This is a genomic window from Shewanella sp. GD04112, from assembly GCF_029835735.1.
GTDB lineage: Bacteria > Pseudomonadota > Gammaproteobacteria > Enterobacterales > Shewanellaceae > Shewanella.
Genome location: NZ_JAOEAL010000003.1, coordinates 56,703 through 114,373, shown reverse-complemented (window position 1 = coordinate 114,373; position 57,671 = coordinate 56,703). Strand labels below are relative to the sequence as shown.

At 45.1% G+C, this 57,671-nt stretch carries 48 protein-coding genes and 3 pseudogenes (1 of these 51 only partly in view); 10 read left to right on the top strand and 41 right to left on the bottom strand.

Annotated features, from left to right (window positions below; genetic code table 11):
- Window positions 1-127: 127 nt before the first annotated feature.
- The gene (locus N7386_RS23280; protein ID WP_259476955.1) at window positions 128-421 is read right to left on the bottom strand and encodes a hypothetical protein; all 294 of its coding nucleotides are present in this window, start codon (window positions 419-421) and stop codon (window positions 128-130) included.
- Window positions 422-583: 162 nt separating this feature from the next.
- On the opposite strand from N7386_RS23280, the gene N7386_RS23275 reads away from it, so the two are divergent.
- Window positions 584-2,710, top strand: coding sequence for a DNA topoisomerase (locus N7386_RS23275; RefSeq protein ID WP_279771428.1), 2,127 nt, complete (start codon window positions 584-586; stop codon window positions 2,708-2,710).
- A 322-nt stretch (window positions 2,711-3,032) separates the two neighbouring features.
- On the opposite strand, the gene N7386_RS23270 is transcribed toward N7386_RS23275, so the two are convergent.
- From N7386_RS23270 to N7386_RS23205, 14 genes and pseudogenes are all read right to left on the bottom strand, one after another.
- Window positions 3,033-4,343 carry a recombinase RecT gene (locus N7386_RS23270; RefSeq protein WP_259476959.1) on the bottom strand — a complete coding sequence of 437 codons (1,311 nt, stop codon included), beginning with the start codon at window positions 4,341-4,343 and terminating at the stop codon, window positions 3,033-3,035.
- Between the two features lie 70 nt (window positions 4,344-4,413).
- Window positions 4,414-4,827, bottom strand: coding sequence for a hypothetical protein (locus tag N7386_RS23265; RefSeq protein ID WP_259476960.1), 414 nt, complete (start codon window positions 4,825-4,827; stop codon window positions 4,414-4,416).
- Window positions 4,828-5,326: 499 nt separating this feature from the next.
- Window positions 5,327-5,506: a ribosome modulation factor gene (locus tag N7386_RS23260; RefSeq protein ID WP_014611668.1), complete on the bottom strand. Its 180-nt coding sequence runs from the start codon at window positions 5,504-5,506 to the stop codon at window positions 5,327-5,329.
- 318 nt (window positions 5,507-5,824) lie between these two features.
- Window positions 5,825-7,417, bottom strand: a complete 1,593-nt coding sequence (locus N7386_RS23255) for a conjugal transfer protein TraG N-terminal domain-containing protein (RefSeq protein ID WP_014611666.1) — start codon at window positions 7,415-7,417, stop codon at window positions 5,825-5,827.
- Complete coding sequence (locus N7386_RS23250; protein WP_195742685.1) at window positions 7,417-8,766, bottom strand: hypothetical protein; 1,350 nt, start codon at window positions 8,764-8,766, stop codon at window positions 7,417-7,419. The genes N7386_RS23255 and N7386_RS23250 overlap by 1 nt, the downstream gene beginning before the upstream one ends.
- Before the next feature lie 249 nt (window positions 8,767-9,015).
- Window positions 9,016-9,360: pseudogene (locus tag N7386_RS23245) on the bottom strand (DUF4113 domain-containing protein); the annotation flags it as partial.
- A gap of 216 nt (window positions 9,361-9,576) precedes the next feature.
- Window positions 9,577-9,909: a DUF6488 family protein gene (locus N7386_RS23240; protein ID WP_039978051.1), complete on the bottom strand. Its 333-nt coding sequence runs from the start codon at window positions 9,907-9,909 to the stop codon at window positions 9,577-9,579.
- A 21-nt stretch (window positions 9,910-9,930) separates the two neighbouring features.
- On the bottom strand, window positions 9,931-10,461 hold the full coding sequence (locus N7386_RS23235; RefSeq protein ID WP_023266962.1) for a hypothetical protein: 531 nt from the start codon (window positions 10,459-10,461) through the stop codon (window positions 9,931-9,933).
- 19 nt (window positions 10,462-10,480) lie between these two features.
- Window positions 10,481-11,176, bottom strand: coding sequence for a HupE/UreJ family protein (locus N7386_RS23230; RefSeq protein WP_023266963.1), 696 nt, complete (start codon window positions 11,174-11,176; stop codon window positions 10,481-10,483).
- Window positions 11,166-14,309 (bottom strand): CusA/CzcA family heavy metal efflux RND transporter, encoded by a 3,144-nt coding sequence (locus N7386_RS23225; protein WP_023266964.1) that lies wholly within the window; start codon window positions 14,307-14,309, stop codon window positions 11,166-11,168. Before N7386_RS23225 ends, N7386_RS23230 begins: the two co-directional genes overlap by 11 nt.
- A gap of 11 nt (window positions 14,310-14,320) precedes the next feature.
- Window positions 14,321-15,565, bottom strand: coding sequence for an efflux RND transporter periplasmic adaptor subunit (locus N7386_RS23220; protein ID WP_023266965.1), 1,245 nt, complete (start codon window positions 15,563-15,565; stop codon window positions 14,321-14,323).
- A gap of 8 nt (window positions 15,566-15,573) precedes the next feature.
- A complete protein-coding gene (locus N7386_RS23215) occupies window positions 15,574-16,857 on the bottom strand; it encodes a TolC family protein (protein ID WP_023266966.1) in 1,284 nt (427 codons plus the stop codon).
- A 13-nt stretch (window positions 16,858-16,870) separates the two neighbouring features.
- The gene (locus tag N7386_RS23210) at window positions 16,871-17,851 is read right to left on the bottom strand and encodes a M56 family metallopeptidase (RefSeq protein ID WP_023266967.1); all 981 of its coding nucleotides are present in this window, start codon (window positions 17,849-17,851) and stop codon (window positions 16,871-16,873) included.
- An 8-nt stretch (window positions 17,852-17,859) separates the two neighbouring features.
- A complete protein-coding gene (locus N7386_RS23205) occupies window positions 17,860-18,237 on the bottom strand; it encodes a BlaI/MecI/CopY family transcriptional regulator (protein WP_011711700.1) in 378 nt (125 codons plus the stop codon).
- 89 nt (window positions 18,238-18,326) lie between these two features.
- Between N7386_RS23205 and N7386_RS23200 the strand changes: the two genes are divergently transcribed.
- Window positions 18,327-18,677, top strand: a complete 351-nt coding sequence (locus N7386_RS23200; protein ID WP_037426010.1) for a DUF3147 family protein — start codon at window positions 18,327-18,329, stop codon at window positions 18,675-18,677.
- A gap of 228 nt (window positions 18,678-18,905) precedes the next feature.
- Here the strand turns inward: N7386_RS23200 and N7386_RS23195 are convergent, their stop codons facing one another.
- The 5 genes and pseudogenes from N7386_RS23195 to N7386_RS23175 form a co-directional block, all read right to left on the bottom strand.
- On the bottom strand, window positions 18,906-19,505 hold the full coding sequence (locus N7386_RS23195; protein ID WP_147289694.1) for a hypothetical protein: 600 nt from the start codon (window positions 19,503-19,505) through the stop codon (window positions 18,906-18,908).
- 80 nt (window positions 19,506-19,585) lie between these two features.
- Window positions 19,586-20,119, bottom strand: coding sequence for a zinc ribbon domain-containing protein (locus N7386_RS23190; protein ID WP_101095837.1), 534 nt, complete (start codon window positions 20,117-20,119; stop codon window positions 19,586-19,588).
- 352 nt (window positions 20,120-20,471) lie between these two features.
- A pseudogene (locus tag N7386_RS23185) lies at window positions 20,472-20,762 on the bottom strand (transposase); the annotation flags it as partial.
- 121 nt (window positions 20,763-20,883) lie between these two features.
- A complete protein-coding gene (locus N7386_RS23180) occupies window positions 20,884-21,684 on the bottom strand; it encodes a TIGR02391 family protein (protein ID WP_208191126.1) in 801 nt (266 codons plus the stop codon).
- A gap of 242 nt (window positions 21,685-21,926) precedes the next feature.
- A complete protein-coding gene (locus N7386_RS23175) occupies window positions 21,927-22,628 on the bottom strand; it encodes a YiiX/YebB-like N1pC/P60 family cysteine hydrolase (RefSeq protein ID WP_279771418.1) in 702 nt (233 codons plus the stop codon).
- A 175-nt stretch (window positions 22,629-22,803) separates the two neighbouring features.
- Here N7386_RS23175 and N7386_RS23170 point away from each other — a divergent pair.
- The 3 genes and pseudogenes from N7386_RS23170 to N7386_RS23160 form a co-directional block, all read left to right on the top strand.
- Window positions 22,804-23,367, top strand: a pseudogene (locus tag N7386_RS23170) (IS4-like element IS10A family transposase); the annotation flags it as partial.
- Window positions 23,368-23,542: 175 nt separating this feature from the next.
- On the top strand, window positions 23,543-24,571 hold the full coding sequence (locus N7386_RS23165; protein WP_224020808.1) for an IS110-like element ISSba8 family transposase: 1,029 nt from the start codon (window positions 23,543-23,545) through the stop codon (window positions 24,569-24,571).
- 279 nt (window positions 24,572-24,850) lie between these two features.
- Entirely contained in the window at window positions 24,851-26,053 is a 1,203-nt protein-coding gene (locus tag N7386_RS23160; RefSeq protein ID WP_032482388.1) for an IS256-like element ISSod4 family transposase, read from the top strand.
- A 181-nt stretch (window positions 26,054-26,234) separates the two neighbouring features.
- Here the strand turns inward: N7386_RS23160 and N7386_RS23155 are convergent, their stop codons facing one another.
- From N7386_RS23155 to umuD, 5 genes are all read right to left on the bottom strand, one after another.
- Entirely contained in the window at window positions 26,235-26,477 is a 243-nt protein-coding gene (locus N7386_RS23155) for an antitoxin Xre/MbcA/ParS toxin-binding domain-containing protein (protein ID WP_279771473.1), read from the bottom strand.
- A 42-nt stretch (window positions 26,478-26,519) separates the two neighbouring features.
- Window positions 26,520-27,275: an IS21-like element helper ATPase IstB gene (gene istB, locus N7386_RS23150; protein WP_088586649.1), complete on the bottom strand. Its 756-nt coding sequence runs from the start codon at window positions 27,273-27,275 to the stop codon at window positions 26,520-26,522.
- A gap of 26 nt (window positions 27,276-27,301) precedes the next feature.
- The gene (gene istA / locus N7386_RS23145; RefSeq protein ID WP_106650296.1) at window positions 27,302-28,864 is read right to left on the bottom strand and encodes an IS21 family transposase; all 1,563 of its coding nucleotides are present in this window, start codon (window positions 28,862-28,864) and stop codon (window positions 27,302-27,304) included.
- Between the two features lie 412 nt (window positions 28,865-29,276).
- A complete protein-coding gene (gene umuC / locus N7386_RS23140) occupies window positions 29,277-30,554 on the bottom strand; it encodes a translesion error-prone DNA polymerase V subunit UmuC (protein WP_279771413.1) in 1,278 nt (425 codons plus the stop codon).
- Window positions 30,551-30,982 carry a translesion error-prone DNA polymerase V autoproteolytic subunit gene (gene umuD / locus N7386_RS23135; protein WP_140906935.1) on the bottom strand — a complete coding sequence of 144 codons (432 nt, stop codon included), beginning with the start codon at window positions 30,980-30,982 and terminating at the stop codon, window positions 30,551-30,553. Before umuD ends, umuC begins: the two co-directional genes overlap by 4 nt.
- 373 nt (window positions 30,983-31,355) lie before the next feature.
- Here umuD and N7386_RS23130 point away from each other — a divergent pair, with 373 nt between their 5' ends.
- From N7386_RS23130 to N7386_RS23115, 4 genes are all read left to right on the top strand, one after another.
- Window positions 31,356-33,677, top strand: coding sequence for a class I SAM-dependent DNA methyltransferase (locus tag N7386_RS23130; RefSeq protein WP_279771411.1), 2,322 nt, complete (start codon window positions 31,356-31,358; stop codon window positions 33,675-33,677).
- Window positions 33,677-35,011, top strand: coding sequence for a restriction endonuclease subunit S (locus N7386_RS23125; RefSeq protein ID WP_279771409.1), 1,335 nt, complete (start codon window positions 33,677-33,679; stop codon window positions 35,009-35,011). Before N7386_RS23130 ends, N7386_RS23125 begins: the two co-directional genes overlap by 1 nt.
- A gap of 15 nt (window positions 35,012-35,026) precedes the next feature.
- Window positions 35,027-38,299: a DEAD/DEAH box helicase family protein gene (locus N7386_RS23120; RefSeq protein WP_279771407.1), complete on the top strand. Its 3,273-nt coding sequence runs from the start codon at window positions 35,027-35,029 to the stop codon at window positions 38,297-38,299.
- Between the two features lie 64 nt (window positions 38,300-38,363).
- Window positions 38,364-39,239, top strand: coding sequence for a phytanoyl-CoA dioxygenase family protein (locus N7386_RS23115; RefSeq protein WP_279771404.1), 876 nt, complete (start codon window positions 38,364-38,366; stop codon window positions 39,237-39,239).
- Between the two features lie 54 nt (window positions 39,240-39,293).
- Here the strand turns inward: N7386_RS23115 and N7386_RS23110 are convergent, their stop codons facing one another.
- Genes N7386_RS23110 through N7386_RS23095 form a run of 4 tightly spaced genes read right to left on the bottom strand, consistent with a single transcriptional unit; the run spans window position 39,294 to window position 45,503 of the window.
- Window positions 39,294-39,803: a hypothetical protein gene (locus N7386_RS23110; RefSeq protein ID WP_279771402.1), complete on the bottom strand. Its 510-nt coding sequence runs from the start codon at window positions 39,801-39,803 to the stop codon at window positions 39,294-39,296.
- The gene (locus tag N7386_RS23105; protein ID WP_279771400.1) at window positions 39,800-42,580 is read right to left on the bottom strand and encodes a hypothetical protein; all 2,781 of its coding nucleotides are present in this window, start codon (window positions 42,578-42,580) and stop codon (window positions 39,800-39,802) included. The genes N7386_RS23110 and N7386_RS23105 overlap by 4 nt, the downstream gene beginning before the upstream one ends.
- Before the next feature lie 9 nt (window positions 42,581-42,589).
- Complete coding sequence (locus N7386_RS23100; protein ID WP_279771398.1) at window positions 42,590-44,839, bottom strand: hypothetical protein; 2,250 nt, start codon at window positions 44,837-44,839, stop codon at window positions 42,590-42,592.
- A complete protein-coding gene (locus tag N7386_RS23095; RefSeq protein ID WP_279771396.1) occupies window positions 44,832-45,503 on the bottom strand; it encodes a hypothetical protein in 672 nt (223 codons plus the stop codon). Before N7386_RS23095 ends, N7386_RS23100 begins: the two co-directional genes overlap by 8 nt.
- A 105-nt stretch (window positions 45,504-45,608) precedes the next feature.
- Between N7386_RS23095 and N7386_RS23090 the strand changes: the two genes are divergently transcribed.
- A complete protein-coding gene (locus N7386_RS23090; RefSeq protein WP_069455281.1) occupies window positions 45,609-46,532 on the top strand; it encodes an IS5-like element ISSpu11 family transposase in 924 nt (307 codons plus the stop codon).
- A 3-nt stretch (window positions 46,533-46,535) separates the two neighbouring features.
- On the opposite strand, the gene N7386_RS23085 is transcribed toward N7386_RS23090, so the two are convergent.
- From N7386_RS23085 to N7386_RS23030, 12 genes are all read right to left on the bottom strand, one after another.
- The gene (locus N7386_RS23085; protein ID WP_279771394.1) at window positions 46,536-47,141 is read right to left on the bottom strand and encodes a hypothetical protein; all 606 of its coding nucleotides are present in this window, start codon (window positions 47,139-47,141) and stop codon (window positions 46,536-46,538) included.
- A 410-nt stretch (window positions 47,142-47,551) separates the two neighbouring features.
- On the bottom strand, window positions 47,552-47,962 hold the full coding sequence (locus N7386_RS23080) for a superinfection immunity protein (RefSeq protein WP_197721454.1): 411 nt from the start codon (window positions 47,960-47,962) through the stop codon (window positions 47,552-47,554).
- A 1,107-nt stretch (window positions 47,963-49,069) separates the two neighbouring features.
- The gene (locus N7386_RS23075; RefSeq protein WP_014611656.1) at window positions 49,070-49,471 is read right to left on the bottom strand and encodes an H-NS family nucleoid-associated regulatory protein; all 402 of its coding nucleotides are present in this window, start codon (window positions 49,469-49,471) and stop codon (window positions 49,070-49,072) included.
- Between the two features lie 48 nt (window positions 49,472-49,519).
- Window positions 49,520-50,533: a TraU family protein gene (locus tag N7386_RS23070; protein ID WP_014611655.1), complete on the bottom strand. Its 1,014-nt coding sequence runs from the start codon at window positions 50,531-50,533 to the stop codon at window positions 49,520-49,522.
- The gene (locus N7386_RS23065; protein WP_195742684.1) at window positions 50,520-50,966 is read right to left on the bottom strand and encodes a DUF1525 domain-containing protein; all 447 of its coding nucleotides are present in this window, start codon (window positions 50,964-50,966) and stop codon (window positions 50,520-50,522) included. The genes N7386_RS23070 and N7386_RS23065 overlap by 14 nt, the downstream gene beginning before the upstream one ends.
- Window positions 50,967-50,995: 29 nt before the next feature.
- The gene (locus tag N7386_RS23060; protein ID WP_014611653.1) at window positions 50,996-53,812 is read right to left on the bottom strand and encodes a conjugative transfer ATPase; all 2,817 of its coding nucleotides are present in this window, start codon (window positions 53,810-53,812) and stop codon (window positions 50,996-50,998) included.
- A gap of 11 nt (window positions 53,813-53,823) precedes the next feature.
- Complete coding sequence (locus N7386_RS23055; RefSeq protein ID WP_014611652.1) at window positions 53,824-54,216, bottom strand: Conjugative transfer region lipoprotein; 393 nt, start codon at window positions 54,214-54,216, stop codon at window positions 53,824-53,826.
- Window positions 54,194-55,678 carry a TIGR03752 family integrating conjugative element protein gene (locus N7386_RS23050; protein ID WP_014611651.1) on the bottom strand — a complete coding sequence of 495 codons (1,485 nt, stop codon included), beginning with the start codon at window positions 55,676-55,678 and terminating at the stop codon, window positions 54,194-54,196. The genes N7386_RS23055 and N7386_RS23050 overlap by 23 nt, the downstream gene beginning before the upstream one ends.
- On the bottom strand, window positions 55,675-56,505 hold the full coding sequence (locus N7386_RS23045) for a DUF3438 family protein (protein WP_279771391.1): 831 nt from the start codon (window positions 56,503-56,505) through the stop codon (window positions 55,675-55,677). Before N7386_RS23045 ends, N7386_RS23050 begins: the two co-directional genes overlap by 4 nt.
- Before the next feature lie 3 nt (window positions 56,506-56,508).
- Window positions 56,509-57,228, bottom strand: a complete 720-nt coding sequence (locus tag N7386_RS23040) for a PFL_4703 family integrating conjugative element protein (RefSeq protein ID WP_041412245.1) — start codon at window positions 57,226-57,228, stop codon at window positions 56,509-56,511.
- A gap of 2 nt (window positions 57,229-57,230) precedes the next feature.
- Complete coding sequence (locus N7386_RS23035) at window positions 57,231-57,626, bottom strand: DUF3487 family protein (protein WP_014611648.1); 396 nt, start codon at window positions 57,624-57,626, stop codon at window positions 57,231-57,233.
- Window positions 57,626-57,671, bottom strand: partial view of a DUF2976 domain-containing protein gene (locus tag N7386_RS23030; protein WP_014611647.1) — the end only. The gene runs 341 nt beyond the window's last position; only the last 46 of its 387 coding nucleotides appear in the window; its start codon lies off the right edge, out of view; it ends in the stop codon at window positions 57,626-57,628. The genes N7386_RS23035 and N7386_RS23030 overlap by 1 nt, the downstream gene beginning before the upstream one ends.

Genomic DNA, 57,671 nt, shown 5'->3' with positions numbered 1-57,671 from the left:
GTAGTGATACTTTTGATATTAACGTCTTTTACCGCCCTTTCACCGTTTGATGCAGTAAACCAGTAAGCAACATAACACTGATCCTTTGCCGTCTTTCCTTGCGGGATAAATGCTAAGGCGTAGCCGCTCATGCCGCTAAACAAGGTGCTAAGTTTGATTTGGTCGAGAATGCAAACGCTAGAATCACAAGTTTGATCAAGCAAGGAATTAACCATGTATCCGGTTCAGGCAGTTGGATCAGTGAGACAATGTATTCCCTATTGAAATTTTGCTTAGATTGCCAAGATTGCCATTCTTCAAATTCCCCTGCCAGAAACACATCCAAAGGGTTTTCTGACCCATTCCATCCAGCCAAATGTATCTTCGATAGCTCAGGGATAATTTCGTCACTTACAGACTTTAAAAAGGTGAATAATTCCAAGATTTTATCCGCTAAAAACATTAAATAATAAATGGGTATTAATGCAATTTAAAACAACAAATGCTTGTTATCAACCGATTCCCCCGGATTTCCATGCCTTTTGTGATTTGTATTAAGCAAGCTGCTAACTTGCCGCTTTTAGCTGAATAATGGGCGTCGAGGATGCATTTAATAATCGCGGAAAAACCTGCCGTAGCTAAGGCCATTGCCGGGTATTTGAATAAGAACGCAAGGTCATGTAACGGCTACATTGATTGTGGTGCAGACGGCAAAGGCCAGAAGCAAATCGTTAGCTGGTGCATTGGCCACTTACTTACTTTCAAGACCCCTGAGGAACATAACCCGCTTTATAAAACATGGGCAGTAGAAACACTGCCTATGCAATTACTCCCGCTCACTCTTAAGCCCATTGCCAAAACAAAGGCGCAGCTTAAGACTCTGTTAGACCTATTAAAATCAGCAAATTTAGTTACCCATGCGGGTGACGATGATGATGAAGGCCAGATTCTCGTAGATGAAGTGTTGGACTATGCGAAATACAAAGGACAAGTAAACCGACTAAAAATTAACGACTTGAACGAAGCTTCAATCGCTAAAGCATTTTCCAACGTAAAACCTAACTCGCAGTTCCTATCGCAAAGTCAATCGGCTTACGGGCGATCAGCATTCGATTTCATCTATGGACTTAATTTAACGCGCCTGTGTACGGTACTGAGTGGGAATGGTGGCGTGTTCAGCGTAGGCCGTGTCCAGTCGGCAATTTTGTCGCTTGTTGTGGAACGGTGCAGGCTTAATCGGTCGCATACTTCGATTCCATATTACGACATTTTCGCCGCAGTTAGGTTTAGGGAGGGCGCGATTAAATTTAAAGTGGACCTGAATGAAATTGCAGAATGCGAACCCGAAAAATTTGACGACAAAAAAAGGTTGTTAGACAGGTCGCAGGCTGAATTTATCAAACTGTCTCTGGAAGGTAGGAGCGTTAATATTACTGACCTCGATAGAACCAATTCAGAAGCCAGCCCCCCTCTGCCATTCTCGCTATTAGACCTGCAAAAAGCGTGTTCTAACCTATTTGACTATTCACCCGAACAGACGTTGAAGCTGACTCAATCGCTTCGGGAAGATCATAAACTCATTACTTACAACCGAACCGATACCGGATATCTACCCGAGGAATTTCACCCGCAGGGCGCTCACATTGCCAATTTTATTAAACTGAACTGCTCGGCCTTTGCCGCTGCAGTCGATGCAGCAGACTTCTCAATCAAAAGCCGCGCCTTTAGCGACGCTAAAGTAGCCGAATCAGCTCACCACGGCATTATCCCATGTGATGTTAGAGCAGATATGAGTAAGGTTACGAAAGATGAAATGAACGTCTATATGCTGATTTGTCGAAATTTTTTGGCTCAGTTCTTCCCGAAGAAAATAACCGCGCACATCAAAGTTACAGCGAGTGCCGGGGAATATAAGTTAACCGCTATGGGCTCTCAGGTAGAGCGTCATGGTTGGGCGGCATTGTACTCAGGAGAGTCATTTGAAGATGATGAAGAACAAGCTGAATTGACCCAAGAGCTAACAGCATTTGATGAACTGGATGGGCTTGGTAAATACGACAGTGGCCATATTTATTCTGGTGACACCTCTTTACGTGAAGGGAAAAGCAAACCTAAGGCTCTATACGTAATGAGTACATTGTTAGAGGACTTAAAAAAGGCCGCGACATACGTTACCAATGAAAATCTTAAGCGTGTCCTTATCGAGCGCGACAAAGGGACACAAGAGAAAGGCGGTATTGGCACTCCTGCAACTAGGGGCTCTATTATTGAATTGCTGTTCAATCGCCAATTCATAGAAATGAAAGGTAAAAAGATCATTGCTACACCATTTGGTGAGCAAGCGTATGACCAGCTACCTAGTTACTTGGCCAGTGTGGATCTAACTGCATTTTGGCAGTTAAAGATGAATCAAGTAAGGGACAGAGAGCTATCTATTGGTCAGTTTTTAACGGAAGTAGATGGATTCGTAACCCAAGCAGTGAACCACATAAAATCCCAAGGGATTAGTATCACCAGTCAACCCACCAGCAAAACAAATAAAGGAAAAGCAGGAGCCAAATCTGGCAAACCCAAAATGGCATCCACTGCAACCGAGTTCCAGTGCAAACAATGCGGTGAAAAGCTAATAAAGCGTGAATCGGTCAAAAAGAAGGGTGAGTTCTGGTACGGTTGCTCTGGCTACCCGAAATGCAAAGCCACTTACCAAGATAAGAACGGGGAACCTGTATAAAACAGGCAATAAAAAAGGGCGCAAAGCGCCCATTTTATTAGCTAGGAAATCGGTTTGTATAAAACTGGTTGAATCGTTAAATCAGTATCCCCAATGGACACGATAAACGACTCAGCCTGTTCAACCCGAAACACCGAAGCGTCGATCTCGGCAGAGAACGCCGAAACGTCCCCTCCCAGGTTCTCAAATTTACATTCTACAAACCTATCCCCCACCCCGATTGTCGGGGCATCACCTAGATTGCCTGAATACGAAAGCGTTAAGCATTCGTCGTTCTGAGCAGCCTTGAAAGCCATATTGAATATGGCGGGGATTATGATCATCACTTTTGGTTAGTTCCTATTTTGCGTGCTGTTTCAGCTATTATCTTATTCAGATATGCAATTTCAACATCATTTTGGAAAAAAGCCCGTAGCTTTGTAAGTCCCATGACATTGCCTTGTCTAATAGCTAAGTTTGACGCCTTTTGGATTGCTTGACGAGTACCATTGCTAATGACGGTGAAGTCAAATTCATCATTGGTAGCTTCATCACTCATGGCGTCTACGTCTACGACAGAGCTTTGGGGCTCAATCTCAACAGACACAGTATCAACAACTTCAATGACTGAATCATCATGTTCAACAATAGGCTCAACTATTACGTCGATAACCTCTGCTTCAATGATTTCCTCAACAACCTCAGCTTCAAGCGCAGCCTTAGTTGACTGAATAGTCTCTTGAACAAAGCGTTGAGCCATAGCCCACTGCTTTTCGTTGAAGCAACTAATTTGGGACTGCTTAGTGCTTAAGAAATTTTCAAAAGCAGTAGCAGCCAAAGTAGCGAGCTCACCATGAATAGCGGTCTGTTCTGCTATGTATTGATTCCACTCTTGAGTGTAATCAGACGTAACGGGAACAGGTTTTACATCGGTAACAGCTTCATCAACAGTTATAGGGGCTAATTCCTCAACTACAGGCTCAGAATCAACAACCACAGGGGCTGCATCCTCTACGACCAAGGCTGAATCCTCTACCACAATTGCTGCTGGTGCCGCAGCTGCTAATGCCGCTGCAGATGATTTAGTACCGTTGTTTTCTGGTTCATCATCATAGAAACCCGCAATAGATAGGCCAAATCGAACTGCCTGGCATGTCGCTCTAATCGAGGTCATGCGAGTAGGCAATTTTTGCCACGAATCCATGTTGTTGCGGTTTTCCATGTAATACTCACGTAGTCCGGCAAATTTACGACCATCTTTAAAGTTGATCACCATTTGCACCCACTCAGGAGTTTGATGCCCATCAATAGGTGTTTTTACCGTTTTATCGGCATAAACGTACTCGTGGGATTCATATTCGCTATGTGATAGCAACACCTGTAGCCAACCATCAACGGTTAAGCTAAAGCGAATTACCCCGCCTTTGGCCACAGCGTAAACCTGATTTAAAAACGGGTTTACTCCATACTTACGGCAAAGAGCCGCCAGCTGATAAACATGGCTTGCTGTTACCAGCTCACCTTTGTTTAACATCGAACCAAAGATCATGTTGTAAACGCACTCATGGTACGTTTGAACGTCCATCCCGACCTCTTGAGCTAAAGGCTCTAAAAGACCAGAAATTTTTGAGTAGTTGTCGATTGATGTAGTCATTTTGGTATTCCTTAATAAAAATCCCGCTCGAAGGCGGGATTAATTGGTTTGGGTAGATTGGTTGGTTTAATTAGATAGAGGCGCAGAAGTTGCCGCTTTCTACCTTAATTGCTTTAGGTAATGATTTCTTACCTTTAGCTGTTGTAGTAGCAGGTTTTACCCAGTTACCACGTTGGATAGCATCAACGTCAGCCGCGCTTAACACCCCTCTGCGAATGCAGGCTGGAATATCAAACAATGCATCATCAAATACAGCTTTAGCCTTGCGAGTTACCGCTTGTGCTTTAGCTTTAGGTTCAGATGCAACGGCTTGGATTGGTGCAGTTACTTTACGAGTTCTTCTTCTGGCTAATTTCAATGAGGTTTTAGTAACACGACGTGAACGCCCGACTAAAAAACCCATGAAATAAGCAAAACCTTCTAAGCATTTTTTTGCAGAAAGGAAAACGATAAGCAAAACGATCAGAGTAGCTACTTGAGACATAATAAAAGTCCTTGAGTTGGATTGGATTGGTTTAGATTGAGTGGAGCGGATTTCTAATTATTTGTACTGCTGAGAAACGACTTATAGGCGCTCAAAACAATATTAAAATACGCAACCTTAAAAATGATTAAAGATGCGCCAACAGTGAACAGACCAAACATTAAGTAGGTTGCTAACGTGCTGAATAGGTTAAAGACAAAAATATCAAGCGGATTGCTCATATTGATTCCCTTGGAAAAGTGGACTTGCAGATGGAGTGGACATACAGAAATGGTAGTGACGAAGCCTTACATCGTCGGTGGCGTTTGAAGAAAGCTCTAAGCTCTGAAAGCAAAGCGCACAGCTTTTTTAGACGTTGGATAGCGTAAAAGGCCAGTAAAGGCGCTAGATTCAACCAAGGGGTTTTACGAGGGGTAGATTAGCCGTATTAGGCTGTTTGGTATGCAAGGTTAGCTTGCCAATTCAATTTATTCGATTTAGCAAACTCTTTCAACAAATTTCAATTGTATCTTGGATCTACATCAGAAATGTAAGGTTCTCGAAGCCTTGCCCCATCCTCCCACCCCTTAAGCCACATTTCTTTTAACTCAAATTCCGTGTAAGGGTTTGCATGAATTGATTTGCCGATTAACCCTGCTTTTCTGCCTTTTAACTCTGCATTTAAAAGTTCTGTTCGCATGAACGATCCTCAAACCTCAGAGCTACCGACCCAAGTAGTTCCCAAATAAGCGTTCCACCCAGTGTTGAACGAATGAAGCATGTCACTTATTGATTCAAGTGACTCGTGCGTCCAGCCGTCAGCAGGAGATTCAAGTTTGAGTAATTCGTTATGGTCAAGATCAGTTACAACGAGTGGGCTATTGACTTCTATTTGCTTTAAGCAATCAGATTCCCCATTAATTGGGCGTGTTATGATCATTCCTGCATCCGTTAATTAAGGTCTGTAAAACAGCGGAACCAGAGGATTCCGCTTTGCCATGCTAATACAGAGCGGCTATCAACCGCCGTCCTTATCACCGCTTTTAAATTTGCCCGCTAAAGACTTGCCGCCCGAAACTGCCGCTTTAATCACTGCGTCACTCATTTGCGCCCCTGTATTTGCCGCGCCGTCTGCGGTCTGGAATACTCCATGCATTTTCACGCCGAGCCAGCCTACAAACACAACCCAAGCGCCGACTAGCGAGTATTGGATTGCGAACGACAAATACAAAAGCAAGCCCGACGCCTGGATCACTTCTGTCGGGTTGTTTATGTTGTTCAAATCCCCCATACCAAGGATTAATGCGGTTACTGTTTCATCTAAAGTAATCCCCAGTTCTAAGAAAAATTTGGAATACTCTAAAGCGAAGTAACCAATTGTGATCGTAAGTAAAACACGGCCATTAAAGCCGGACAGTAAAAGCATTATCGGGATTGCAGCTATCAAAGCGGTTTTAATTGCCGCTACGATGATTGGTAATGCCTGCTGGTATTGAATAATTTTGACCGACTCAAAAGCCGCGCCGAGGGTCATTGCCGCGCCGCCAACAACATTACGGAGTGATGATAGCAACGGTGCAAGATAGCCTTCATCGGCCTCCTTGCTAGCCACTTCTGCCGCGATAGTATCGTTGCCAGAGCTAGAAAACATATTGCTCCACCAGCTTGCCGAATTTCTCACGGTATTGTCATAAATGATATTTGTGTATTTGGTCAGCTCAGCCTCAGTCAAGTTATCTGAACTGGAAATACGCAAAAATGACGCTGCACTGGCACCGCTCTGAACGTCATGTCTAAGTTGCTTCTCAATGTGTTCACCTACAACGCTACATTCCTTCACATACTTAGTAGTAACAAACCCAGTGCCAGTATCGGAGCTGGTAATGGGGTAAATGTCCTTAGTCACTTCCATAGTTAGAGCGGAGTTCATTCCAGATGCACTAATTCCCGGGAACATTTGCTGTACGGCAAAACCATTGAAACTCAGGTCTGTATATTTGTCTCTTGTGTTAGGGTTTAGTAGAGTAAACTTCGATAGTCGATCTACAGCTTTCTTGTAGCATGACTCGTCATAAATCTTGATTAGGTCTGTTACTGCCGCGCTCTCTGATTCAGCCACAGCCACGTTAGACAGCGCCTTGCGGTAACTCCCTGTCTTACATGGAATCGAGGCAATGGATGCGTTTGTTACGCCCGTAGAGAAGATATTTACCAACCCGCTCCATAAAGTCGTTCTAAAAACACCTACTGTGGAATTGGCGATCTCCTTAACGCTACTTTCTGACAAAGTTGTTATGCCAATCCCATCCTTGGTACAGGAAAAGGTCTTGTAGCCAATATCATTTGTGGATTGCTGAAAGGAAACTGGTTTTCCTGCAAAAATCATCACAATGAACATTGCAATGTAACGAGCTTCAATCTTACGAAACACTTGTATAGCTGGTGCGCCTGCCTCGTCACCTGCGCTACGTGCCTCATTCGCAGAAGCCCAAGCAATTAAGATAAAGGGAATTAGATAGAGTTTGGTTTCTTCTATGACTTCCCAAATGCCTTCTGCAATCATAGAGCTAAAAGGGATTAAAACAATTTCTGCAAGTTCGTTAACGATCATTACTTGCTTCTCCGCAAATCACTATCAAGATTTGAAACGTCGCGGCCTGATCTATTAATGTCTTTGCGAGACTCAAGAACTAGGCGAGTCTGAGAATCGAATGAGTTTCTTAACCTTACTTCCTGCTCAAAACGAGTTAATTGGGTGTCCAATTCAGCCAGCTTATTATCAATTTCGTCTCGAGCAATTGGATTGCCAATCAAGTTAGCGTTAGCTCTACCCGTAATGAGCGTTTGGCGCAAAGCAATGACCTTATCAATTGTCCTTGCCGTCGCAACGTCATAAGCAAGCCGCTCAACAAACACAGATTGCACCCCTTCCGCTTCGAGCTGCAAAACTTGCAAATTCGATCTCGTTATTTTGTAGCTATCAGCACTTATCTCGGCCAGTTCTGAGTTAGATAATCCATCAATGTCTTGCGTTAATAGATTTTTAATTGATGCTTCAATCGCTGCTGCTTCTGAGGTCACAACTTGGCTAATACTTTGGGATGGAATAGCTTTGATAGCTTCGCAGTCCTCACAAGACCTCAATTCCACCTCTCCAACAACAGAATTAGCAAATGTCTTTGCAGAGTCTGAGTCAGGAAACAATTTTTCTACGTTAGATTTGTCGTTTGATGAACTAATCGACGTGCCAGAGCTTCCATCTAAATTTGAGCAGTCGCCAGTAGACTTCTCGGTGATACTACACCATCCGGCCAATACCGTTTGCGAAACAACCTCTAAGGGTTTTTGGCCACCTGACCCCCCATATTTAGTACCGTCTACCCCTGTAACACCTTCCTCACCTTTGGGTGCAGAACCGGATCTAACAAGATTCACGATGTTTACTTTGTTACTGTCCTTTGTGTACTTGCTAAGCGTTTCCGCTGCACTGGTTTTCACCATGAGCGCGTCAGGTACGTTATCAACCAGAACATCTTGCATTTTTTCGCAGCTATTCATCGCTGACAGGTAATCATCAAAGCCGATATTGATGCCGTTTTCTAAAAACTCATATAAACCCGGATCTGATTGCTTAATTAAAGCCCCGCCAAGCCCCTGTAGAGCCCCAACAGCATTTGTGGCGACCGTATCCAGTAGAGCATTTAAGCGACCGTTGCTAAATGCGTCACCTATAGATGCGCTCGGATCAAATGAACCGCACTGGCCAAATGTCGATGCCTTACCTTTCATTAAGCTAAAGAACTTTGATTTTATCTTTAGATTGCTTGTGTTAAATGTCGGCTGCTGGCGCTCGTCGGCAATTATGATAAGGTTTTCGATGCTTTCTAGCTGACGCCTGTCTTTAATCCCATTTGCATTCTGCAAATAGATTGTTATGTTGTCGGCTGCGGTCGCGCCCACACATGACACACTGAATACAGTGGCTATCGTTGTGGCAATTAGCTTTTTGTGGAGGTTCATAGATCTACCGATTGGTCAAAGGATGCGACATTTGACCAAGGGCAGGCAGAGTAAGCAAAAAAGGCGTGGAATTTATGTTGTAGGCTGACAATTATGTTCTAATGAATCGCCACTGATTTCATAGACACTTTCTAGCATTACTAAAATTAGGTCAACGAAATCCATTCGATGCTGAATCACGATTACCAGTTAGCACCGAATCATTGGAAGGTTATTCCATTTTGTCGTGTATTCCGGGGTTAAAAACTCCCGGCGCATATCCCATTTCTGTTCAATGCCTTGAGCGGCCAAAAACAAGGTGTCTCGCCCATACCGAGTATTTATACCGTCCAGTGTCGCCATGAGTGCCGGATTTGCGTCCGATTGATTGAACAGATCAAATTGCTGATGTTTATCGCTTCTGAGGTCTAGCAGGCCGACCCCAACACGGTAATACCTTATTCCATGCCTAAATAACTTTCGAGCTTCTTCCGTCATCGCTTGCGTCATTTCGATGGTGGAATTGGTGGTGTACGACCATAATAAAGTTTGATAATTTATCTGAGGACGAATTTCAGTTTCTCATAATTAAGTTTGATCATTTTCAAACTCACTTTTGGACAAAAGTGAGTTAGACTGTTAACTCAGATTAATTGGTTTCAGATTACAAAATGTATTGCTAAGAACGATATTTGATTTAATAAAAGTAAACCGCTTGCAGGGTTATTGCACTGTCTGTTGCCCATAACATAGACAGTGCAATCTTGGCGACTAGAACTTGTTCGTGTCTTTGACTTCTAAAAGCTCGCCGTTACTGGCTATTTTGAGAAAAACTTGTTTTTGAGTCGTTGGGTTAACGGCACTGACCACGTAGTAATTGCCTTCAAAGCTGACGATTGATAATTGTGCCTCAGGCAAGTCTTTCCATGTTCCCTCTAATTTACCCACCTCAAAACCAAAGTCTTTAAATGTCATTTGATTAAGCGATTTAGCTGCCACCTTTAAGGCACCTTGACCGCTGATCACTCCGTGATCCGCATGGGCCAATACATTGCCACTCATTAACGCTGTGCATAGGGTGAATACTGATAATAATTGTTTCATCGTTTTCTCCAATTTTGCCAATTATTGTTTTAAACCAATGACTTCATATTGTCCTTTTACCTGTAACTGAACGGCAATAGGCTTATCTGTCTTGTTTTTCCAATACCAACCATGCGACCCCGCGAAAGGTGCAGTAAAGCTCCCTTTCATTTCGTTTGATGTCGCTATGGTGTAACTCTCAAAATAGCCAGTGGTATCTCCCTCAGGTTCACCATGTAGGTCAAAATACAAAGCATCGCCATCGGTCATCCATTCGTAGGTCATTTTGGCATACTGTGGCATGGCAAATTTATATTCGACACCGCGACCCGCCGGAACCACCACTTCAATGGTTTGAAACTCCGTATTACTTGCTTGGGCTCCCGTCACCGCAACAGCACCATCCGCTTCAGCGGCCTGTGCAATTGAGGTTAATCCCAGTTTTTGACCTACGCCTGTAGGATCGATGTTGTACTCGGCTGGCAGAATAAAAGTGACCAGCGCAATGGCCGCCACTACCGTTGCCGATACGCTCGCTTTGACCAAGGTTTTTGTACTTACAGTGTGTTGCATAATCTTCTCTTATAATCGTTTAGTTGACGAAATAGCCTGTGAGCTGATAACCCATCAGCATCACCCCTACACTCATCAGAGCGGTGTTAGTCAGCGTTGAAAATCGTTGAAATGAAGGGAAATGACGCCAGGCATTTATCACAATCAAGATGATGGCCAGCGCAGCAAATTGTCCGATCTCCACCCCAATATTGAATGCTAATAAATTGGTAAATAGGCCTTCCTGTGACAACTGAAACTCCTGTAATTTGGTTGCCAGTCCAAAGCCATGGAACAAACCAAAGACCAACACTGCTATTTTGGTATTGGGTTGCCAATTAAAGCAGCGCTTAAATCCCCCCAAGTTATCAAAACCTTTATAGATCACTGATAAGCCAATAATCGCATCGATAAGATAGGCGTTAACTTGCAAATCGGTCATTACACCAAGCAATAATGTGGTGCTGTGACCTAGGGTAAACATGGTCACATACAACAGCACATCTTTGCTGCGGTACAAAAAGAAGATCACACCCACGAGAAACAATAAGTGGTCGTAGCCCGTGATCATGTGCTTCGCCCCAATGTACAAAAAGGGGATAAATTGCACGCCTTGGTTTTGTTCTAAAAAGGCGCGAGTATTGTCGTCCACCCCATGGGCCATGACATCAATACTCACCAAACCTAATAATCCAACCATCAGCAACAAGCTGATGTTTAATAGCTTATTTGGCATCCGCAATCTCCATTACTTCTACTTCAGTCAAAATCGACTCCTTTTCTTTATGTAAAATGCGATATAACGCTGGAATAACAAACAGCGTTAACAGGGTTGATGAAATAATTCCCCCAATCACAACCGTTGCCAGCGGACGTTGGACTTCTGAACCGATACCGGTATTGAGTGCCATTGGAATAAACCCGAGTGATGCCACTAAAGCCGTGGTTAACACTGGACGAAGCCTTGTTAGTGCCCCCTCAAAAATTGCCCTATCGAGTCCCATACCTTCTTTACGTAATTCGCGAATAAATGACACCATGACAAGACCATTTAAAATCGCGATACCAGAGAGGGCGATAAAGCCCACTGCGGCTGAGATAGAAAAGGGAATGTCCCGTAACAATAATGCGGCAATTCCGCCCGTCAGGGCTAAGGGGACGCCAGTAAAGATAATCATCGCATCCTTGAAGGAGCTAAGGGCGAGGATCAATAAACCGACAATCATCAACAGGGTCACAGGCACAACAATACTCAAGCGTTGCGATGCCGATTGTAATTTTTGATAGGTGCCTCCGTACTCCACCCAGTAACCTGCGGGAATATCCACTCTTTCCCCGATAACGTTTTGAATATCAGCGACAAAGCTACCTAAATCCCGTCCACGTACGTTGGCGGTGACCACCATGCGACGTTTCCCATTTTCACGGTTAATCTGGTTAGCACCAGAAACCAATTCCAAGGACGCTAATTCCTGAAGTGGGATGCTATGCCCGTCGGGTAAGGAAATCGGTAAATAACGTAAGCCGTCCAGATTTTGCCTACGTGATTCACCCAGACGTACAACAATGTCTGAGCGAATATCTCCTTCATAGAATTTACTCGCCACAGTGCCGCCCATTGCGGTTGCCACTTGAGACTGCAACTCGGACATACTTAAGCCATGTTGCATCAGCTGTTGACGTTTCGGAATGATATTCAGCATAGGCAAACCTGTTGTCTGCTCCACTTGCACATCGGCAATGCCATCGACCTGAGCGATAGCTGCCTCGATTTGTGCACCAAGCGAAGTGAGCGTATCGAAATCATCACCAAACACCTTAATTGCAAGCTCCGCCCGGACCCCTGCAAGCAGCTCATTAAAGCGCATTTGAATAGGCTGTAAGAACTCATAGCGGTTGCCAGGGATAGGTTCCACCATCGCCGCCAACTCTTCTACAATTTGCTCCTTCGATTTATTGGGATTTGGCCACTGCTCACGAGGTTTTAGGATAATAAAGTTATCAGCCACACTCGGAGGCACTGCATCGGTCGCCACATCCGCAGTACCAATTTTGGCAAATACCCTTTCAACTTCAGGCATTTGCTTAATTTTATCTTCTAGAGTTTCTTGCAGGGCAATCGCCTGACTCAGTGAGGTGCCAGGAATACGTAGGGCATGCATTGCAATATCCCCCTCATCCAAATTAGGGGCAAATTCACTGCCTAATTTCGTCGCTTGGTAACCAAAAACGGCGACCAACAACGTGGCAGCAATCACCACGACCCAGCGACCTTGAATTACCCAGTTTAACGCAGGGCGATACAAGGCGCCTGCACCACGGATAAGCGGGCTATGCTTCTCCTTCACTGGTTTCTTAAACAGCAAGGCAATGGTTGCTGGCACAAAAGTCACCGACAGCAACATGGCACTTAACAACGCAATCACTACCGTAATCGCCATCGGGTGGAACATTTTGCCTTCTACACCTTCTAGTGCAAAAATCGGCAAATACACGGCGGTAATGATAAATACACCAAATAGTGCGGGGCGAATGACCTCTCGGGTAGCTTCAAACACGAGCTCTAGACGTTCTTTTAACGGTAAAGGATCGTCTCCTGCCTGACTTAACCGTCTCAAGCAGTTTTCAACAATAATGATCGCGCCATCGACTAACAAACCAAAGTCCAGAGCGCCTAAACTCATCAGGTTCGCGCTAACGCGGGTTTGTACCATGCCGGTAATCGTCATTAACATAGCAAAGGGGATCACCAGTGCAGTTAAAAATGCAGCCCTAAAATTCCCAAGCAGTACAAACAACACCACAATGACCAGTAGTGCGCCTTCTAATAGATTGGTCTGCACCGTTTGTAGGGTTTTATCCACTAACTTAGTGCGATCATAAACCGCTGTGGCGACAATCCCTTCCGGCAGGGTCGCGTTGATTTCTTTGAGTTTCTCACCTACAGCATGGGCAACGGTGCGGCTATTCTCACCAATCAACATAAACACGGTACTCATGACCACTTCGCGGCCATTTTGAGTCGCAGCACCGTTGCGTAGCCCCTGACCATTTTCAATATCGGCCACATCTTTAATGGTCAGCGCACTGCCTTGCGTTGATTTGAGTGGGATATTGCCAATGGCCACAATGTCTTCGGCTTGGCCTGGCATTCTCAGTAACCACTGAGCACCGTTTTGCTCAATAAAACCTGCGCCTTGGTTCTGATTATTCTTGGCTATGGCATCGACAACATCGGCTTGGGTTAAACCAAAGGCGAGCAGTTTTTCCGGTTTGAAAGCGACCAAAATCTCACGCTCAAAGCCGCCGATAGGGTTAACTTCAACCACCCCTGGCACACGCATGAGCTGCGGCCTAATTGTCCAATCATGTACCGTGCGTAAATCCATTGGCGTGATAGGCGTTCCATCGGCATGGGTAGCATCTGGCAATGCATCCACGGTAAACATAAAGATTTCACCTAAGCCAGTCGCAATAGGGCCAAGCTGTGGTTCAAGCCCAAGCGGCAGCTCGGAACGTGCCGCCGATAAACGCTCATTGACTAACTGACGGGCAAAATAGACATCCGTCTCATCACTGAAAATGGCCACCACCTGTGATAAGCCATAGCGCGATACCGAGCGGGTGTAGGTTAACCCAGGCAAGCCTGCTAATGCGGTTTCCAAAGGGAAGGTCACACGCTGCTCGATTTCAAGTGGCGTGTATCCCGGCGCTTCGGTATTAATCATCACCTGCACATTGGTGATATCCGGTACGGCGTCGATGGGTAATTTAGTGAAGTTCCAAATTCCTAAACCGGCCACGGCCAATACCATCACCAATACGAGGAATTTGCGCTTTATCGAAAAGCGTAAAATCGATTCCAACATGACTCGGACTCCTAGTGATCGTGTGATGCGCCAGACTTTTCAATGTCGGCTTTTAAGATGTAGCTATTATCGGTCACGTATTCAGTACCAGGCTTTAAGCCACCAAGCACTTCGACCCACTCACCGTCTTGACGGCCAAGCTCCAGCATACGGACTTCGTACTGCTCTCCGACCTTAGCAAAGACGACGGTAAAATCACGAAACCCTTGTAATCCGACTCTTTTAACCGCCAATGGCACCTCAATGGTTGCGACTTCAATACTGGCATTTACAAAACTGCCCGCAGTCAAAACCCTGTTAGGATCGGCAAGTTTGACCCACGCAATACGGGCTTGATCGTCACGAACCTCTGGTTCAATAAAGCTAATGGAACCTTGATAGGTTTCCTCCACACCCTCGACGTTGATAGTGACAGGTGCACCTAAGATGACACTTTGATAATCAATGGGGTACACAGCAAGCTTAGCGATATAGTGACTGTTATCGGTCAGTGTCAACAACTGACGCCCTAGGGTTTGTTCTCCATTGTTGGCGAACAATGCTGACACCACGCCATCGGACGGCGCTTTAATTTGATAGGGTTTTAAGCTCTCATTACTTTCTACAGTCAAAAGGGTTTGCCCCTTTTTCACCCTGTCACCCAGTCCAACATGTAACTGGGTAATTTCGCCGTCAAAACGTGCCGCAATTGCACGTTGCGTCCCGACGGGTAGCGCCAATGTGCCATAGGCTGGGATGGTTTGATGCAATGTGGCAGGGCCTGCAAAACCAGTGTGAATCTCCATCGCACTGGCAACAGCCTGCTCGATAGTGGTACGGCCTTCAAAGTTGTCATACTGCCAACGGTATGTTTTACCTTGGTATTTCGCCTCAATGGTGACGATAAACGAATGGGGTTCATAGATCTCCATATCACCACGGAGAAAATCACCCTGCGCATTAAAGCGAATGTCATCCACCACATTGCCTAAACGGGTCAATTTCACACTCAAATCGACGGTCTTAGGATCGAGCGGTTTCCCCTCAAAGCTCGTCCAAACACGGAACTCAGGGGGAACGCCCGTTTCAAAAATGGCGAGCTCTAGTGCAAAATCGCCCTCACGCAGCATACGTCCACGATGCGGCCCTTTTTCGGGTTCAGCTTGCTCGGCAACGGGCGCTGAGGATGCCATTAAAGGTGTTGAAGCGACGGCATTAATACCCAGACTGAGCAGTATCGCCAAACTCAATGACGAAAAGGTGTTGTTATTCTTCATAGGTAATCTCACTGAGAAATGGATGTGCCTGTTAGGCGTTGAATTTCAATGTGTTGTAAATGCAAACTTTCAAAGGCATCCAGCAACTGATATTGAGCACTGAGTAATTCCCGATACACGTCATTGTATTGGTTGTAGCTGAGCAGACCTTTATCAAAGGCATTGCTTGCCTCAGACAGAGCTTTTTCAAGGGTTGGCACTATGTCACTGCGCACTGTATCGATAACATGTGCAGAATGTGCCATTTCCTGTAACAGCACATACAACTGGGCATCCTGAGCCTGCATTAATGCGTTTTGCTCATTGGCGAGTACATCTTGCTGTGCTTGTAAGGCGGCTATGGTTCCCGCATTACGGTCACTTGAACCCCAAGGGATAGAAATACCCGCGACTAAGCCAAAATCATCACTCGCCTCATAGCGCCTCACGCCAGCGGTCACTTGCCACTGCGGCTTAGCTTCTATTCGTGCGAGCTCCATTTGCGATTGAGCAATGCGTTGCGCAGTCGCAAACTGTTGAAAACGAGGATGCTTTTTTAACAAGTTAAGCTGACTGTCAACTGATGGCACAGCAGGCATATCAAGCAGATTGCCGTTGAAACGATAGGATGCCTTAGGCTTTCCCCACTGTGATGCCAATTGATATTGGCTGGCTTTGAGTTCATGCTCGATATCTTCGACGGCCAAGCCACGACGGATAAGCTCAGCCTTTGCCAACTGTGTTTCAACCGCAGAACTCTTTCCCGCTTGCACACGTTTAGCAACGGTTTTGACAACCTCTTTTGCCTGCTTTTCTGCTATCAGATTGAGCTTGAGGCGTTCTTGCTTCACTAACAAATCAATAAAATGTTTAGCCACCTGTGAAGACAAATCCAAGGCTTTGATTTGTTTTTCTATCTCTAATTGAGTGGCCTCTGTTTTAGCCGTGTTAACACGACTATCAATCAAATCTTGTTGCAGTAACCATGAAAAACTGAGCGTAGATTGCATACTTTTCAGAGCACTGTGTTCACCAGTACCCAGGGCATCCTCAATCATCAAACCTATTTCAGGCCGCTCACCGACACTTGCCTGCTGTATTCGCCCTTCCATCACGCGCTGCTGCGAGTTGAAAATCTGTAATTCTGGGTGTTGCTGAAGTGTCAAAGTCACAGCATCGGCTAAGGTGAGTGTTTGTGGCGCTTCATTCGATACCGCAACGGCAGGGAATACTAAACACATTCCTAGCACAATGGCGGAAAACCGATAGCTAATCGGTTTTTTAGTTCTGACGTTAAAAAGCAAGTCTCTCATTCCCAATCCTTAATTAATGGGTGAAGAAGGTTTCGATAATGTGGTGAAGGCTATCGACAGTTGAAGCGGTTAAAAGTGGGACGATGGCTAAGAATAACAACGTTAAACTGATCGCCAATCGGGAAGACGTTAACCTAGGTTGAATCAGTCGCTGTACTCGAACACTGGTTTGATCGTTACCGAAATAACTTGTCTGTAAACCATCACAACCAAGAGTTACGCTTCGCTGCATTCGAGCTACATTTATCAAGGCTTGAGCGACATCTAGATTGTCATGCTCAGTGGTCACAGCATGATCTGCAAGCTGTTCAGTCAACAGGGTAAAATGTCCGATTAAATTGCGTTTGGCCGCTTTCGGATAAAAACCAGCAAATGCAGCAAAGATGACTTTAAATAAAGGGTCTCGAGCCACGACATGCGCCATTTCATGTCGAACAATAATATCGAGTTGCTGTTCTGTAACCTTTTCTTGCAATCCTGTGGTCAGGTAAATCTTAGGGGACACTAGACCTGTGGTGAAGGCCGCAGGAATTGCTTGTGCTAACGAATAATAGCGCTGCTGAGTTATAGTCACCTGAGGTTGGAACTCTGATAATCCAATCAGAGATGCCATTGTTGATGATTGCTTTTTACGTACATAAATGGTCGAGATCATCGACCATATCAAATAACCGAAGGCCGACAACAAGGTAAAAGCATGCCAACTGCTGAAGCTAAAGATGTCGACGTGATGCCAATGAGCGAATTCATTTAACCAAGCAGTAGAAAACAACTCTTGCTGCCTTGGCCAGAAAAAGGCAGCACAGCTTATGGCTACCCACCAAGGTACAGTAACCAAAGCCCATAGGATAACTTTACGTAACCTAAAAGTAAGATGCTCGAATCTTGGCAAAGTTAATCGTAGGGCGATCGAGATGCACGCAACACTGATAGCAAATGCCAGCACTGCAACACTCAATAAATTTAGTGCTATCGCTAAATCGCCAACAAACATAACCCTAATTATCCTTTCCGAAGTTTACGTTGTTCTTCAATTAAATGTTCTAGCATATCGAGTTGGGCATCATTCAGATTAGCTGATGCGGAACTAAATGCCGCAATGAGACTATGCTCACCTTCTTCGACAAAGTCGCTAGTGATATTGGTAATAAGTGTAGCGATCAACGCTTCTCGGTCGACTTTTGCCCTGTAAAAATAGGCATGTCCTTGCTTGGTTCGACTCAGCAATCCTTTTTTAAATAAGCGTTCTAAAGTGCTCTGAATGGTATTAAGAGAGTTCCCTCTAGAGACACCAAGCACAGCATGTACTTGCTTTGCATCAGCTTCAGATTCTGTCCACAGATGCTGCAAAACCTGTTTTTCTAGTTCACCTAACTGCATAACACTTTTCTCTTTCCATAATGAACGATATAATGACAGAACAAAAACCGATAGGCAATCGGTTTTTGTCTATTCAAGGAGAGGACACTATGGGCTGGTTAATTACGAAGTATCTGATCACAGCTGCTATAGTCGTCGCCGCTTCTGAGCTTGCTAAGCGCAGCGATAAACTAGGAGCGCTCATCGTCGCGCTACCATTAGTCACTATTTTGGCAATGATTTGGCTCTATGTTGAAAAACAGCCAATGGAGAAAATAGCAAACCACGCGTGGTACACATTTTGGTATGTTGTACCGACTTTGCCTATGTTTTTGATCTTTCCCTCTTTATTGCAGCGCTTTGATTTTTGGCCATCCTTACTCATTGGTGTAGTGATAACCGTACTTTGCTTTGGGCTGTTTGCACTGCTCGTAAAATTATTTGGGATAAATTTAATCTGAAAGCACAGTATTCTTAATGAGAGGGGCACTCTTTCAGATTACTAAAATTTGGTCAATCAACGATTATTTATTATGACTTTTTGAAGGCGGCTAAATCGCTTTGGGGCATAAATGAGTTAGAACCCCAACTCTAATTTTTGAGTTTCGGATTAAAATTTCTCTGGCGATAACGCCAGCAACAGGGATTGGCAAACGCGTAGCGTTTGACAATCCCATTGCTTGCTTTTGTTAGCCCCTTGTCGCAGAAACTTTGGCCATAAACTCTTTTATTGACAGAATTGCTGTGCCTTGGCCGCCCGGTATACGCTCAATAGAAAACTCTGAGTCTTCATAGCCCTTGCCTGTTTGTATGCGGAGGCGGCAGTCCTTTGCTGAAACCATGCGCTCTAGAAGAGTGTACGGAATGACAACGGTATTTTGGCTGGATGTGTAAATGTTTTTTGACACAGAGTTGTAGCCGCTGCTGTCAAGGTTTGTTGGGCTTCCCGTGGAGTGTGAAGATATTTCTCCGTCGATGTTAATGTCTATGCCAGTAAGGCTTAGGTATGCCGTGCTGCTACTGGTGATGCTGGAGTCATATGCAAGAATTAAGGCAACATACTCCGGTGATTTGCTAGACCAACGTGCCCCAAGCTTAATGCTGTTTCCCCAAGAGCCTTTTGTATAAAGAAATGTTGGGGAAACAGAAATAATTGTCGCGTTATCAAAAGTTGATTTTTCTTGCGACACAACTCCAAGGCCAGCAGCTTTAGACATAGTGTCAGCCATGCTAGTACAGCCGGTCATTCCGAGCGCAATAACCGTTCCTATTAAAATATTTTTGATCATGTGATTCTCCATTTTGGGCTAACGCCTTGCTCACCGGAAAACCGAAGCGCAGCGTAGGTTTGTCCGGTGCAGCAAATTGTTCATTTGGTGCAGAACTTGTTCCACACTGATGCGAAATCATCGACTTCATTTTGCAAGAAGGTCATATCTGGTGAACCGCCCGAAACGAAATGCTGAAACCCAACAAAGCCGCCAAATGAGTTTTTAGAATTAACTTGGCCGCAGGTCATTGGAACATTGTCTGCACCACGAAAGAAATATACGTCCTTGAATTCTGCCGATTTTGGATCTTTGAGCCTGGCAAGTACAGCATCCTTTCCTTTTTCAATCCAAGCGTACTCTTTGTACTTTTCATCTTGAGCTGCTTTCTTCTCAGCATCTCTCTTCGCTTCTTCTGCTTTTTCGACTTCTCGCTTCTCTGCTCTCGCAGCCTTTTGCTCAGGAGTCATATTCGACTCCTGCTGATATGCGCCATAAACAGTAATGACGATAAAGGCTAATACAGCCCATGTAAGGAAAGACGTTTTCTTCGGTGGCTTAGCTCCACACTTAGGACATGACTTCGCCTTTGTGCTTACCTGCTCTCCACATTCTTTACATTTTACGAGTGCCACTCGATTTCTCCTTTTTGAACATAACGTCTTAGTATTGATGCCCTGTGCTGTTTGCTGGGCATCAATCGATTGTTGGACTTGGCCGCTGCCACATCCGTACTATTTGGTATTAATCATGCTATAGGAATTTGCTTTTTTACGGTAGGGGGTTCTTTAACCGATTGAGGACTAATTGCTTGAATTATTTTGTGCTTTAACCTCCTCTGCAACGGTTTTGGCCGTGTTTAGTGTTGCCGATGGCGCGTGTTGGCCCGTAAGTTCAAGTGTCAAACATGACTCTTCCCCTGCATCGGCATCACGCCATCCGCTCTCATCCCTCACACGTTAACTACCGCTTACGTTATCCTCTAGTTCAAGGCAACCCTGCGGCGCGAGGCGACGCAAACTGAGCTGTATTTATCAGTAACTCAGCAGGCTTTATTATCCCCTGGAATTGCAGATGACCGTGCTGACATGTTGGGCAGAGCCACGTATAGAGCTCCTTCACCGCTGGACTCGCGATGGCTGGCTGAGATTGATGCAAGTGTGGCTTGATGAGCGCGAGTTTTTTACGACGGCACGCGTTGGCCAGAAAGCCAAAATGCCGCACTCGCATAAATCCTTTCGGTAAAACATGCAGTAAATAGCGGCGAATAAATTCATCGCCACTGAAATCGTAGACACTTACTAGCATTACGAAAATTAGGTCTAAAATCCAGTACCAAGCAGAACTGGTTCAGTCATGCGAAACAAGTTTTGGGGCATTCTATGAGCACCAAACGAATTTATGCTTTTACAGCAATATCCAATTTCCTATGTATGAAAGAAGCAGTGGACAAAATATCTAAAGCATCTTGTTCGCTCATTACCCAATATTTTTTAGGCGCATGAGCAACCGGATTGCGTACTGCCCCAAACAGTCCGACAAGCATATTGCTAAAGCCTTTCTGTTCACTTATTTCTGTTTCTGTAGTTAATGAGTTGATTTTTAGTACCGGATTTTTAACAGAAAATGCTGAATTTACGAGTTCAGCACCATCTGTTGTTAATAGGGACATATCACGAATTCTTTGCGCTATACCTTTTATGGCTTCTAGAACTGCATGAAAGTAGTTTTCATCGAGTAATTCAGCACGACAATACTTAAACACTTCTGCGTGAGCACCTCTATCTTCAAGCTTTACTCTAAGCGCTCCAGCTTTCTCTCTTGCCCCTTTAAGGGTCGTCTCTTTGGCTATTCGGATAGTTTTTCCATCCTCTCGGACGTGAAAACCTGAGAAAGATAGAACCACGTTCAGCTCAGACCGACGCCATTCAAATTTTTCCTTATCTCGAGCATAGTTAACAGGATTCAATGCACGATTAATAAACATAATTAGATGATTGCCAACTTGATATGTATTTTGAGCATCGACTAAAGAGTTAAATAACCTCTTCCATTTGGTCATCGTTGGGCTGATATCATGGATGTTGCAATCCTGAATTAAATATCCTAACTCTGGACCCGTTAAGCCTCTTTCAGTGTCAGCAAGCACTCGGCAAGCCGCCTCTAGAGTTTGTGCATTGAATGGTTCAATTCGTTCCATGACTTTGTCTGTATAATTCCAATTGGTCAACTTGGTTCATAATCTGCTATTAGGAAAAGTAGGTCAATAACTAGCGCGAGAGTGTGGTCCTAGTTCGGGGGCTAGCGCATTTAGGGGCAATAAACGTGCCAGAACTGATCGGCCTGACACGAGTTGGGACATTTCCATATCAGTGAATCAGCTAATTTAGTAATTCGGGGATTACTCTGAGTAAAGCAAAAAACCTTACCATAGTCGCTTTTTTAGTTGCTATCTTCTTTGTTCCAGAATTTAACTCTTGTTTTTCGGGAAACTTCATCTAGAACTGGTTTAAGTTTTGAATACATCACAGGATCTAATGCTTTAATAAAATCCCACACTTCAGCTTTCCTTTCTCCAAGGAACTTATTTCGGTGCAATGATTTTACTAGGGTATCAAAGACTAAACGATGATCGTCTTCTAAGTGGCTGTGTGATGATAGATACTCTTTGCATTCATCAGTAACATCTTTCCACATCACTTGTTTATCAGCTTCACGATCAAAATGTGCAGGAGTGAGCCTGTGTGGAAGTTTATTTCCCATAATAGGGATATTGGCACGTTTAAAAATTTCACCAATTAGCTCTGAACAAAAAGCTTTATGAGGACTGCCTGAAACGAAAAATTTATGGTTATAAGCTTGATCTAAAAAATAAAATCCAGCAAGAGCTAGCGTATCACGCTTACTTGCAGGTAAATGCTTCAGGCGAATAACTCTCCAGTCGCCTTTTACTTCATTAAATTCATCTAATACAAACTTGAGATGAACACCACCATCTCCAGTAGCGTGTATAAAGCATCCATCACCGAGACAAAAAAGAACATGGCTTGACTTAGTTCCGAGGTGGATAAACTGTTGTATAGCTTGTAGTCCTGCAGAAATAATCCCCTCACCTCGAACAAGCATCACATCGCCTAATTGCATTGGTTCTCCTTTTATGTGTAGCAAAGCCTTGCCAAGTTGAGGATAACATAACAAGACCCAAGCAAAGCCCTGAAGAATCCCCTGATGATTTACAAATAAATCATCAAATTAGGGTGGAAGCGCATCTTGTTGCATGATCAAATGGTTTCGCTAAAAACTACACTTGGACAACAAGATGCGCGAAGCCAATATCCTACAACATTCTTTACACCAATACTGCCCAGAACTTCACCTAAAACGATTAAACAGCTTGATGCTGGCCTCTAAGGCACTGATTGAATGTAAGACACTGACCTTGACTGAGTTAGGTCGAAATTTACCAACCACGGCCCGAACCAAGCACAACATCAAGCGCATTGATCGTTTGCTCGGCAACACGCATCTGCATCAAGAACGGTTAGCTGTCTACCAATGGCATGCCAGCCTCATCTGTTCTGGTAACCCTATGCCGATTGTGCTCGTCGATTGGTCAGACATCCGAGAGCATAAACGCATCATGGCTCTGCGCGCCTCAATAGCCTTCAATGGCCGCTCTATTACCCTGTATGAGAAGTCCTATCCCCTATCAGAACAATGCTCTAAGGCCTCCCACAACGGTTTTTTAGCGGACTTAGCCAAGATTTTACCTTTGCATGTTACCCCTCTCATCGTGACTGACGCGGGGTTCAAAGTGCCTTGGTACAAAGAGGTTGAGGCGCATGGTTGGTTTTGGCTAAGCCGTATTCGCGGTACAGTTCAATTATAGAGCTCGCGAAACTGGCGGAGCTGTGTTTTGGTTTAGTCTTCTTACCGATTAATAGGTAGTGGAATTGGAGTGTAGAATCTTTTGTAGTGATGTGATGGACGCCTCAGCACCTAAGCTTGCAGTATTATGCCAAGCTTAAAGCTGACAAATAGTTCTGGAGGTTTCCATCATGGATATTAAAGTTATTGGTATCGATTTAGCCAAAAATGTTTTTCAAGTTTGTGTTTGTCTTATGGATAACTCTGTCATGAGTAACAAAAAGGTTAACAGAAACAAGCTGCTCGATAAAATTAGACAATTCCCCGAAGGTAGCCTTATTGCTATGGAGGCCTGTGGTACGGCGCATTACTGGGGAAGACAATTTCAAGCTCTTGGTTATCAAGTGCAATTGATCCCTGCTCAACATGTTAAGCCATTTGTTGCAAACCAAAAGAATGATGCCAACGATGCCCTCGCTATATGCGAAGCGGTTTTCAGACCTAATATCCACATGGTTCCAGTTAAAACTGTTGAGCAACAAGACATTAAAGCATTACGTTGTGTACGTAGTCGTCTCGTTCAAAATCGAACCGCCATGGTCAATCAAATTCGAAGCCTAGCGAGCGAGTCTGGTGTGATCTTCTCTGTCGGCAGGTTGCAATTACAAGCGTCACTTAGCCGTATTTTAGCAAATAATGAGCATGAACTGTCTCATACGCTTCATTACCTGTTAAAATTTTTATATGAAGATTTATGTGTTTTAAATGAAAGAATTAATCAAATCGAGCTCGACATTAAAGCGCTATGTCAAATCCAACCTCGCTACAATGCATTGCTGTCGATCCCTGGCTTTGGACCATTAGTCACAGCAAGCTTTATGAGTGAATTAGGTTCGGGTCATCAATTTAAAAATGGCCGGCAATTATCTGCATGGTGTGGCTTAGTGCCATCGCAATCGAGTTCTGGTGGAAAAGTTCGACTAGGATCGATCACGAAAAATGGCAGCTCAGAACTACGTGTTTTACTCATCCACGGCGCCAGAGCCGTTGGCCGATTTGCGAGCAAACGTGATGATAGACTTGGGCGATGGTTTAATGCACTTGCGTTAAGGCAAGGTCGACACAAAGCCGTTGTCGCATTGGCCAATAAAATAGCGCGTATAGGATGGCGGATCCTCACGAGTAACGATAATTTCGACGTTAATAAAGCGTTTGCGTAAGACGTTAAGCATCACGTAAAAGTTTACATGCACTGATGAATAAACGGTCAACCGTACCTATTAGAGCCTGACTTGACCAAGGCATTAAATGCCGATGTAGTGATAAGGTAATGGGTTTCGGATTTACATCATGGCGCGGGTAAAAAGCCTATTTAGACGCCGAATATATGGTAGTGAACCAATCATTCAAAAGTGTTGTAAAAGCTGAGGCGTCCATATATGGGTAGTGTTCATAATTCTGTGTCATTTCAGTAAAATATTCAAAAACAGGAATGACACATGACCCAACCTTTTAACTTCGAACAAGCCCTTAAAGATCTGCAATCAGGTAAAAGCCTCACAGGTAAAGACAGCATTCTTGGTCCACTGATCAAGCAACTCACTGAAGCGGCTCTCCAGGCTGAGCTTGAGCAGCATTTAGCGCATGATCCTCAGCCTAATCGTAAAAATGGCAAAACCTCTAAGACCATTAAGTATCCGTCCGGTAACTTTGAGTTAGACGCGCCTAGAGACCGCAATGGCACCTTTGAGCCTCAGTTGATTAAGAAAAATCAAACTACGCTAACCGATGAAATCGAACGTAAAGTGTTATCGATGTTCAGTATAGGTATGAGCTATCGCGATATTAATCAACATGTTGAAGATATGTATGGGCTCAATGTGTCTAACGCAACAGTCAGTGCTATCACTGACAAACTCATCCCCGAACTTAAAGCGTGGCAACAGCGCCCATTAGATAGCCATTATCCTATCGTTTGGCTTGATGCGATACATTACAAAGTCAAAGAGGATGGGCGTTACGTCAGTAAAGCCGTTTACACATTGTTAGCGCTTAATATGAAAGGAAAAAAGGAAATTTTAGGGCTTCACTTGTCCGAAAATGAAGGCGCTAATTACTGGCTATCCGTACTGACCGATCTTAATAATCGTGGTGTAAAAGATATTCTTATCGCCTGTGTTGACGGTTTGACCGGTTTCCCTGAGGCCATAGCCAGTATCTTCCCTCATACGGAAACACAGCTATGTGTTATCCACCAGATCCGCAACTCAATGAAGTATGTCGCCTCAAAAAATCAGAAAGCGTTTATGGCTGATTTAAAGCCTGTGTATCGAGCCGTGAGTAAAGAAGCCGCAGAGATGGCATTGGACGAACTGGAGGCCAAATGGGGTGATGCTTATCCGCTGGTAATCAACTCTTGGCGTCGCAAATGGCATAATTTGTCCCATTATTTTAAGTACCCAGAACATATCAGGAAAGTGATTTACACGACCAATGCGGTTGAGGCTGTGCATCGCCAATTTAGAAAGCTCACCAAAACCAAAGGTGCTTTTCCTAATGAAAATAGCTTGTTGAAGCTACTTTACGCAGGCATATTAAACGCCTCAGATAAATGGACCATGCCAATCCACAATTGGAGCCTTTGTTTATCTCAGTTAGCGATTTATTTTGAAGGACGTTTAGATAGCGTGCTGGAAATTTAAAAATTAGCCTGACACAGAATTTTGAACGCCCTCCATATATGGTCAAATAATTTTGGCCACCTGATTAGATGATAAAATCTGGCTTCATGCAGAAAACGAATGTCTGCAACTAAGGCAAAGCAGATATTCGTTTTTCCAATATCTCTGCTTTTAAACAACCGCTTTTCGCTCTTAGCTGACTTTAAGCCATATCCCCAAACTTCATTTCTTGCAGTACTTGAAAAAGCTCAGCGCGCTTCCCATCTTTTGTAAGCATGCTGCGAGGACTTTGTCCGTCTAGCCTCGGTATTGGCGTATCCAGCCACTCTTTTATCTTGGCGGTGTCATTACCAAAGAAAGTGAGAAGCTCCTGCTCGAGCTGTGCTTTTGAATAAGCTTTATTCTGCTGGCTAATAACATCATTTCGATCAGTCAATAACATCATGCCGATCACGATTTTTCTTCCCGCATTTACAACATCTTTGTTTTACTCTGCTTGATCGGCATGCGTCAAGTTTGTGCCCTGTTTTCGCATCGATTCACCCGTTAACGTCACTCTCACAGCACGATGGATCAGCCTGTCTAAGATGGCTTCGGCAAAAGTTGCTTCACCTATCATGGCGTACCATTTATCCACTGGCAGCTGGCTCGCTACCAAGGTGGATACCTTGCCATGACGGGTATCGATGATCTCCAGTAGATTACTGCGTTCGCTCGCATCCAGCATTTCCATGCCCCAGTCATCTAAAATCAAGATCGCAACTTGAGTCAGTTGTGTTATCAACTTAGGGTAACTGCCATCGGCTTGGGCGAGTCGCATTTCCTCAAGCAACGTTTTTAAGCGATAGTAGCGCACACCCATGCCTTGGCGGATGAAGTAACGTCCCAGAGCGCAGGCCAGATAGCTTTTGCCACACCCTGCCGCGCCGGTTAGCAGTAGGTTTTGTTGATGCCTCAGCCAGTGACCTTCTAGCAACTGGCGGATCTGTGCGGGGGTAAACCCTCGACTGGCACGATAGTCCAGTTGCTCGATTTGCCCCATCAGCCTAAAACAGGCTTGTTTTTCTAACCGATTGATTTTGCGTTGCTCTCTTTGTAGCAGTTCGTGACTGAGCAGCAGTTGTAGCCGCTCTTCAAAACTCATGTCTTGATAAAGCATGGCTTGCTCTTGTTGTTGTGCGAGCGCTTGCTTCACGCCACCTAAATGCAGTTGGCTAAGTTGTTCTTCGACGCGTAATTGCATCTTTGTCTCCTTGTTATTTATTGACGTTAGTGGAAGTAGCTCTCACCATGCACGTTGTCGTGGCTGATGGCTTGCAGTGGGTCGTGCTTGTTGGTGTAGATTGGCTGCTGCTCTAAGCCATTTTTAAGCATGGCGCGAATGTTGTGCAGGCGGTTAGCCCCTGTCAGCTGGCCCCGTAAACAGGCCGCTTCTAGCCGGTCTTTACCGTAGGTTTTGCTTTGCCCTAACAGTGCCAAGCAGGGCCTTACCGCTTGGGCCGGATGCTCGGCTTGCCGGATAAACTCATGCACCCAATGTGCGGTATAGGGCCCTATCGAGGCAGCCCAGTGGTGCAAGCGTTCGGGCGACCATTCGAGCAGTGCCTGGTGATGTGCGGGCATATGCTCGCTCAGGCTCGTGTGTTGACCTTTACGCTGACTGCGTACATGCTCGGCGACTACCTTGCCATGGTGATAAAACACCAGGGTATGCTCCGTGATTTGTACCGTTAATCGCTTACCCTGTAAGGCGTAAGGGACTGAGTAATAGTGTTTTTCTATATCAACATGGTAATCCTTGCCCACGAGTACCTGTTGCACTTTGGTGTACTGATAACGGTAACTGGGTAAGGGCTTTAGCGCAGGCGCATCCAACTCGGTAAACAAAGATGCACGACTACCGGGGAGCTTTTGGAAGGGCTTTTGATTGAGGCGCGTCAACAACTCACCAATGCGCTGGTTGAGCTGTGCTAGGCTATGGAACACTTCATGGCGCAGCACCGCCAAAATCCAGCGGGTGACGATTTGTACGCCGACTTCAGCCTTGGATTTATCTTTGGGCTTACGGGGACGCGCCGGCATGATCGCTGTGCCGAAATGGGCGGCTAACATTTGATAGGTCGGATTCAAGTCTGGATCGGTATTGCGTGCCACACTGACGGCACTTTTGAGGCAATCGGGTACCACTAATTGCGGCACACCGCCGAAGAACTCAAATGCCCGTTTGTGGCTCATTACCCAGTCTTCGAGCTGTTGTGAGCGAGTCGCTTCGGCGAAGGTGTAGTTAGATGCACCCAATACCGCGACAAAGATTTGAGCCTTGTAAAGCAGTTCCCCAGTGTGCGGATCAATGATGGGCACCGTTTGCCCACAATAATCGACAAACAGTTTTTCTCCGGCGATATGGGTCTGACGCATCGACGGTTGCAACACGCTAGCCCACTCTTTATACAAGCGACAAAAGTGGTTATAGCTGTAATGTGTTTGGCCGTTACGCTCAGCATACTCTTGCCATAATCGCTCAAGTGTCATGCCTTTTTGGTCCGGTCGTTTTAACTCCTGATGCAACATGGCCCAGTTAGGCAGGGGTTTGTACTGTTTTTTATGCACAGTTTGAGTGTTGAGAAAGGCACGTTCCAAAGTGACATCGTCCCAGATATCACTGAGTGGCCAGTCATGGATCCCGAGGTGTGCAGCACGGTTAGCATAATAGGATACCGTGCTAGGGGAGACATGAAGGCTAAGCGCAATCTGCCTGTGTGATAGGCGAGCCTGATATTTTAGGCGCAGAATTTCTTTCAGTTTTCTCACAGTAATAGGCCTCGCAGACATGCACTTTCCTCAGATTAAATGAGCAGAAAGTGCGGGTTTAACGAAGCGAGGAGAAAAAGTCACGCAATAACATGCATGTCGATCAGGGTTTACCATAAAGAAGCAAAAGTGATCGGTTTGCGATGTTATTGAGCGATCGACATGAATGTTATTGGATGATCGGCATGAATGTTATTAGGCGATCGCCATGCATGGTAATACGCATTCTGCTGCATGTGCTTACCTTAACCACGTTTGGCAAATGGCTAGTTTGAAAGGCATAAATCCGGGTGGCCTTTTTATCCCGCTCACAGGCTGGGGGAACGTTGCTCCGGCATCACTACTCCAGTTTCCTGGTCCCGGTCTGTAATGACAATTTGATTATAAGTTTAAATAAGCATGGCTTCACAGCTGTATTTAACTTTGTACTGCTTTACTTCGCGACAGGTAGATCCTGCCAGTTGGTAGTGTATGCAGGCGACAGTAATTCACGCTTCATGCTCCAATCCTGTTTGGTACCTTGGCTGGCAAACCAAATGGTCTTGCCATGCTTGGCATTTAAGTTATCTATCAGCTGCATTAATTGCTGGTCTGATTCTTTTTTAATGAGCGGCTCATCAAAAAGCCCGGGTTGATATACGCCTGGGTCGTAAAAGTCTGACAGCATCACGCCGGCTTTGGCGTAGCGGTATCCATCCAGCCAAAGGCCATCTAATAACTGCATTGCCTTGGCAAGGAAAACCCGGGTGTCGCTGGTTGGGCTATCAAGTTCGACGCTTTTACTGGCGCTGTAAGGCGCGTCTTTATCGCTGAAGGGGCTGGTACGCAGAAACACGGTTAAGTACTTTGCTTCCTGCTGCTCCTGGCGTAGCTTTTTACAGGCACGGCTAATGTACTCGCTAATCGCTTCACGCATTTGTTGTTTGTCGGTGATTCGTTCGCCAAAAGCCCGGCTGCTGACAATCTGCTTTTTCGTCGGCGCCATTTCCTCCAGTGCTATGCAAGACTCGCCATTAAGCTCTCGCACGGTACGCTCTACCACTACCGAAAAATGTTGCCGGATAAACTTAGGGTCGGCATCGGCCAGCTGCAATGCGGTGTCGATGCCCATTTGTTGCAGCCGTTTGGTAAGCTTTCCGCCTATGCCCCAAACCTCACTAACCGGAAGTAAGGCTAGCAGCTTACGCTGTCGTTCTTTGCTGGTTAAGTCGACTACGCCACGGGTTTTAGGCCAGGTTTTCGCTGCATGGTTTGCCAGTTTTGCCAATGTCTTGGTTGGCGCTATGCCAACACATACAGTAATGCCGGTGCACTTTTGCACTATTTGCCTTACCGTTAAACCAAACTCCGTCAGGTTTTGGCTGAAATCTACTCCGGTCAAATCAAGAAAGGACTCGTCGATAGAATACACTTCAACCTGGGGCGCCATGCTTTCCAGTATGCTCATAACCCGCTGCGACATATCTGCATAAAGGGCGTAGTTAGATGAGAAGGCCACTACGCCCTGCTTTTGCATTAGCTCACGCACCTGAAATACCGGTACGCCCATTTTAATACCCAGCTTTTTCGCTTCTCGGGAGCGAGCTACCACACAGCCATCATTGTTAGACAGCACAACAACAGGTGTATCCGCCAAGTCCGGACGGAATAGCTTTTCGCAGCTGGCGTAAAAGTTATTGCAGTCAACCAAGGCGAATATGTGTTGGCTCATTTGCGTTTCATTTGCCGGATAACGTTAGTCACCACGCCAAAAATGCTTAGCTCTTCGCCATTACGTGGCCGTATTGGTTTGTAAGCTGGGTTACGAGGCAGTAAAGCAAGAGACGGGCGCGTGCAAAACTCTTTTACCGTAAACTCACCACCAACAGCGGCAACCACGATATCGCCATGCTCGGCATCAATAGAGCGGTCTACCACTAATACGTCGCCGTCATAAATGCCGGCCTCAATCATCGAGTCGCCCTCTACACGAACAAAGAAGGTCGCATTAGGGTGGCGGATACACAGTTCATTTAAATCGAGTGTGCGCTCGACATAGTCTTGCGCAGGTGAAGGAAACCCGGCTTTTACCGGGTCGCCATATAGCGGGATCTTACGTTTTGGCCAAACACTGGCATCACCAAGGTATACTGCTGACATACGAACCTCAAAACTGTATATAAACACAGTATATCATCCAGGTATAAATTGCCAATCACGACAGACCAAATTAAGAGTTTCCGTTAGGAACAATTTTTCTCACCAAACCTGCATAATCCGTAGACAGGTTTGTCATAACTAAACTGCAGTTATTGTGGAATCCTCAGCATGTGGTAAGTTGCCTAAGATGAGTGTTACTTTGTTACAGTCATTTGTTTAATATCTATTTTTAAATGTTAAATTGGCCATTTGACGTGGCGTCAACGCATGGTCTTCAAGTACTATTCTGGAAACGAATTAAAAACGCATGGCAGCGATAAAATTTTCAGGGCTGCCAAGGTATACAGAACAACTTTGGTTGGAAAATAATTTTATGTCTCAATCTTCAAACAACCTGGCTTCAGAATCCTGGGCTATTGCCGACTTACTCCGTGGTGATTTTCGGCAAAGCCAATATGGCCGCATTATTCTGCCGTTTTGTTTATTGCGCCGCTTAGAATGTGTACTTGCACCAACCAAAGATGCCGTGCTGGCTAAGTTTGAAGAAATACAGGCCATGAACCTGCCGGAGGAAGCGCAGGAGAAAATGCTGTTGCGTGCCACAGGCGGGCTGTCATTTTTCAACACCTCGAAAATGGATCTGTCCAAACTGGGTGAAACCGGCATTAAGGCCAACTTAGAAAACTACGTTAATGGCTTTTCTAAAGATGCCCGTGAGATTTTTGAGCACTTTAAATTTATGGAGTTTGTTGGCTTACTAAACGACGCCAACCTGCTTTACAAAGTGGTGCAGAAAATCCGCACCATCGATTTAAGCCCCAAAGCTATCTCGAACCACGATATGGGCCTGGTGTTTGAAGAGTTAATTCGCCGCTTTGCAGAAAGCTCTAACGATACCGCCGGTGAGCACTTCACCCCACGGGATATTGTGCGCCTCACCACGTCCTTAGTGTTTATGGAAGACGATGAAGCCCTGACTAAACCAGGCATTATCCGCACCATTTATGACCCAACAGCGGGCACAGGCGGCTTTTTGTCGGCAGGTATGGAATACGTGCATGAACTTAACCCGCAAGCGGTTATGCGTGCCTACGGGCAAGAGCTCAACCCTGAAAGTTACGCCATCTGTAAAGCCGATATGCTGATTAAAGGCCAGGAAGTCAGCAATATTAAGTTGGGCAATACGCTGTCAAACGATCACCTGTACGCCGACAAGTTTGACTATATGCTTTCTAACCCGCCTTTTGGCGTGGACTGGAAAAAGATAGAAACCGCCATTCAAGACGAACATAAGCTTAAAGGCTTTGATGGCCGCTTTGGCGCAGGGTTACCGCGTGTATCTGACGGCTCGTTGCTGTTTTTAATGCACCTGCTAAGCAAGCTGCGTGATGCAGCCGAAGGCGGTGGCCGTATTGGTATTATCCTCAACGGCTCGCCACTGTTTACCGGTGGCGCGGGTAGCGGCGAGAGTGAAATTCGCCGTTACATTTTAGAGGCCGATTTATTAGAGGCCATCGTCGCACTGCCGACCGATATGTTCTACAACACCGGCATATCAACTTACGTGTGGGTGCTATCGAATAAAAAAGCCAGTGAACGCAAGGGCAAGGTGCAGCTGATTAACGGCACGGATTTATGCAGCAAAATGCGTAAATCTTTAGGCTCTAAACGTAACTGGATGGATGAAGAAGATATTGCCACCATAACCCGCGCCTTTGGTGATTTTGACGCGGTAGATGCCTACAGTTTAGATAAAGCTGCCGATGTTAAAAGCAACCGTGGCCGTCAAGCGACATCACCTAAAGCCGATGTGCCCAAAACCTTCGCCAGCAAAATATTTGCCACGCACGAATTTGGCTACCGCCGTATTACCATTGAGCGGCCCTTGCGCTTATCCGCCCAATTTACCACTGACGCCATCGCCTCCCTGCGGTTTGCCAACGGCCCACTAAAGCCCGTGATGGAATGGATTTACCAACATATTGGCGATGAATGGACAGACGCCACCTATGGCCAGCTTGCCAGCCATGAAGACGCTATTCGCAGCAAAATTAAAAAAGATTTTGCCGAGTTAAAAGAAAAACTGATTAAAGACGTGCTCAGTGCAGACATTTGGCTGGCACAAAAAAAACTGCTGGAAAAAGCGCAAACGCTGCACGCTTTTTTCACCACAGACAGTGGCGATGGCCAGCATGACGACTTTAACGAGTTTGATAAAACCCTGACCCAAGCGCAAAAAACAACCGGCATAAAGCTGGATGCCAAAGAGCGAAAACAATTGCTCGATGCCATTACCTGGAAAAACCCAGACGCCGAACCCATCGTGAAAAAAGTACTGAAGGACAAAGCTAACCCGCAGTACGGCAAGTTCAGCTACAAAGGCAAAGTAGTTGAGTTTGAAACCGATGGCGACCTGCGCGACAACGAGAACGTACCGCTTAACCCCAGCCTAAGCGTGAATGAGATTAACGAAGCTTACTTTCAAAAAGAAGTAGCACCTCATGTGCCTGATGCCTGGATAAACCCGGATAAGCGCGATGCTAAAGATGGCGAAATCGGTATTGTGGGCTATGAAATTCCGTTTAACCGGCATTTTTATGTGTACCAGCCGCCACGCCAATTAAAAGAGATTGATGCGGATTTGGATAAGGTAACCGCGGATATTCTGGCACTGTTGCAAGAGGTGCATTCGTAATGGGCAGATATCAGGCGTATCCTGAATATAAGGATTCTGGCGTGAAATGGGTCGGTGAGATCCCCAAAGACTGGGAAGTAAAACCTCTATTCTCAGTCGCTTCTACCAACAGTTCAAAAAACGCAGATGGTGTAGAGACAAATGTATTGTCGTTGAGCTATGGCCGCATAATTAAACGAGATGTTGAAGACAATTTTGGACTACTCCCTGAATCGTTTAACACCTATCAATTAGTGTCAAAAGGCGACTTAATTCTTCGGTTGACTGATCTTCAAAATGATAAACGCAGTCTTAGGGTTGGGTATTCCAATGAAGTAGGAATAATCACTTCAGCATATTTAAAGCTCGTCGCTAATAAAAACACCTTCTATGATCGTTACATGTACCGTTTATTGCACTCGTATGACACAACAAAAGTGTTCTATGGCATGGGGGGCGGTTTAAGGCAGTCAATGAAGTTTGAGGACATGAAGCGATTAGACATGTTAATGCCGTCATTTGAAGAACAACAAAAAATCGCCAATTTCCTCGACTACGAAACAGCAAAAATCGACACGCTGATTGAAAAGCAACAACAACTGATTCAACTGCTAAAAGAAAAGCGCCAGGCCGTGATCAGCCATGCCGTCACCAAAGGCCTAAATCCTAATGCACCGATGAAAGATTCTGGTGTGGAATGGTTGGGGGAAGTGCCGGAGCATTGGCATATCGGTAAAATAAAGAACCTATCACATGTTATATCAAAGGGGACAACGCCATCAACAATGGGGGCCGAATTTGAAACAAGTGGGATAAGGTTCTTAAAAGCCGAGAATATTGGCAAAGGATTTTATGCAACCTCACAACCTGAATTCTATATATCAAAACAAACCGATGAACAGTTGGCTCGAAGCAGATTAAGAGATAGAGATGTTTTAGTCATAATCGCTGGAGCCACGACAGGTCAAGCATCGCTCATCAATGAAGAACTACTTCCAGCCAACACAAATCAAGCAGTGAGTTTTATTCGCCCGATTAATGCAAAATATTCTGAATATATTGTGTACTGGCTTTCAACTGAATACGCACAAAGCAACATTTGGCAAAATGCGGTTCAAGCAGCGCAGCCAAATCTTTCAATGGAAACGCTGGGGAATATATATATTCCTATACCTCCAGAACAAGAAGTGATAACTCTCGTTTTTGAAATCCAGAAACAACTATTGAGATTTTCTCATGTCATCCAAAATGCTGAAAAAGCGATACAACTTATGCAAGAACGCCGTACTGCGCTTATTTCAGCAGCGGTAACCGGCAAAATCGATGTACGCAATTGGCAAGCTCCACAAATATAAATAAAGGGATTTACTATGTCTGATCAGGCCACCGAACGTGTATTTCAAAATGACATTATCCGGCAAATGTTGGCCAATGGCTGGCAGTTGGGTCAGCCTGAAAAATATAATCGCGAACTGGCGTTATATCCTGAAGACGTAATAGGTTTTGTGCAGCAAACCCAGGATGCACAGTGGCAAAAATTTAAAGCCCTTTACCCGCATAATGCCGAACAAAAGTTGTTGGAATTGGTGGCAGCGCAACTGAATAAAGCCGACCCGAACGCTACCCATAAAGATGCGCGCACCTTCGGCACCCTTGGTGTGCTGCGCCATGAACTGCGCGACCGCAATGTACGCATTAGCCTGTGCCAGTTTAAACCGGAGCATGATTTAAACCCCGACACCCTGGCACGTTACCAACAAAACCGGCTGCGGATTGTGCCTGAGCTGGTATACAGCCCCTGGGCAACTGAGGCGGAGCTGCTTGAGACTGGCACTAAAGCAAAAGCCTGGCGCATTGATTTGGTGCTATTCGTTAATGGTTTGCCTGTTGCCACGCTGGAATTAAAGTCGGAATTTAAACAAGCGGTAGACAATGCGCTAAAGCAATACCGCACCACCCGTTTCCCTATTTGCCCCACCACCAAAAAACCAGAGCCGCTGCTCACCTTTAAACGCGGTGCAATTGTGCATTTTGCGGTTAGCCAGTATCAGGTTTACATGGCCACGCAATTAAACGGCGCTACAACCTACTTCTTACCCTTTAACAAAGGCACCAAAGAAGGCGCAGCGGGCAACGATGTGCCTGAAGATATTTCGCGCTACGCCACCGATTACCTGTGGAATGAAGTCTTACTACCAGAGAATATTTTAAATATCCTCGCCCGCTTTGTGCATTTAAACATTGAAGAAAAAGAAGACTGGGAAGGCCGTAAGTACAAAAAAGAAAGTATGATTTTCCCACGGTATCACCAATGGGACGCCGTTAAAAAGTTACTTAATGCGGCAAAAACCGAAGGCCCTGGTCAAAAGTATTTAATTCAGCATAGCGCGGGATCAGGCAAATCTAACTCTATTGCCTGGGTTGCGCACCAACTTTCCTCGCTTTACGACCAAAAGGGCAATAAGCAATTTCATTCCGTGATTGTCGTCACCGACCGAACGGTATTGGATGCGCAGTTGCAAGATACCATCTACCAGTTTGAACATACCGACGGTGTGGTTGGGCGGATTAACCGCGAAGAGGGCGAAGGCTCAAAATCTGAAAAGCTGGCTGCGGCGCTGCAAAATTCGCAGCCGATTATTATTGTTACTATTCAAACCTTCCCGTTTGTATTGCAAGCCATTGAAAAAAGCGCAACGCTAAAAGAGCGGTGCTACGCCATTATTGCCGATGAAGCGCATTCGTCTCAAACCGGCTCTACCGCACGCAAATTAAAAGAAGTGTTAATGGTAGAAGCGCGTAACGACGGCCAGGATGAAGACGAAGAGCTAAGTGCAGACGATATTATCGCGGCCGCTGTCGCCTCGCGCCGTGTATCTACCAATTTAAGTTACTTTGCCTTTACCGCCACACCCAAAGCAAAAACCTTAGAGCTGTTTGGCCGTGTGCCAAAGCCGGATGAAGCGCCTTCTGAAAACAATAAGCCTGAGGCCTTTCATGTATACAGCATGCGCCAGGCCATTGAAGAAGGCTTTATTCTGGATGTACTGAAGAACTACACCAACTACAAAGTGGCCTATAACCTGGCGCAAAAAATTAACGATGCCGATCAGCAAGTGGATAGCAAAAAGGCCAAAGTAAAATTAAACCAATGGGTTCGCCTGCATGATCACAATATCTCGCAAAAAGTGATGGTAATTGTTGAGCACTTCAAAGATAACGTGATGGGTTTACTAGGCGGCCAGGCCAAAGCCATGGTGGTGACCAGCTCACGCAAAGAAGCCGTGCGTTATAAAACCAGTTTTGATAAGTACATTACGGAAAAGGGTTATCAAAGTATTCGGGCGATGGTCGCGTTTTCCGGCGAAGTTGAATTTAGCGAAAAAGATCCGAACTCAGCCGCACTGATTGGCGAAAAGTTTACTGAAACCAATATGAACCCGTACCTCAAAGGCCGTGATATGCGTAAAGCTTTTGATTCAGATGACTACCAGGTCATGATTGTGGCGAATAAATTTCAAACCGGTTTTGACCAGCCTAAACTCTGTGCCATGTATGTGGATAAAAAGCTTGGCGGTGTGGAATGCGTGCAAACACTCTCCCGTTTGAACCGCACCTACCCCAGTAAAGAAGTAACCGGCACTTTTGTGCTGGATTTTTTCAACGCCCCTGAAGACATTCTGGCGGCATTCCAGCCTTACTATCAAACCGCAGAACTGGCAGATGTGTCAGATCCTAATTTAATTTTTCAGCTTTACGACAAGCTGCGGGCCCAAAGCATTTTCACCTGGAGTGAAGTAGAGCAATTTTGTCGTTACTTTTATGAGAGCAACAAATCAAACGCTGCCATTGCCAATATCTGTAAGCCTGCGGTAGAACGTTGGCAAAAGCGTTACAAGTCTGCGGTAGAGGCGTTTAAGCAAGCCAAAGTCATGTTTGAGCGCACCAAAAAAACCGGCGATGCGGTATTAATAGCCAACGCTGAAAACAGTTTAAAAGACTGCCAGAAAGAAAAAGATGCCCTGGAAATTTTCAAAAAAGACTTAGGCACCTTTGTACGCTTTTATGAGTTTATGTCGCAAATCGTCGACTATGACGATACCAACCTGGAAAAGCTTTGCCTGTACGCCCGCAACTTACGCCCGATGCTGCGCGAAGCACTGATTGATGAAGATGACATCGACCTCAACAACGTGATGCTCAGCCATTACCGCGTGTCCAAAATTCGCCAGCAGAATTTACAGCTCCAGGAAAACAAGGGTGAGTACAACCTGGAGCCAAACGAAGCCTTAGGGACAGCACGGCCAAAAGATAAAAAAGAAGAGTTCCTGTCGCAAATTATCAGCCGCCTGAATGAGCTCTTCATCACCGACCACCTGACCGATGCGGATATGGTCAACTACGCCTACACCATACGCGACAAAGTCGGTGAGAATGCCTTAGTGATGACCCAAATCGCCAATAACTCACCCGAACAAGCCATGCTAGGTGATTTCTCAAAAGCGATTGACGACGCAATACTCGACAGCAATGAAGCGCAGCAAAATCAGATGATGCAGCTGTTGGCAGATCCGAAAAAATCAGCTGCATTTGCAAAGGTGGTGTTTGATTTGTTGGTGATGGGGAAAGATGTGGCGCGATAGTCATTTTCAATTAGCGTCATAGAATCGGTTCCGACGCCAAAGGAAACCGATACAGGGGGTATGGATGGCAATAAAATTTCAGCATGAATACGTCAGATTTATTGTTGAGCGCGGTGTTGGTGCTAATGATATGGTTGCCAGTAGTCCAGACTCCTATCTTTCGTATCTGCGTTCTGTGAACTCTAATCTGTCGATTGATATCGACGAAACCACCTTGTGTTCAGAGGATGATGTTCAACGGTTAGCCGCTGCTATTGAGGGCGTTCGAGCGCCAAGGACTGTCGCCAATTATGTATCGGCTATGCGCCAGTATGTGGCGATGATTCAATCGATGGATATGTCTGGGGAGACCGCTCATCATGGTGTTGAAATGAATGACGTAACAGATACACAAGATTGCACCGAAGACATCAAAATAGATGATGATACAATCGACTCTGAAAATTCAGATGAGAAACACTACTTACATTCATCATTTCGTGAAAAATTACTCGAACATTTGTTTGTTGCCGAACTGCTAAAGCGTAGCTGGGCGGAACATAGTTGTGATTTAGAAATAGCCAAGCCAGAAGTGGATAGTAAAGGCTATGATTTAATTGCAGAAAAAGGTGGAATAGTACGCCACATCCAACTCAAGTCTACTAAACGCGGCGGCAATGCTGCCCACCAGAATATTCATATCGCCTTGGCATCAAAACCTTCAGGCTGTGTTGTCTGGTTTGAATTTGATGAAAACACTTTAGAGCTGGGGCCATTCCGTTTTTTAGGCGATGAGCCTGGTAAAAAGCTGCCCCCCATCGATCATTTACCTGTAACCAAACACCCGAAAGCTAATTCCGAAGGGAAAAAAACTGAGCGACCTCAGTTACGTAAGGTGGTTAAGGGGAAATTTGACGTAATTGATAGTTTTGATGACTTGTACCGAGTGCTGTTTGGGTAAGTGAAATGGCACAGTTTAGTTGTACTAGTTCAGACTTGATCTCAGAGCTCATGCCTAAACCAATTTCAGGTTGCGCTTCACATCAAGCGGCAGGCGTTGCAGCGTTAGTTCCAACACTTCATCCGAAGTTGTTTTTGAGAGTAGTTTATCCCTCGCTTTCAACTCCCTGACTTTTTGTATCAGTTCATCTTTTGTCTTACCTTTCTCACCCGCATAAAGATTAGCCAGCTTGCTCTCTTTAGTTTTAAGGAGCTTGTCGTTTTTCTCAGCCAGCTCCTTTTGGAGTGCGCCTGCATAATTGACGGAGTGGAAAATCGCCTGCATCTTCACACCGACCACTCTGGCAACTTCTGACTTTGAAATTTCATAGTTAGATTTCTTAATAAAGTCAGTTTTTTTACTGTGTTGACGGATATACCTGAGCTTTTGTTGATAGAGGCTTTGGATTGCCTCATACGCTGCACCAGAGCTATTTGAATCAGATACCCAGTTCGGTCGGGCAGGTTGCGCTATTGATACTTCAAGCACATTTTCATCAAGAAATTCATCTAAATAATCTCTCATGCCGCATGACCTCTCTGTGCATCTGCTATCAATAGCGTTTCTTTTAGGTGCGCAATGAACTTATCGTATTTTGGGTTATTGCTGTTACGACGTAGCTCGTCCACGCGTTTTAACGCCAATTTTACCGTGTGATAATGCTGTTCTTTGATGAACCAGGGGAGTTCAGGGTTTCGACACGCAGCCACATCCTGCTTGGTGTAGATGACAATCCCGTTGTAGTTACCCTCTGCGATATCCGCATTCAGACACCCTAAACATAATCGAGGCTGGGCGTTTTGACGCTGCGGTTCGCCATTCACACTGCACTTAGCATTTTGCTGCGTTCCATCCCGAAGCAGACAACTAGCCCACGGATTTGATTTTATCGCCAAGACACGTTTTACAGCAGCCTGCGCAAGTTTTTCTTTTCGTTCTTCATCCGAATAAACGTGTGTTATCCCTACTGCTTTTGATAAGAATCGATCAACACCTCCGGCATACTCGCGATTTTCATCTTCAATACTATCCATGTGCAACCTCACCACTGAATTGATGACATGACGGGTCGCTATTTGCTGGATAATTCGGTATTCCTTGTCACGCAGATAGGCCATGAAAAAACGCTCATCAAGGTGCTTGAAGTGCGCCCTGATAAAACGTCCGACATCACCTCGATACCGCCTTAGCACTGCTTCTGCAAAGATATGCCGAAATGCATGCGGGGTTGCATAAAGCGCATCACCTAAAAACTCACCTCGAACAAAGCGGACGCCTGCTACATCCAGCTCCACTTCACCGCTTTTAAGCTTAGTCTTAGTCTCCTCGCTTAAGTGCGTATCAAACAGCGATGTGATATCGCTAGGCGCATTACCTTCAATATACGCTCTCAATCGAACACCGAATGCTTTATCAACGTTTGACTCTTGTGCCATCAATACCCTTGGCAATGCTTCATTTAGCTCCTTTTTCATCTTTATTAGCACTCGCATCGGCGCTTCATCGAATCGATAGGTGGATTCAAGCGTGTTAAGGGCGCTTTCATCCTTCTCGGTCAGTGATGCTTTCTCAGTGAGGCACTGCCATACCTCGATATCTCTGAATATCGAATAATTATTGACAAAATCCGCCCAGCAGGTAGGCATTGCTTTTTGGATCTCTGATGTGGCGTCTTCTTTTTGTTTTACCGTTGTTGCCTTATATATCGCTGGATCAGTCTTATCCGCCAGATTTAGATGCGCCAGTTGAGCTGCCAATATGTAACTGCCGAGCGTAATTTCTCTTGGTAGCGGGGTGTTGCCGCTGGTTTTTGGCACCTTCCAGCGAACATGAAAACGCCACGGGGTGTATTGGTTGTCTAACGGGTCTGGGTTGATGTCAATATCGATATTGGACAGGCTAAACCCGTATTCACTGGCTCGCCACCCTGTCAGCCCTACAAATCCGGTAGTCCCCGCATCCTCAATCAAGGAAGCCATTTTGTTAAAATATTCCATGCCATTTAGCGGATGCTTATCTAATGGAGTAGGTAAGGCGTTTGACTGAGATTTAAGAAACGCCCTAATGCCTTGGGTATCGGAAGGCATTTCTGTTCTCAGGTCAGATAGAATATTAGCAGTTATTGATTCAAACTCTGCAAATGTCACCGATAACGCGGCATCTTCATCAGGCAATGCAGCTTTGCAAAGCGTCGCTTGATATTCTTTCCAAATAGCCTGTTTGGATTTGCCATGTTCACCAAACAAATCAACAAATAGCAGCGCCCGAATAAACTCCTGCGCATCATACCGCTCAGGTAAATGGCACTCTTTTGCAATACGGTTGATGGTATCGAGCTTAAAGGCATTGACGATTAGCTCTGCCGATGTATATGCCTCAATAAACTGCTGATGCACAAACGATTCGATGGCAATCATTTTTTGCTTAGCTATGGTGATGTTACCGATAGACTCCCGCATTACCTCAATAGATTGCCCACAAAGCACTCTCCCTAAAATCCAACTCGTTGATTGTTTACAAAGCTGCAGATTCTTATTGCCCTGTGGCGCGTCAAATAACGCCTTGTGAGTATGCCGGATCGCACTAATAAAGGCACAGTGTTTCTCGAAAAGATGCAGGCAATGGTCGATGTAATGTTTACCTACATCCAACCCCAAATAGTTAAAGCTTCCTCCTTTTTTGTAATCAAGTTGCGTCATATCCATGATGGATAAGCACGATTCATTCAGCGCAGAAAGAGCTTTCTTTTCAGAGGTATCACCAACAACGTTGGTCACACCATAGCGGTTAAGGAGCTGCTTTAGTTTATTAAGTGTCAGTGGCTCGAATCTAGTGGGATAAACTGGTGCAGCTAGGCGCTTTTTTATCCCTTCTTTGGTGACATTTTGCGTTAAGCAAAGTCCATAAAATCCCTCTACATCTGAAGCATCAAGCTTGTCTAACTGCCGTGCATGCAGGTAATGAAAAAGCAACCCGAGTTTGTCGATGACTTGATGATAAGAACTTCGTCCTATCTTGACTACTGAAGCCACCTCAAGCCATATCAGCTTGGCAAACTCGATGAGATTTAGTGCAATATACTGCCCATCAAGCCTGGCGGTGATCGTCTCGGCAAATTGGACGGAGGGTTGTTCGAATAACGTAAAATCAACCGTAATTGTAATTTTTGGATGTTGGAATCGCCACACATTGTCAGCCAGCTCTGCGTTATCCAGTGGAGATAACTGGGTGAGCTTATCCTGCATCAGAGTCGATAGGGTAGTATTGACCAATAGTTGCTGGGCATGGGGGGAGATAGGCATATCAATCTCCTATGAAAGCTGAGCAGTAAAATGTGGCGGTAGATGCGACTGATATTCGTAGTACATGGCCTGACCTTTTTCAAGACTCGCTTTCGAGAAGCGCTTATTGTCAAACAGGTTCCCTATCCATTCAGCGGTAGGCAGTGCGGTGAAGAATAAAAACTCCGGCGCACACGCTCGCAGCAAAGTGTGTTTTTCCTGCAACTGCGCTAAAAAGTGCTTAAGTTTCAGAACCGTTTCAGGGCTGTCTTGAATGTATATCGTATCAGGTAAATCGCCTTCAATTTGCGAACCCGCGCTGACAAGCCCCAATTCATCGACGCGACCACTAGTTTGCTCGGTCACGACTTTAAGGCGCAACAACACATCATCGGCTCGGGCCTTAATATGCTCAACCGCTTTGGTAAACTCGCTTTCAAAAAGCTGTTTATCACTTTCGCTTGCCATAAAAACATTGACGTATAAATCCCGCATCACCGCCCGGGTGACGCGTCCGCAATTGTTTTGCCATTCCTGATTCATCTCCACCAGGTAACGGTCTCGCTCTGTATCATTAGTGTGACTTCGTGGGTTGATGAGGCTTGATGGGTCGAAAGTATCCGAACCTGCATACACTGCACTGGTTTTAATATGGACAAAGCTGAAGATGTTTTTAGGCAACGAAGTTTCGCAGGGCGTTTTAGCTCTTCGAACAGTGGTATAGCTTACCACGTTGCATAGCATTGCATGCATCGCCTTGGGAAACACAGGAGAAACCCGCTGAACTTGGTGTTTTTCATTAATGACATGCCATAGTGCCGTATCTTTGCAGGCTAAACAAAATAAGCCTGTTAAATTAGAAGGAGCAAAAGCTTCCCTTTTAATCACTTGTGTCAGCGGTTTATCCTGCGCTCTCAGCGCTGTCACATCTAGAATATATCGAAGCACTGCTTTGCCGATATCATCAGTGGTTTTTAAGGTCTCGACTTGGTGCGCATTGTTTTTTGCGCGACCTTTAAAATAATTACTTTCGATGTGGGTGATGACGCCATTTATACGCTTAACAAATTTAAAATCGCGCAAGGTAAGCTTTGGGATATCACTTGATTGCACCGTCTGATAGGCCATCAGGTAGCTAAATAGCAAGGACTCAGCCAGTGAGACTGGCATTACATCATTATCATGAGAGAAAACAGCATGCGCAAGCTGCCTTAAAAAGCCAACATCAAATAACCCCACTTCTTGTGCAGAGGTAAAGAATCCAGCGGGGTGGGCTTTCGATGTCGTTGTTATCGGTTGGTTTGCCAGTAGTTTGTCGAATATCCCTTTTCGATATTGCGGTTTAACCTCGGCAAAGACCACCAATTCCAGCGCATTCTTTAAATGAGGGATATCATCAATCAGTAGTACCAGCTTTTGTCTGAGACGATTAAGTATTTTACTCTTCGTGGCTGCTATATAGTATGTCTTCGGCTGACCATCAGGTGCGGCAATCTCTGTTAATGCCGGAATATCTTCTGGAGTAATGCCCGCCAGCCTAAAACCATCAAGGAGAGCATCTTTGCAGGTTTGTAAATACAGTAGTGCATTTTCGATGGTAATGCGAAACGAATTCATCAGCGCTTTAGGTGAGCCTAACCGCATGTATAAATCGTTGCCGATGCCAGTATCATCACAGCGAAGCCAGGTATGTTGTGAAAACCATTGATTAAGGTTTACCGCATCAACCTCACCCCTTGGCGCGGCAGAGGTGTTAGCCAGCGTTACCAGATATTCACGTTCGTAATCGGTGAGGGTTTCAGTAAACGCGCCAAGTGCCAGCGCGTCTTCTATCATTAATTTGATTCTATCAAGTCCTGTGGATTGGGTTTTCACTCCACCTTCACTGACGCGCCACGCTTCATAATCTTTAAGCCAAGCGGCACGGTTTTCATCGGTCAAATCTATGGCATCCAGATAGCACCAGACATGCCTGCAGTATCTCAGCCCATCTTTTCTTTTTTCTGGAAAATCATCCGTCATCAAGTAGCGATTCGCGGCAGCATTGAAAACGCCAAACATTAACTGGCGAGTTGGGCAGTGCTTTGGTGCTAAGGTTATTGTGAACGCGGCGTGGCTATTAATTTTTGGGATATGTAGCACAGTGGCGGTCGGGTTATATTGAAGTGGTATGACATCTTGATGCGTCTGAAACTCCTCCGCTATCAGCGCCTGTTCATCCAACATCGCTTGTTGTAATTCTGTGTCAGAGAATGTCTTTTGGGAAAGGGGGTCAGTCATATCGCCCTCCTAGCCCATAAGCCTCTTTGATGTGACAGCTTCGTATGTACGTTTTGGTTGTTTCAGGCGCTTTACCGTCTTTGGCGTTATGTCCCATAAGCTTCGCCACGAGCAGGTATACCGCTGATGTGGGTGTCACACTATCGATTTTTACCCGATGTTCTTTACATGCATCGTAAAACTTATCCGTCCCAAAGCTATGCCTTAATATGTGACCTGTGTGATCATCTTCCAGCATTTGCATATGGCCTGGTAAAGCACCGCTTCTCTGCAATTCGAACACTTTCTTTTTAGCTCGCGTAAATGCTCTCGATGCTGCGTTTTCCGCAAGCGGTGTGCCGCCATCGCTGTAGCTGGCATTGAGCAGTAGGGTGTTTTCGGTAGATTCAGGGCGCTCATTGTCATAATAGTACTTGTATCGTTCCAAAAGGCTTCGGTGGATAAAGAGTCTTCGGGATTCGCCGCCGCCAGCGTTACGAGGTGCCTTGGTGTACTGGCCTTGTAGAAAATACTCGAACTCCATTTGCTCTGGATATTGCGCCATATTCAAAAACAGCGATTTGAAACCAGAATGCTTTTTATTGCCCACCACAAAGTCCTCAAGCAACAGCCCTTGATTTTCCTTACTTCGAAGACCTAACTCACCGCCGCCGCGAAGTAACAATTCATCTCGAAGACTGTCGGTATTGGGCTTTGTTTCCTAAATCAGTTGAACTAAAACCATAGCTGGTGATCTGATCGACATAGCCCATCAACTCGCCCATCAATCGTGTCAAAACCTCAATATAAAACAATCAACTGGAAGCAATACAATCAAGCCCTGATCAATCGTGGCTCACTTACCTTCTGGATTGATGAGGACGCTATCGCCCAGTGGAAAGCTAAGGCCGAGCAACCAAGGAAAGGTCGACCACGCGTATTTAGCGACTTAGCCATTACCACCGCGCTGATGGTTAAACGTGTTTTCTCGATGCCACTACGAGCGTTACAAGGCTTTATCAACTCGGTGTTTAAACTGGCTGATATTCCGCTTTCGTGCCCACATTACACTTGCATCAGCAAACGCGCTAAAACCGTCAAGATTGCTTTTAAAACCAAGACGCGTGGCACCATTGAGCACTTGGCTATCGACTCGACAGGCTTGAAGGTTTATGGCGAAGGTGAGTGGAAAGTGAAGAAACATGGCACAGATGGCAAGCGCCGCGTGTGGCGTAAGCTGCATATCGCTGTCGATACCCATAGCCATGAAATTATTGCAGCGGAACTGAGTTTATCCGGTGTCACTGACGCTGAAGTTATGCCGAATTTGCTCAAGCAAACCCATCGCAAAATCCGCAATATCTCAGGTGATGGTGCTTACGACACAAGAGCCTGTCACGATGCCGTTCGTAGAAAACGGGCTTTAGTACTCATTCCACCGAGGGAAGGTGCCGCGCTCTGGGAACAAGGTCATCCGCGTAACTTAGCGGTCAGTTGGCAACAGCTTCATGGTTCAAATAAACAGTGGAAAAAACGGTATGGTTATCATCGGCGGTCAATCTCAGAAACAGCAATGTACAGAGTGAAGCAACTACTTGGTGGCAGATTGAGCCTGCGAAATTATAACGGTCAGGTAGGAGAAACTTACGCGATGATAAAGGCGTTGAACAAACTCACTGGGCTAGGCATGCCTGAAACTTACCGTGTAGTTTAATATTCAAACGATTATGAGGAGCTTTGCTCGCTGAATCGATTTAGGAAACAAAGCCTCGGTATTGCGGTACAAAATGGAACGCAATTCCGGAGTCAGGTATTTTACTGCGGTACGGCGTTTCGTATTTCTCTTGATTACCGACTTTAACCTAGGTTTTACCCGAATATCTTTGGCATTGGTAAATCCTGTCATCGCGAGATAATTGTAATAATCCCGAAGCGCCATCAAATACTGCTCTACCGTGTGCTCCCCAGCTCCTTGCTCTTCAATGATGACCGTGTTGATGTAGTGGTTTAATAATTCCTCAGGAATGTTGTGGTGCCTGTCGATACTGACTTGGCTATTGGCTTGACTGTATTGAATTAACCAGTTGAAGAAGTGCTTTAATCTATTATGAAGTATCGTTATCGTGACATCGGATATTTCCTCTTCTTTATATCTTGTCAATGCAAACCTATTCTCTCCATCGCAAGTCACTCTCTTCCACACAACGCCCGTTCGACTAATGGCTTTACTGAACAATGTTGGAAGCAGCAATAAAGATAGGTCTTCTGCGATAAAAACTTGGCATTGATGGTATTCAGATTTTTGAGATGTGATAAATTGCATACAGATATCCGAATTGTGATACCTGAATAGTAGTAAGAGATGAGTGAAATGGTCAATACAAATTTAGCAGTCAATTACAGCTACATATTTCGGAGAAAGAATTGCTGGCGGCCTGGGTATTATTCGCCAATCAGTTGCTCAAATATGGCTATGCTATGGCTGATTTATGAGGGGATCCTTCAGAGCAAAGCCACCATAACCACTAAGCTCAACCGTACCAAAAGTGCCAAAGGTTAGCCGTTACTCTTAAACAATTTTTTAGTCACTAATTGATGGCAGCTTAACTTCCTTCTGGATATACCAAGGCCAGCACACTTTGGGGCAGAATTACGCTAAACCTTCAACCCGCACACTTATTTCACGAAAGTCTGCGGTTAAATCATCCATGTGATTGATCATTCCTTTAATATTTAAACTTCACTTCCGCAGTGTTTGCATTTTTTGGCGGCCATTAATATATCTTCTGCACAATAAGGGCATTGTTTGGTTTGTTTTGGTGATGCTGGTATTGGATGTGCAGGTGTCGGTTCTGGTACTGTAACATTGATCGTTTTTATCGGTTCGTGACTCTTTAATGCCCAGATCAGTGCAACGACCCAACCTACAAGAGTCCATCCTAAAAAGAGATTGAGAGTGAAGATTGAATAAAAATTAGGTTGCTTTTTAAAATATGCTACGTACATAGGACAAAAATACATAAGGATTGGTACAAGAAAAATAAGAAATATACCAAACCCTTTTAGCTGTTCTGCTTGACCTTGTGCCATACCGTAACACGAAACAGTTAATAAACTTAGTGTCAACAATCTAATCAAAAACATTATAAATTCCTTTAATTATTCCAAACGTTTAGCACTGACACACCAGAAAACCTAGCTCATAATTTTGATCACTGTGGCTTCATTTGACGCGATAAATTCATCGGGGAATTCGACGTTGTTGTAGATTTTGAGCCGAAATCCGCCGCCAAGTTTACAGTGGTAAAAGAAGGCAATCAATTCTATGGGATAGAAATAAAAAATATTACTTGATTAAACTATTTTACTCCTTAGATATTAGCAAAAGATGGAACAGATATGATTTATCCGAAGCAAAGCACTTTCTCATTAGCTAAAGCTAAAGTTTTATTTGGTCTAACTGCCCTTTTAATGCGAAACTGATAAAGGGGCAAAAATGTGCTAACTCTTAATCCGCACATTCACCAAAAGAGCCAAAAAATATCAAACTATTATATAAATGATCAAACATTATTAAGAATTATCAAACTATTATATAAACGCACAACTTAAGGATTCTTGCCCCAAATAACTCAACTTCATTCACAAATTGAGGGATCTTATTGTAGAAATCCAATCCATTAAACTTTAAGTCGAAATCTCGAAGTTGCTCGTCTTGTAATAGGCACTCAAGCTCCGTTGAGTCCGTGTATGTGAATTGAGTAAATTCAGCTCGATAAGGCTTATCCGATAAGCCTGCAAAGCGGTTATATCGCCGCAATAGAAGTTCTAATGCTTCATTGTTTGACTTGCCGCTCTTAAAATCCAACAATTGACCAGCAGAAAATTTAACCCCCATTTTCCTAAGAAAATAGAATTGGTTAGTTAAACTGGGTGAATTAGTTTGACGCTCCCACCTGCTTATAGTGCCAACATCGAATTGCCCATTGGTTTTACTACTAAGGAAATGAGCAAATTCATCTTGACTAAGACCGTTATCGGCTCTAAATGACTTAATTAATTGACCAAATGACATAAATTATAAATAGTTAAAAAGGCTACACCATTACAGCTCAGCCTTTGTTTTCGGTGTGTGAATTATAGCTGGCAATCTGCGATTAGATACCAATTATTTTCAATATTGCATTCTGCAAATGATTAATATTGGTTCATCATTTTGTAGAATCTGAATAAATAACTTTGTAGATGCGATTATTTAATTAAGAAACTTTCAAGACTAGCACCGTTATCAATCGCCGCTTTTATAGGTTTCGGCATTCTCCCTTGACCTGTCCAAGTGACTTGCTCTCCATCTACAGTGATCGCATATTTGGGCGGTTTTGGCTGACGCTCACGCTTAATGGGTGTAGAGCTTAAGTCGTCAAGAGACAGCCCCGCTTCTTCGATCAAACTTTTGAGCTGTTCAATCTGAGCCAGTTTCGCTTGTTCTTGCTCTTTCAATGCTTCATCAGCTGCTTTGCGATCTTCGACAATAGCGTTTAACTTTTCTTGTACTTCAATTAATTGCTGCGTTGTCAGCTCTTTTACTGACGCTTTAAATCTTCTTGCATGTAATAAAATAGATTGAAATTCTGTTATTTCAACTTCCGACATGATGATTCCTTTTTGAAAATAAAATCTTAATTTATATTAATCTTTTATTTAACCGCCGACAACGCTTATTAATTTTTGGCCTTTACGCTTACAGCATGTGTATTTCCTCCAAAGCATAAAGACATAATTTCTATTTTGAACATAAGGTTCATTTGTTCCGATTTCGCTAGTTATTCCGCTAATTGGAAGTACGGAGCAACTATCTGTCGGTGCTGGCCATAACGCTTTCCATTTGCCGTTTTCAATATCAACTTTTGGCTTTGTATTAGGCGGATAATAAAATCTTGGATTCTCATCTGGCATAGGGACTTGAATATGATTAGAGCTGAAACTGTCATAACCTGAAACGATATTTGCCGCCCTAAGCGAAGTGATTGCAGCACTAATAAATGGTGAAGAATTGTTAGTCCCCCACCCTACTCGCGGATATAAACTGCCCCACATTGCCGAACCGTCATAAACTCGCTTAAGCATGTTAGGGAAGTAAAGTAATGCTTCAATAAAGCCTGCTCGCCATTCAAACCAATCTAAATCCGAATGGTAATAGGTCTGCAGCGGGTTAACTGGCGACTCACAATAACCCACATTCCCCAATACACCGCCAAGAACAGAGTTATGTAAGCTAAGCATTGGGTTCCCCATTAAGTGAGCACTACGAAACCCTTCTGTGCTGGATGAATTGTTTTCCAGCTTGAGCGGGAGCCCTCCAAGCGAACCAGCTGTAGCGCTGCCAAGGGTATTGGACACCGAGTTTTGCAATTTCCCAGAAAGCAAAGGTGTATTGCTTTGTTTGTGATAAACCTCAGTAAGCGCATCCGGCGAATAGAACTCTACAAGCGTAGAGTACCGAATGCTCACTACTGGCCAGTTCACATAAAGCCAAATGCACATGCCTGTAGGCTTCCAATCAATGCATGTTAAATCCATGCCTGCAGCATAAATTTCCGATAACTCAGTTTCTAATGCCTCGGCTTCTTTACCCTCGTCGGCACTGGCGTTACCAGCAAAACCTAAAAACATAGAAACAATCATTGCAGCTAAGGCTAATCTAATTTTCTGCATGACTGTTTCGCCACTGATTAACTGCTGTATTTACTGAAACGCCATAAACAACGTATTCGCCATTGATAACCACGGCAGGGTATCGGGTTAGGCCGTAGGTGGTTGCCTTGCCTAGCCCTTTCCATGCACTTTCTAATTCCGGCTTTTGTTTTGTCGCTAGAGCGGTTACTTGGTTAACTATGCGCTGCTTATAACGCTCAAGCCCTTCATCGCTTGCAGCCTCTACTTGAGTAATGGGCGGTAATGACAGACTGGCCTCCTGTTCTAACCTATCGGCATTGTCGATTATGTATACTTCAAGACCATTAGCTGACGGGGGGACATTTACAACCTGTTCAGCCAAGCTGTAAGGTGTAAACACCTCAACCTTAGCCGGTATCCAACTATCCGAATGAGCTTGCATACTGAAAATTGAAAGAAGGGCGCCAAACATGGCTGCGCCCCGGAGCTTGTGAACCCGCATTAAATGATCCCTCGCAACTCATCCAACTTGCGCCCTAAATAAATGGCCGCATCAACTTCTGTGTTCGGTAAGCCAAGTTCTGCCATTTCGCGCATGGTTTTAGCTCGCTTGGTCTTTTCCTCTTTATCTGTTTGGGACAAAGTTAGAATTGTTGATGGTGGAACGGCGCGGAAAATCTCTTGCATTTTCTTACCGAGAATGACTCCTTCGGTGTACTTCAAGTCCTCCTTCTTACAAGTCGTAATCATGTTTACCTGTTCTTCTGTAAGCGACTTGTATTTAGCGATTAACTCAACTTCCTGAGGGGAAGCCAGCATCACAATGTACCACTCGATCATCGTTAACAGCTTTTCAGCTTCTGCAGGGAAGTCAGTAATGTTCTGAGTGATAAACCAAGGATTCACACCTATTTTACGGAACATTTTGACCATTTTAATGATAAACGGAGCAAGTAGCGGGTTTACCGTGACTAAGTGAGCTTCGTCAATAAACAGTAAAATCGAACGGCCTGAGTGCTGTTCCTTTTCAGCCAAGTTGTTGATGTACTGTAGCAACCCCGTCAAACAGGTTGCCATTTGAGCTTCATAGCCTGACCGAGAGAAATGGCCAACGTCCAGAATTACAACGTCTGCGTCCGGGATGCCGTCACCGTCAGCGGAATTGAATACTGCATTTTCAAAAGTCCCACTTTCACACCAAGTAGCCATGCCGCCAGCCATGCTCGATGCGGCGCTTCTGCGCTTCTCGTCAAAGCCGCCCCACTCACCACGAGCAGCTGAGGCTAATCGCTCAACAACATGACTTGGGCGAGTGATAGTCCCTTGTTCTCTTGCGTCCTTTGCGGCCTCAATGATGCTCTTGCGTAGTAACTGCCTGTCTGCACGCATGTATTGCTCATACTCACGCTTTTCACCACCTGTAATCATAATGAGGGCGATGATCTCAAGTTCACCTAGAACGTCGCGATCTGCGTCATCATCCGGTTCACTCAGTTTGTCAATGTCGCCTTCGGAGCTAATCAGCTCTGCAATATCGCCCACGTTACTCGCGTTTTGCTCTGCCTGCTCGATAGCCATGTCATCAACTAAGAGTTTGGCGGCGTCCTTAAACACGGCCAATGTCGATTTTGAGCTAGGGGAATACGATAACTTCTCTACTGTCAGGTCGTGGCGTTCCATCCAATCGCCAATCAATCCGAATGAGTTGCCGGGGTCGATAATAAATGCCTTAGGACGATGAACTGCCATTATCTGTGCGAGTAGGGCGTTAGCCGTGGCAGACTTCCCCGAACCGGGAGCGCCTAGTACCAAACCAAATGAATTTGATGTTTTATCCGCTTTACTCAACGGATCGACAGACAGTGGGCTACCACCTCGATTGTAGAAGCTGAATCCCACATTACCGGAACCTTCACTTCGCCCATACGCAAATGAAAGGTTAGCTACATGCTGAGCCCAGGTAGGTTTTTGATAAATGTTGCCCTTATCCATTGCAGGGTTAAATACCATTGGCATTGATAACATAAAGGCTTTAAGGCCGAATGAGTCTGCCTTTTCTTTAATTGGGCGCATTCCAGCATTACTTAAAACTGTAACCACTTGCTGAGAATTCTTTCTCAGTTCAGTCAAGTTTTTACCGCTTACGTAGATCCCTGAAAAGTTACGTACAATCGAATCAGAGCGGCCAAACTCAGCGGCGACTTGCTGTAGTTCCTCTTGCTTACGCGCCGTAGCCAAACTATCACCGACCGCATTATCAGCCTGACGTTTTAGAAGCAACTCAAAATCTGTTTGTGGGCAGATAATTGTCGTTGAGGCAAACATTGAGTTAGGCGGCACTTTATCCAAGGTGCATTCAATGCGTTGGTTCTCGCCAACACCATCGACTACTTCACCCGTTAACTGGCCGATCCGAGGTGGATTCCGACAACCAGCGATACGAATAAAGCGTGTTGGAATTTCATCTAAAAACCAGCAGTTGTTTTTATTATCCGACCTTGGGGGTGTACCAATAAGCGCCTCAGTGAGTGCGCCTTTAATTGGCAGTTCACCATCGGCCTCACGCGCTAAAATGCTTTCATAGGTCTTGTAGTAATGTTCTGGATCATCCGAATCTGGTTGTGGATTGAAAAACCGAATTAGCCAACCGAAAAACTCTTTCGGGGTATCCTCTTTCAGAACATACCCTCCACTTGTCAGAGTCTTTACTGCTTGCTCACAGATTTCATTCACTTCGGCGGCAGGACAGAACTCAGCATCTTTCATGTCCGAGTTTGTGCAACGACGATAGATCACCAGCTTCGTGCGACGATAACAGCCACGCCATGCAGCTCTTGTCACTTCGTTATCAACGAATATGCCCTCAGCTTTACGGCTAATCCCCTTTAAATGGGTACGCATCATCTCCGCATAAGCCGTTGTGTAAACAGTGCCTTTGGCGTGTGGGGCTGCGTAATCTTCAATCTGGTCTGCCAAGTCGTGAATACGTGGGTCATCAAATGAGAATTGCTGAATAACCCACTGGCCACCGTTCAGAGGTAACTCAGTGAAAGTCTGTTCAATAAACTCTTTCATCTTTTCACGGTACCCAACCAGCGTTTTAGGGCTTCTCCCTTCGGTCGGCAAGGGGTTTACCGTAAAGACTTTGGCGCGGCTAAATCCATCTTCAAGAATGAATGTCCCTGTTGCTGAGTCATATCCGGTGTAAGGTAGTAGGTCAGGGAAACTAGGTAAATCACGCTTATACAGTTTCTCTACGTCCTTTTTTGATAAAGGTTGCTTTTGTCCGAGCAATGAGCGGATTGCATTACTGATCATCTTTACCTACCCTACCGCCAATTGGATAAATTGATTTGGCCGGGCATAGCGTATTCGTCGCGCTCCAACAATTTAAATTCGGTCAGATACGCAGGCACTGGGACTCGTGAAACTGTTGAAAGGTGCGTGTTCACGAATAGATACATAGTTGGGTTATCCAGTTTCTTAAAGTGAGTCCGTTTTGTATTGTGCAAAATGTACGGGTCGATACTACGTTCCGTGTCGGTCGCTGGACGCTTAAGGACTAAGTTACTTGCCTTAGCTTCACTATAAATTGCGCCCTCATAGACCTCTTTCATGCTTACTTTTGATTCTGGCAAGACAGGTTCAGCAGGGTTATTGCTGCTACAGCCTCCGAGCATCGCAGTCAGAGCCAACAGACTAATCCAGTTGCGTTTTTTCATTGGTATATTCCTGATACGTTAACTTGCGGCCTTCGGGGTTGTAGTCGATTGGGATTTCTTTGGTAATGTGAATCGCGACTTTCTGATTGGATTCGACAAAGACGATCCCGTAGGCACTTTCTTTAATATCGTTAATCCATTCTGTTAGGGTGTTTACTGCACCGACTCCACCCTGACCCAAGGCGTACTTACCAGAATCATTAACCGATGTAGTTTTTGAGTCCCCAGTCCCTTCCGTTACTTTCGCGCTTTCCGCAAGACCTGCAGCAAATGCCCCAAGTGCCGCTAAACCACCTTGAGCCGCAATTAGCTCCGGTGCATCGCTAAAATATTTACCCGGTACACAAGGGGTTCCACCGGGAGTTGAGAGCCAGCCAAGCCGTTCCTGTGTCACTTGGCCGCTAGAGTTGTAACCCCCGTTCCCAGTCTTAATGTCGCTGGCGTTTATGGTTTGAATGGTTCCATCGGTGAAAACGTATGTCGCCGCCACAATGTCACCGCTAACACACGTTTCGGTGTAATGGCCTTTGGCCACGCCGCGCATTATCATCTTTTCAAGATTGGGGACGTACAGACCGTTTGCTGCGAGGTTTTCCTTTCCGATCAGAACTTTGAATTCAAATGGATCTACCAGCGTTCCCTTTACCGGAATACGACCTATCAGTGCCGTCATTGTTACTGAGTCCAACAACGTAGATTCTTGAGCAATAGTCCCGTACTTAATCAGTTCAGGTTTAGCCGCGGGTGTTTCTGTTTTGCTATCTGCAGTCTGGAAAGTCGGTCCTGTCCCAAAATTCTTGTGCTCAATGCTTTTTGAGTCGAATGCGTAGCTAACACTGCCTTTTTTTGGATCTAAAGGCATGACCGCATCAATAGGCATAATCCAATCGCCTGACGGAACCGTTCTTGCTCCGGCGATAGTGGATGGTGCGCGGGGTAACGTGTATTGCTCACCAACATCATTAATTGTTGGCTTAACAAGGTTCGGCTTAGACCGCTCACCACCGCCGATGGTCACTGGTACGCTTGGCGCGACGCCGTACTGCGTGTAATCGGTTTCATCTGAATCAGGGCTATGCTTGGTGTCTTTACCACTGAGTAGTTTCTCAACCCTGTTGAGCTTGTCGAAAACGCCTAATTCAGTCAGTTCATCTTTAACCGACTTATCATTTCCTTTTGCCTTTCCTTTCGCTTGTTCTTGGGCTAACTGCGCCTCAGCAGCTTGTTTTTCAATGGTAGACAGTCGTTGCTCGATAACTTCAACTGCTTTCAAACGAGCTGAAATTGTCTCTAATTGCTCAGTGCTGGTACTGACTTCCGCTTGAGTTTGAGCGGTATTGGTTTTCATACCTACTTGGTCTGCTGGTACTGCCTCTAACTTTTTCTCTTTGCATCCTGCAATCGAGAGCGACAAAGCGATAGCTGCACTCAGGGTAGCTAATTTGAATGTGGCCTGTTTCATTTTGCGGCCTCCAGCGGCAAGGCGCTTGGATCAACTTGCAGTACCAGCGGCGCTAACTCGCCCTGAGTGATCAGGTACATAATGCTGAAATCGTTAGTCGAGCCATTCACTCCCAGTGCAAAATATGGCTCTGGAACAGAAGCGAAATCGAAAGCAATTGAAATATCACCAAAGTCAATCGGTGCCGGGAATGGGGTTTTGTTCGTTAAGTGGATAACACTTAAAACCATTGAGCCCTGTCTGTAGGTTTCCAGAATTTTTGCATCAAATACACCCGCAGAAGCACCATAAAAAAGCTGATCTAGCCTCAACTGTTTTGGAGTAGGTATTTGCGTGATGGAGCCGGACTTAGGCCATAAGTGTTGAGGCATAAGGTTACGGGTAGCCGCAAACCGAATCATGGCGATTGGATCAAACTGTTGAGGCGCATTGATGCCCACAGCTTTGCTTGGGGCTGCAGATGCAGCCGATGTTTCCGGCACCTTTGGCAAGCTAATCTTTACGTCCGAGTTGTCTTGCCCTTCATTGATGGTTGTCAGGCGAGTTTTGATGATAGCGCCTGACTCTACAAGACGAATATCAAGCGGTACGTCAGTAATCGGGGTATAAGCTGTTACGTACAAAATACCAGAGGCAGAGGTCACGCTAATTTGATTAGCTAGTTCGGTCGGCAGTCTAAATTGAGCGTTATCCGGCAACCTAATCAAGCGTTCTTCACCAACAGCCAAAGTTAAATTAATCGGTGTCCCGTCCCACTCAAAGGCTTGTGTGCAAAATGCGTTTGCTGAATGCAAAGCGCAAAGCAGCAATGGGATCATTTTCTTCATCGGTTACAGCCTTTTCGGTTGTTCGTGGAAGCCTACGATTTTTAGGCCAGTTGGGTTTTTGGCGGGGTTATAGTCAGCTCGTTCAAGTACCAGCGGATAACGAATGTTGACTTCGCGCACCACTTGGCCAGCTAAACGCTCCTTGATCGTTCCGTCCACGTAAACAACCCACTTATCAGGAGTGAGCTTGAATACTCGCTGTTCGCTCCAAGTAGCGCCGTCCATTTCCCTGAATTCGCGAGAAATGCCAGTCTTATTGGCTTTATCTTCTCTTTCACTGGCAGCAACCAGTTCGCGCCCAAATTCGGGAGAAATGTAGTTAGAGAATTTAAGTTCGACGTTATTTCTGTAATCCTTGCTCATATCATTGGCAGTGTTGATTTGCTGCCAAATGTAAAGCGCGGTGCTATAGAGGCTGTACTGAGGGATCTCTTTCAACTTGCGAGTCGAACCAACTTCCATATTGGGTGGGTTATGAACAGTGATTTCGTCAGGGATTTTACTTGCTGCGTAAAGCGACATTCCGAGTAGAACAGCCAACGTCACACCGCCAACTCGTAAAGTCAGGATATGTGACTGTTCCTCAGCCTCAGCCTTGTAGTATTTCTTTGGTAGTGATCTATGAGTAGGGTTTCTTGGCTTGCTTGCCCTACCTTTTTTCAAAACAGCAGTCGTCTTTTTGGTGTCGCTGGCTTTCGCCGTGGTGCTTGTTTTATTTTCCATAATCATTCTTTATGTGAGCAGTTATCCCAAGTTTTTGTGCCAATAAATCCCATATCGAACTTGAGCCTAAACAGACCAAAAACGCTTATCCCATCAATCTGCAAATTTCTCTTTATCTCACCCCATAGCAAGTAGCTTGGGCGTCCCTGCTTAAGCGTCCCAATCTTGCCTGCAATAACCCAAGCAAGACCTAATCCAGTGAGCATCCCAAAGCCCATTCCAACGAAGAATTTTGAGAAAGCTAAAGAGAAAGCAATGCCAACGATAATGACATTGCTGATAACGCAGACTCCGGCAGTTATGGCCAACTCAGAGGACGTTAACCCGCGCAAAATTGGCGGGTCGTTGTCCAAATCCTCAAGCAATACAACTTGAGTGCCTTCATCCTCAACGGCCATTACAGTTCTAAATCAGCAGCATCAATAATTGTGCTGAGTAGGAAG

Excerpts from the sequence above, each read along its gene's own strand:
- N7386_RS23215 (WP_023266966.1), bottom strand. The coding sequence starts at position 16,857 with ATGAGAGACTTGCTTTTTAACGTCAGAACTAAAAAACCGATTAGCTAT.
- N7386_RS23230 (WP_023266963.1), bottom strand. The coding sequence starts at position 11,176 with ATGCCAAATAAGCTATTAAACATCAGCTTGTTGCTGATGGTTGGATTA.
- N7386_RS23225 (WP_023266964.1), bottom strand. The coding sequence starts at position 14,309 with ATGTTGGAATCGATTTTACGCTTTTCGATAAAGCGCAAATTCCTCGTA.
- N7386_RS23080 (WP_197721454.1), bottom strand. The coding sequence starts at position 47,962 with ATGTTTTTGATTAGATTGTTGACACTAAGTTTATTAACTGTTTCGTGT.
- N7386_RS23050 (WP_014611651.1), bottom strand. The coding sequence starts at position 55,678 with ATGAAACAGGCCACATTCAAATTAGCTACCCTGAGTGCAGCTATCGCT.
- N7386_RS23130 (WP_279771411.1), top strand. The coding sequence starts at position 31,356 with ATGTCTCAATCTTCAAACAACCTGGCTTCAGAATCCTGGGCTATTGCC.
- N7386_RS23275 (WP_279771428.1), top strand. The coding sequence starts at position 584 with ATGCATTTAATAATCGCGGAAAAACCTGCCGTAGCTAAGGCCATTGCC.
- N7386_RS23085 (WP_279771394.1), bottom strand. The coding sequence starts at position 47,141 with ATGCAATTTATCACATCTCAAAAATCTGAATACCATCAATGCCAAGTT.
- N7386_RS23105 (WP_279771400.1), bottom strand. The coding sequence starts at position 42,580 with ATGCCTATCTCCCCCCATGCCCAGCAACTATTGGTCAATACTACCCTA.
- N7386_RS23200 (WP_037426010.1), top strand. The coding sequence starts at position 18,327 with ATGGGCTGGTTAATTACGAAGTATCTGATCACAGCTGCTATAGTCGTC.
- N7386_RS23270 (WP_259476959.1), bottom strand. The coding sequence starts at position 4,343 with ATGACTACATCAATCGACAACTACTCAAAAATTTCTGGTCTTTTAGAG.
- N7386_RS23120 (WP_279771407.1), top strand. The coding sequence starts at position 35,027 with ATGTCTGATCAGGCCACCGAACGTGTATTTCAAAATGACATTATCCGG.
- N7386_RS23175 (WP_279771418.1), bottom strand. The coding sequence starts at position 22,628 with ATGCAATTAGGCGATGTGATGCTTGTTCGAGGTGAGGGGATTATTTCT.
- N7386_RS23265 (WP_259476960.1), bottom strand. The coding sequence starts at position 4,827 with ATGTCTCAAGTAGCTACTCTGATCGTTTTGCTTATCGTTTTCCTTTCT.
- N7386_RS23115 (WP_279771404.1), top strand. The coding sequence starts at position 38,364 with ATGGCAATAAAATTTCAGCATGAATACGTCAGATTTATTGTTGAGCGC.
- umuC (WP_279771413.1), bottom strand. The coding sequence starts at position 30,554 with ATGAGCCAACACATATTCGCCTTGGTTGACTGCAATAACTTTTACGCC.
- N7386_RS23100 (WP_279771398.1), bottom strand. The coding sequence starts at position 44,839 with ATGACTGACCCCCTTTCCCAAAAGACATTCTCTGACACAGAATTACAA.
- N7386_RS23045 (WP_279771391.1), bottom strand. The coding sequence starts at position 56,505 with ATGAAGAAAATGATCCCATTGCTGCTTTGCGCTTTGCATTCAGCAAAC.
- N7386_RS23205 (WP_011711700.1), bottom strand. The coding sequence starts at position 18,237 with ATGCAGTTAGGTGAACTAGAAAAACAGGTTTTGCAGCATCTGTGGACA.
- N7386_RS23040 (WP_041412245.1), bottom strand. The coding sequence starts at position 57,228 with ATGGAAAATAAAACAAGCACCACGGCGAAAGCCAGCGACACCAAAAAG.
- N7386_RS23065 (WP_195742684.1), bottom strand. The coding sequence starts at position 50,966 with ATGTTTGGCGCCCTTCTTTCAATTTTCAGTATGCAAGCTCATTCGGAT.
- N7386_RS23220 (WP_023266965.1), bottom strand. The coding sequence starts at position 15,565 with ATGAAGAATAACAACACCTTTTCGTCATTGAGTTTGGCGATACTGCTC.
- N7386_RS23055 (WP_014611652.1), bottom strand. The coding sequence starts at position 54,216 with ATGAAAAAACGCAACTGGATTAGTCTGTTGGCTCTGACTGCGATGCTC.
- N7386_RS23260 (WP_014611668.1), bottom strand. The coding sequence starts at position 5,506 with ATGCGAACAGAACTTTTAAATGCAGAGTTAAAAGGCAGAAAAGCAGGG.
- N7386_RS23165 (WP_224020808.1), top strand. The coding sequence starts at position 23,543 with ATGGATATTAAAGTTATTGGTATCGATTTAGCCAAAAATGTTTTTCAA.
- N7386_RS23110 (WP_279771402.1), bottom strand. The coding sequence starts at position 39,803 with ATGAGAGATTATTTAGATGAATTTCTTGATGAAAATGTGCTTGAAGTA.
- N7386_RS23180 (WP_208191126.1), bottom strand. The coding sequence starts at position 21,684 with ATGGAACGAATTGAACCATTCAATGCACAAACTCTAGAGGCGGCTTGC.
- N7386_RS23155 (WP_279771473.1), bottom strand. The coding sequence starts at position 26,477 with ATGATGTTATTGACTGATCGAAATGATGTTATTAGCCAGCAGAATAAA.
- N7386_RS23125 (WP_279771409.1), top strand. The coding sequence starts at position 33,677 with ATGGGCAGATATCAGGCGTATCCTGAATATAAGGATTCTGGCGTGAAA.
- N7386_RS23255 (WP_014611666.1), bottom strand. The coding sequence starts at position 7,417 with ATGATCGTTAACGAACTTGCAGAAATTGTTTTAATCCCTTTTAGCTCT.
- istA (WP_106650296.1), bottom strand. The coding sequence starts at position 28,864 with ATGTCTGCGAGGCCTATTACTGTGAGAAAACTGAAAGAAATTCTGCGC.
- N7386_RS23075 (WP_014611656.1), bottom strand. The coding sequence starts at position 49,471 with ATGTCGGAAGTTGAAATAACAGAATTTCAATCTATTTTATTACATGCA.
- umuD (WP_140906935.1), bottom strand. The coding sequence starts at position 30,982 with ATGTCAGCAGTATACCTTGGTGATGCCAGTGTTTGGCCAAAACGTAAG.
- istB (WP_088586649.1), bottom strand. The coding sequence starts at position 27,275 with ATGCAATTACGCGTCGAAGAACAACTTAGCCAACTGCATTTAGGTGGC.
- N7386_RS23160 (WP_032482388.1), top strand. The coding sequence starts at position 24,851 with ATGACCCAACCTTTTAACTTCGAACAAGCCCTTAAAGATCTGCAATCA.
- N7386_RS23240 (WP_039978051.1), bottom strand. The coding sequence starts at position 9,909 with ATGAAACAATTATTATCAGTATTCACCCTATGCACAGCGTTAATGAGT.
- N7386_RS23195 (WP_147289694.1), bottom strand. The coding sequence starts at position 19,505 with ATGATCAAAAATATTTTAATAGGAACGGTTATTGCGCTCGGAATGACC.
- N7386_RS23235 (WP_023266962.1), bottom strand. The coding sequence starts at position 10,461 with ATGCAACACACTGTAAGTACAAAAACCTTGGTCAAAGCGAGCGTATCG.
- N7386_RS23070 (WP_014611655.1), bottom strand. The coding sequence starts at position 50,533 with ATGCAGAAAATTAGATTAGCCTTAGCTGCAATGATTGTTTCTATGTTT.
- N7386_RS23035 (WP_014611648.1), bottom strand. The coding sequence starts at position 57,626 with ATGGCCGTTGAGGATGAAGGCACTCAAGTTGTATTGCTTGAGGATTTG.
- N7386_RS23060 (WP_014611653.1), bottom strand. The coding sequence starts at position 53,812 with ATGATCAGTAATGCAATCCGCTCATTGCTCGGACAAAAGCAACCTTTA.
- N7386_RS23210 (WP_023266967.1), bottom strand. The coding sequence starts at position 17,851 with ATGTTTGTTGGCGATTTAGCGATAGCACTAAATTTATTGAGTGTTGCA.